Consider the following 57,671-nt stretch of genomic DNA (forward strand, 5'->3'; position numbering starts at 1 on the left):
TGCGCGGAAACGTGCTCCGCCGGCAGGAGTTGAGCAACCGCGGCCGTACCGGGCACGCCGTGCTGGGGCCACTGCTGGAGCGGCTGCCCCGGCTGCTCGCCCAGGTGCCGGGTGGCCGGACGGTGGTCGGGCTGGGCGCCGTCACCGGTGGCACGGTCGATCCGGACCGCGGCATGACGGTCCGGCATGATCCGCTCCGATGGAAGGACATGCCGCTCGGCGAGTTGCTCTCCCGGGCCTCCGGACTGCCGGTGCGGGTGGACAACCATGCCCGTGCGCTCACCCAGGCGGAGATCCTCTTCGGGCACCCGGCCGCCCGCCGCTCCATGGTGCACCTCTTCGTCGGGCACGTGGTGGACGCGGCGCTCGCGGTGGCCGGCGTGGTGCACCTGGGCCCCGCCTCGGCCACCGGTGACGTCGCCCACCTGCCGGTGCCGGGCGACGACACGCTCTGCCACTGCGGCCGGACCGGCTGTCTGGCGGCCGCCGCCTCGGACACCACGCTCTTCGAGGCGGCGGCCGCGGACGGGATCACCTCCCGGCCCGACCGGGCCGAGCTGATCGCCGCCGTGCAGGCCGGGGACCGGCGGGCCGACCTCCTGGTCCGCCGCCGGGCCGCGATCGTCGGTCGGGCCCTCGCCCTGCTGGCGGACGTGGTCAACCCCGACCTGCTGGTGCTCACCGAGACCTTCGCGGTACTCGATCCGGTCTACCTGGACGTGGTCCGGGCCGAGTTCGCGCTCCGCTCGCACCTGCACCGGGACGCGGACCTGCTGATCGCCCAGCGGCGCGGGGCCGACGCGCTCGCCGTGGCGGCCGGCGCCGCCGTCCTGGGCGTGCTGTACGCCCGGCCGCTCCAGGCGACGGCGTCCGCCCCGGCGCCGCCCGCCGGCCCCGGCCGGCTGCTCTGACCGGACGACCCCGCCACCCCACGACCCGGCACCCCCCGCCGCCCAGTGCCCCAGCCCCACCCCTCCCACTCGCCCGCCCGACCACCCCGTCGAAGGATCCGTTATGACCGCGTTCACCACTTCCTCCGCCCCCGGCGTCTCCCGCCGGGCCCTGCTCCGCGGAGGCCTCGCCGGCGCCGGCCTGCTGACGCTGGCGGCCTGCCGTTCGGCCGCGGACACCGCCACCTCCGCCGCGAGCGGATCGGCGGGCCCGCGCCGGGGCGGCGTCCTCACGGTGGGCGCCGGTGTCGACTTCACCCCGAGCCTGCTCTTCGCCCAGAGTGCCAACACCCTCGTCCAGCGCCTGGTCTTCAACACCCTGACCAGGTACGACGACCGGCTCCAGCCGCAGCCCGAGCTGGCCACCTCCTGGCAGGTGGCGGCGGACGGCACCGGGGTCACGCTGAAGCTGCGCGAGGACGTGCTCTTCCACAGCGGCCGCAAGTTCACCGCGGACGACGTGGTGTTCGCCGTCAAGAACCTCCAGAACCCGGCCCGGTCGGCCCAGTTGCGGTCCACCGCCGCGGCCGTCACGGACTTCCGGAAGAACGGCGACTTCGAGCTGACCCTCGTCCTCGCCCACCCGGTGAGCAACCTCTTCGACCTCTTCGAGTTCATGATCATCCCGGATGCGGTCAGCGTCGAGGAGGCCGTCGCCGGCACCAGACTGATCGGCACCGGCCCGTTCACGCTCACCGACCGCAAGCCCGGCAGCTCCATCACCTTCGCCCGCAACGAGAAGTACTGGAACCCCGGCCGGCCCTACCTGGACGGCGTCGAGATCCGGATCGTCCCGCAGGCGGAGTCCCTGCTGTCCTCGCTCAGGACCGGCCAGACCCAGCTGTCCTACTCCGTGCGCGGCAAGGACGTGGCCACCCTCAAGGACGACCCGCAGTTCCACATCAAGCAGTACGACACCGGCGCCGGCGCCTACTACATCGGCGCCAACCTCACCGGCGAGCACGTGGGCGACAAGCGCGTCCGGCAGGCCATCGCCTGGGCGGTGGACCGCGAGCGGCTCGTCCAGCAGGCCCTCGGCGGGTACGGCACCGTCTCCTCCGCCCCCTGGCCCAAGTCCTCGCCCGCTTACAGCGAGGCCAACGCCACCCGCTACAGCCACAACCCGGACAAGGCGCGGGCGCTGCTCAAGGAGGCGGGCCTCGACAGCATCACCCTGCCGTTCGCGCACTCCAACGAGCCCGGCTCCACCGCCGTCGCCCAGATCCTGCAGTACGACCTCAAGCAGGTCGGCATCGAGACGGTGCTCCAGCCCACCGATTCCCCCACCATGCAGAAGCAGCTCATCTCCCAGACCATGCCCGCCCTCTGGACGCTCAGCCACGGCTTCGCCCAGCTGCACCCGGCCACCCTGGCGGTCAGCGCCTACCCGTTCAACGAGGCGAAGAACAGCTCGCGCTTCAGCTCGCCCGCCTACACGGACGTCGTCCAGAAGGCCTGGAACCGGCCGGACAGCGACGGCGCCGAGGCCAAGGCGCTCTACCAGCAGATCACCGACGTGCTGCTGGACGAGGAGTTCGTCATCGACCTCGCCATCGCCGGCCTGGTCGAGGTCGCCGGCGGCAAGGCCCGTGGCGCCGACCTCAACAAGTTCGGCTACCTCAACCTCGACGACGCCTACCTGACGGCCTGACCGATGCGCACCTTCCTCGTCAAACGGCTGCCCTCGGGGCTGCTCGTCCTCGTCCTCGCCTCCTTCCTGGTCTTCCTCATCCTCCGGCTGATCCCCGGCGACCCGGCCACCTCGCTGGCCGGGCCCGACGCCGGCCCGGAGGCCGTCGCCGCCGTCCGCGGCCGGCTCGGCCTCGACCGACCGCTGCTCACCCAGTACGTCAGCTGGCTCGGCCACCTCGTCACCGGGGATCTCGGGCCCAGCTACGCGATCGGCGGGCAGGTCGCCGACCTGATCGGCAACGGCCTCGGCGCCACCGTCCAACTCACCCTCGGCGCCCTGCTGCTGGTGATCCTGATCGCCCTCCCGCTGGGGGTGCTCGGCGCGACCACCCGGCGCCGGCCGGTCGCCGCCGCCGTCCGCGCCTTCACCACCGCCGTCCTCGCCGTGCCCCCGTTCGTCACCGGCGTCCTGCTGGTGCTGCTCTTCGCGGTCACCCTCGGGCTGCTGCCGGCCGGCGGCCACGAGTCGCTGCTCGACCAGCCCGACCTCGCCGTCCAGTACCTGCTGATGCCGGCCGTCTGCCTGGCCCTGCCGAGCGCCGCCGTGCTCGCCCGCTACCTCAAGGACGGCATGGAGCGCGCGCTCGCCGAGGACTACGTCCGCACCGCCACCGCGCTCGGCGTCTCCCGCCGGCGGATCGTCTGGCAGCACGCCCTGCCCAACGCGCTGCCGCCCGCGATCACCGTGCTCGGCCTGCAGATCGGCCAACTCATCGCCGGCGCCGTCCTGGTGGAGCGGATCTTCGCCTGGCCCGGCCTCGGCCAGCTGATCGAACAGGGCGTGATCCGCCGCGACTACCCCGTCGTGCAGGACCTCCTGCTACTGATCGTCGCCGTCTACGTCACCGTCCAGCTGCTCACCGACCTGGTGTACGCGTGGCTGGACCCCCGGATCCGGTGGGAGTGAAACCGATGACCGTCCTCACGGCCGACCGGCCGAAGTCCCCCGGCGCCCGCCGCCACAACCGCTACCTGGCCGGGCTGCTGACCGGCCGCGGCCTCACCGGCCTGGTCCTGGTCGGCGTGATCGCCCTGGCCGCCCTCGCCGCGCCGCTGCTCACCGACCTCGACCCGAACGCCCAGAGCGCGCTGGCCCTGGCCGGGCCGAGCGCCGCCCACCCCTTCGGCACCGACGACCTGGGCCGCGACCTCTTCAGCCGGGTGCTGCACGGCACCGGCACCGACCTCGCGATCACCTTCGCCGCGGTGCCGGTCGGCGCCCTGCTGGGCTGCTCCTTCGCCCTGCTCGCGGCCTCGTCCCGGGTGGCCGACCTCGCCGTCCAGCGCGTCTTCGACCTGCTGCTCGCCTTCCCCGGGATCATCCTGGCCCTGGCCGTCACGGCCGTCCTCGGCCCCGGCCGCTGGCCGGTCCTGATCGTCATCGCGCTCGCCGAGATCCCGGGCTTCGGCCGCCAGTTGCGGGCCGGCATCCTCGTCCAGCGGGAGCGCGAGTACGCCCTGGCCGCCCGGGTCGGCGGAGCCTCCCGGCTCCGGGTGCTGCTGCGCCACGTCGTCCCCAACGCGGCCGACCCGCTGATCGTGCAGACGGCCGTCGCGCTCTCCATCGGCGTCTTCATCGAGGGCGCGATGAGCTTCCTCGGCCTCGGCGTCCGGCCGCCGGAGCCCACCCTCGGCTCGATCCTCAGCCAGTCCGTCGCCTACCTCTCCACCCAGCCCACGTTCGCGGCCGCCCCGCTGGCCGCCACCACCGCCCTGGTCCTCGGCTTCACCCTGATCGCCGAGGCGCTGAACAAGGGAGCGCGCCGATGAGCCGCCCGGCGAGCCGCCCGGAGCACGGCCCCGACAGCCGCCCGGGGAGCAGTCCCGAGAGGGGCCCGGTGCTCCGGGTCCGCGACCTCACCGTCGAGTTCGGCGGCGCGGGGGAGGGAGCCGGAGCCGCCACCGGCCGGAGGGTCGGCGCCGTCCCCGGGGTCCGCGCCGTCGACGGGGTCGGCTTCGAGCTGGCGGCCGGGGACACGCTCGGGCTGGTCGGCGAGTCCGGCTCCGGCAAGTCGACCACCGCGCTGGCCCTGCTGCGGATGCTGCCGCCGGGCGGCCGGATCACCGGCGGTTCGGTCGAGCTCGACGGCCAGGACCTCGCCGTGCTGCCCGAGCCGGCCCTGCGCGAGCTGCGCGGACGGCGGATCGCGATGATCTTCCAGGATCCGATGTCCTCGCTGAACCCGGTGCTCACCGTGGGCAAGCAACTGGACGAGGCCCTGCGGGCGCACGGCACGGCGGACCGCACCGCGCGGGCCGCCCGGGCGGTCGAGCTGCTCGGCCTGGTCGGCATCCCCGACGCCGCCGGCCGGCTGCGCGACCACCCGCACCAGTTCTCCGGCGGCCAGCGCCAGCGGATCATGATCGCGCTCGCCCTCGCCCACGACGCCGAGGTGCTCGTCGCCGACGAACCGACCACCGCACTCGACCCGACCGTCCAGCAGCAGATCCTCCGGCTGCTGGCCCGGATCAACCGGGAGACCGGCACCGCCCTCGTGGTGATCAGCCACGACCTCGGCGTGATCGCCCGGACGTGCCGCCGGATCCTGGTGATGCGGGAAGGCCGGGTGGTCGAGCAGGGCCGGACGGCCGAGGTGCTCGCGGCGCCCCGGCACCCGTACACCAAGGAGCTGCTGGCCGCCGTGCCACGGTTGGACGCCCCTTCCGAGGCCGCCGCCAACAGCACCCCGGGCCCCGAACCGCTGCTCACCGTCAGCGGGGTGGGCAAGACGTACGGGCCGCGCCGACGGGCCGTCACCGCGCTGGACGGCGTCGACCTCGTCCTGCACCCCGGCGAGACGCTCGGGCTGGTCGGCGAGTCCGGCTCCGGCAAGTCGACGCTGGCCCGCGCGCTGGTCCAGGTGCACGCCCCCTCGGCCGGCACCATCCGGTTCCGCGGCGAGGAGTTCGGCCGCGGCGGCGGCGCCGCCGCCCGCCGCGAGGTGCAGATGGTCTTCCAGGACCCGTACGCCTCGCTCAACCCCCGGATGACGGCCGGGCAGATCATCGCCGAACCGCTGATCGCCCACGGGCTCGGCGACCGGGCGACCCGGGAGAAGCGGGTCGCCGAACTGCTCCGGCAGGTCGGGCTGGATCCGGCCACGGCCGACCGGCACCCGCGCGCCTTCTCCGGCGGCCAGCGCCAGCGGATTGGCATCGCCCGGGCGCTGGCGCCCGAGCCGAGCGTGCTGATCTGCGACGAGCCGGTCTCCGCGCTGGACGTCTCGGTGCAGGCGCAGGTGATCGAGCTGCTCGCCCGGCTCCAGCGCGACCTCGGGCTCGCCATCCTCTTCATCGCCCACGACCTCGCGGTGGTCCGGCAGGTGAGCCACCGGATCGCGGTGATGCACCGCGGCCGGATCGTCGAGACCGGCCCGGCCGACCGCGTCGTCACCGCCCCCGAGCACCCCTACACCGCCGAACTCCTGGCCGCCGTCCCCCGGCTGGAGTCCGCCCCGCAGCCCGCCCCGCACCTCACCACCCGGAGCCCCGCATGACCAGCACCCCGGACCCGCACCGCCCCGCCACGGACGCCCGCCCCGCCGCGGACGGCACCGCCGCCGACCCGCACCGCCGCGACCCCTACGCCGGGTTCCGCGGCACCGTCGGCCGCACCTTCGGCGCCTCCACCCCCGCCTGGCCGGAGCCGGTCCGCCCGCGCGAGGGCGCGCCCAACATCGTCGTCGTCCTGATCGACGACATGGGGTACAGCGACATCGGCCCGTTCGGCTCCGAGATCCCCACGCCCACCCTGGACGGGCTCGCGGCGACCGGCGTCAAGCTGGCCAACTACCACACCATGCCGCTCTGCTCTCCCGCCCGCGCCGCCCTCCTCACCGGCCTCAACCCGCACCGGGTCGGCTACTCCTTCGTCGCCAACGCCGACCCCGGGTTCCCCGGCTACGGCATGGAGGTCGCCGGGGACATCCCCACCCTCGCCGAGCTGCTGCACGACCGGGGCTACGCCACCTACGCCGTCGGCAAGTGGCACCTCACCCGGGACTCCGCCTCCAACGCCGCCGACAACCGCGCCAACTGGCCGCTGCAGAAAGGCTTCGACCAGTACTACGGCGTGCTGGAGGGCCTCACCAGCCTGTTCCACCCGCACCAACTCGTCCGCGACAACAGCCCGCTGGACATCGACGAGTTCCCCGAGGGCTACTACTACACCGACGACATCACCGACCAGGCGATCGCCATGGTGAAGTCGCTGCGGGCGCACGACGCCGAGAAGCCGTTCCTGCTCTACCTGGCGCACAACGCGGTGCACGGCCCGCTCCAGGCCAAGCCGGCCGACCTCGCCCGGCACAAGGGCCGGTACGACGGCGGCTGGGACGAGCTGCGCGCCGCCCGGTTCGCCCGCCAGCTCGCCGCCGGTCACTTCCCGCCCGGCACCGAGCTGCCCGAGCGCAACGGCGAAGCCGGTCACGACGTCGGCCCGTGGGACGAACTCACCGACGTCCAGAAGAAGGTGTACGCCCGCTACATGGAGGTGTACGCCGCCATGGTCGACAACGTCGACCAGAACCTCGGCCGGCTCACCGACACCCTCGCCGCGCTCGGCGAACTCGACAACACCATCATCGTGTTCACCTCCGACAACGGCGGCACCGGCGAGGGCGGCGCGGAGGGCACCCGCAGCTACTTCAGCCGCTTCGTCCACCACCCGAACCTGCCCGAGGACTGGAACCCCGACGTGGAGCGGGAGATCGAGCTGATCGGCGGCCCGCAGTCCCTCGTCCACTACCCGCGCGGCTGGGGCATGGCCTCCAACACGCCGTTCCGCTTCTACAAGGGCCAGACCTACGCGGGCGGCGTCCGGGTGCCGTTCGTGCTCTCCTGGCCCGCCGGACTGCCCCGCGCCGAAGCTGACGGCGGGGTCCGCGCGCAGTACCAGTACGTCACCGACATCCTGCCCACCCTGCTCGAACTCGCCGGTGTCGAAAGGCCGTCGGAGCGCGGCGGGCAACCGGTGCAGTCGCTCGACGGCATCAGCTTCGCCCCCGTGCTGCGCACGCCCGGCGCGCCGTCCACCCACCCCGAGCAGTACTGCGAGATGACCGGCAACCGCAGCTACTACCGCGACGGCTGGAAGCTGGTCACCCTGCACCGGTTCGGCGCGCCGTACGACGACAGCGAGTGGGCCCTGTACGACCTGCGCACCGACCCGACCGAGATCCACGACGTCGCCGCCGACCACCCGGAACTGGTCGAGGAGTTGGCCGCCGCCTGGGAGGCCGCCGCCTGGCGCAACGGCGTGTTCCCGCTGGCCGACGGCAGCGGCGCCCTCGCCCTGCGCGGCCCCGAGGCCGACCGCCTCCGCCGGCCGGTCACCCTGCTGGCCGGCACCCCCGAGCTGGAGCGCTACCGCTCCTCCCGCCTGATCTCCTTCCGCTCCTTCGCCGTCGAGGTCGAGCTGACCGCCCACGGCGCGGACGACCGGGGCGTCCTGGTCTCGCACGGCGACCAGGGCGGCGGCTACAGCCTCTACGTCGAGGACGGCCGGCTGCACTTCGCCTACAACCAGTACGGCGAGCTCTTCGAGGCCGACGGCGGCCCGCTCGCGCCGGGCGCCCGCCGGATCACCCTGGAGGCCACGGCCGTGGCCGACCTCAAGTGGGAGTTCCGCATCCTGGTGGACGGCGCGGAGGGCGGCCGGCTCGGCCCGGTGCACCAACTGATCGGCATGGCACCGTTCCAGGGCATCAGCGTCGGGATCGACCGCAAGTCCCCGGTCTCCTGGCCGGTGCACGAACGGCACCGCTCCTTCCGCTACACCGGCGGGCTGCACGCCGTCACCTACCTGCCCGGTGAGCCGGCGCCGGACGACCCCGAGACGGTCGTCCGGGCGCTGCGGGAGGCGGCGGCCGCCTTCGAGTAGACCGCCCGGGCCGGGCGGTAGGGGCAGCCCCGCCCCTACCGCCGCGAGGCGGACGGCCTCAGCGACCGGGGCTGTTGGCGCCCCGGGGGGAGAATCACCGGCCACCGTCCTGCTGTTCTCTGCCAGCGGCCGCGCGAAGGCGTCCGCACCGACGCGACGGTACGGACCCTGGCCACCCGCTACGGGGGATGGCTCCGGGCAGTGGGGTCCCCCGACCAGAGCACCGGCCAGTCGTACCCTCCCGACCCACCGGACACCCTCGTACGAGGGGGCGCCCGACCCGGGGCGGGCGCACGGGGCCGCCCTGAGGTCCCTGTGCGCCCGCCGCCCCGAGCCGGTGGTCCACCACCTGCGCGGGTTCACGCTCGAAGGTTCTTCGACCAGTCTCCCCGAGAGCGGTAGGCACGGCCGTCACCGATCTGCTTCATCCCACCGGGGAGGACGTCCCCGTGGTACGGGTACTGTTCCGTCACCGCCGCCAGCAGGAACTCGAGGAATCCGCCCTCGAAGAGGTCCCACTCCCGCATCGAGTCGAACTTGGCGGCGACCGGCCATCGGTCCGGGTCGGGGTCCCGCATCAGCCAGAAGAAGTGGTCGGAGTTCCAGTTGTTTCCCCACTTCAAGAGGCCGCCCTCGGCCGGGAACAACGGATACGGGCACTCGTCGTAGTCCCCGTCCCGGTGGGCCTGGGCCAGCCAGGCACAGTATCCGTAGGGGTTCGTCGTGCCGTACAGGAATCCGGCGAAGCCGGGTGGCTCCCCGATCTTGGGACTGGGCGCTGCCGATGGTGTGTAGATGTGGAGTTCGTCGCTGATGCTGACCATCCCGTACCGGTCGGCGAACGCCCGGTAGTCCGCGGGCAGCTGGAAACCGAGCACCTCCGGCCCCGACTCCCACGGGACGGGGACCACCCCGTCCAGAGGCGGCCCGATCACCGAGCCGAGCCGCTCCAGCATCTTCTCGATGCTCACGTCCACTCCCATCAGTCGTCCGTTCTCGCCCGGGGCTAGTTGCCCAGGGATACCAGGCCGTTCGAGCCGTACGTGCGGTTGTCCACGAATGTCCGGGCGGAGTCCGTGGTCGCCCCGGTGGTGGCGTCCCAGGCGTGGAGCGACATCGCCCACCCGTTCGGAATGGTGCTGCTGGGGCTGTTGTACTGCGGGAACACGTTGTACAGCACAGGGCCCCGGCCCATGACCTTCCCGGCTCTGGTCTCGAAGGTCCGCATGCTGTTGGTGATCGTGCCGCCGGTTCGCTGGTTGGTGTTGGCCCCCCGCTGGAAGCACGGCGTCAGGTTCCGCTCGTCCGCCGTTCCGCCGGCCATGCGCGGTACGGAGTGGCAGCGAGCGATGTCGGAATCCGAAGTGAACCCCAGGGTGGCCGCCCGCGCCTTGGCATCGGTCCAGCCCCGGATGTCGCCGGCCGCGGCCTGCCCCCTGCTGGAGCCGGGCGTGCCTTCGAGACAGGCATTGACTCCCTGGTTGCGGTTCTGACCGTCCGGCGGCAGGTAGCTGACCCACCCGCCGCCGTTCAGGGGTACCGCCCCCGTCGGCTCCAGATCCTTGCAGGTGGGGACGCGCCGGTCGGCGTTCTCCTCGGAGCCGGGGTTGCCGGGTGCCGGAGCGGGCTCCGGGGAGGCGGGTACTTCCTGAACCGTCGTGATCCCGTCGAGGGGGAGCGTTTCACCGTCGCGGTACGCGACGACCCCGCCGGATTCGAAGACCTCCGGGGCCAGCACGGGAGCCGGGGCCGGGGCCGGGGCCGGGGCGGGAGCTGGGCCTGGAGCTGGAGCTGGAGCCGGGGGTGCGGTAGCGGTGGGGGCCGGGCCCGGGGACGCGGTGGTGGCCGGTGCCGGTGCCGGTGCTGGCGCCGGGGATGCGGTAGTGGTGGGCGCCTGGACCCGTAGTGCCGTGTAGTGCCCGTTGGGCTTGCGGGCCAACCCGTCGTAGGGGACGGCAGGGCTCGTGAGCATGGCCGCCTGCGCGGCCGGCAGCCGCCGGACGGCTTCGGGCGTCAGGTACGCCGTCCCCGGCCGCGGGTCGACGGTCGTACCGCTCTGCTGCCCGTACTGCTTCATGGCGGAGGTCTGCGGCTGCCGGTAGGGGCTGTCTGCCGTGTCGGCTTCCCGGCCCCGGGCCTCGTGGTCGCGCTCCGGCGGCGCGGGAGCGTCGCCGCCCTGATCCATCGTCACCGCCGGATCGGGCGGGGTCCGGGCCAGGCTCTGGAGGACCTCGGCCATCTCCTGGAGCAGCTGCTGGGTCTGGACCTGGAGCTGCTGGGACCTGGCCCTTGCCGCGGAGGACTTCTCCGCATTGGCCCTGGAAGCGGCGTTGAGCTGGGATTTCCGCGAGTTGAGCTGCGCCTCCTGCTGCCTGACCTCGCCCTCCTCGCCCTGGAGCTTGGCCTCCTCGGCCTTGACCTGGCTCTGTTCGGTCTGCAGCTGGGCCGCTTCGGCGTTGTAGCGGCCGACCGCGGCGGCCTGATCCGCGGGAGGCTTGGCCGCGTTGTGGGCGTCGATCTTGCCGCTCAGCGCCCTCGCGCGCGTGTTGTGGGCGTCGATCTCGCTGTTCACCGCGGCGGCCCTGGCGGACAGCGTGGTGTCGGCGCTCTCCACCTCCGCGGCTTCCTTGGTGATCCGCTCGGCCTCGGCGACCACCTCCCTGACCATCTGCTCGATTTCGGCCTCCGTCCGCTTCTGCGCCTCGACCTTCTGGGCGAGCGCCGGGGCGACGGCCGCGACGTCCCTGGGCTGGGCCAGGGCGGCCACGGTGTCGGGCGGGGCCATGACCGGCGTGTCGGCGGCAGCCCTCGTCACCGCCGCCGTGCCGACGAGCGGCAGCAGGAGCGCCAGCACCAGGGCGACGGCACGCCCCACAGCCCGCCGGGGGCGGCCGGCCGGCCCGAGCGGGGTCGCGGTCATCCGGTCACCTTCTTGGTGAGCTCGTCGGCCACCTTCCAACTGGTCGCCTCGCCGTCACCCGCCTGGCACACGGAGACCTGCACCAGGCTCGTGCCCTTCACCCACGCCTGGTGATAGCAGGCCCAGCCCGCGCTACCCTCCTGCGCCGCGGTCCACGCCACCGCGACCTCAGTGCTGGGGCGCGCCGTGTAGACCCACTTCGAGCTGCGGCCGGCCTGCCCGGCGACCGTGGCCGACGGGCACTTGGCCAGGCCCTCGGTGAGCGTCCGGAAAGCGGCGCCGGCCTTCTCGGCCTCCGGGAAGACGCCGAACACCTGGTTCACGGTGTAGCCGCCGGTGCCCGCGGAGTCCTGGTAGGTCGCCGACAGGAACGCCTTCCACGCCTGCCCGTAGACCGCCTCTGTCGTCGGCCCCGCCGCGACGGCGCACTCCGACGGCGCCACGTCGAGCGGCGCGTGGGGCCGGTCCGACTGCGGGCCGGCGACCACCGTCGTCCCGGCCAGCCGGCTGACACTGTCAGCGCCGAGGAGCTGCGCCTGGACCGTCCCCGCGGCCACGTGCGGTGCACGTCCCGTCGGCTGCTGAGGCCACACCCACCACCCGATACCGGCCAGCACCAGGCAGGGAAGGAGAGCGGCCACGAGCAGCGGCCAGTGGCGCAGCACCTTGGCTCCCCGCCGCGTCGCCCGCAGCCCTGGCGGTGCCGCCGCCTCCGACGAAGGCTCCGCCCCCCGCCCCGCGACCGGTTGCGCGGCAGCCGACGCGGGTTGAGGTGTGCCTCGGCCCGGCGGTTGCGCCGGCGGCGCGAGGGCGGACGGTGCCGCGGCAGACGACGCGGCGGACGCTGACCCGACCGGGGCTGATGGCGGGCAGCCGCTGTCGCCGGGCCGGGGCGCCACCGCGTGCGGCGTCTGCTGCCAGGCGGGCGGTGTCGGCGTGGCTGGGTCCTGGTTCCCGTAATGGTCCGTCATGGCGTCCTTTTCGTCACGGGGTTCGGGTCGGTGCTGTTCATCGGTGGCACGGGAGGAGGAGGAGGAACACCGCGAGCATCACGGCGGTAGAGGTCGGGCCGGATGGTCGGCACGGCCGACCGGAGCTCGGCCGCGGCCATCGGCTTCCGCCCGCGATTCCTGGCACAGCGACGCCACCTTGTCCGCCCAGCTGTCGCCGGTACGGCGTGAGCCCGACTCGCCTGCCAGCACGCCGGCCGGCAGCCGGAGACCCCTTCGCCTCCGCCACCGGACCCCCTCCCTCACGTACGCGCACGGGCGTCAGGAATTGGGGCAGCCCGGGTCGGCCGCGCACGGGGAGGCGGGGGTCGCGGAACCTGCCATCCGCTGTCGATGCTGACGCGTCGCCGGACAACCGCACAGGTCAAAGCACCGGCCACGTATGGCCGGTGGTCAGGATGAGGTCGCTACGGCCGCTTCCTCGCGGATGCGCGGGCCTGAACGGCGGACACGCCCGGAGAATCGGTGCCGCGCCACCACCGGCATCCTTCTCGCGGGGCGGGGGAGCGCGACGGATCGACTGGCCCTGCTGCTGGTTGCCGGACGCCGGGGACACCGGTCGGATGCCGTGGTGGGGCGGGCTGTTGCGGACCCCCATCGGCGTTCCGCGATGAGGCCGGCACGGCCGCTGAGGTGCGCGCCGAAGGCACCAGCCGCGGTGCCGGGGGAGTTCGGAGGCGTTCTAGGGCGGCCCGGACGATCGAGCGTCCGCGCCGCTGCAACCTGCCCGGGCTGCACGGCAAGTAGCACCTGATGGTGCCGGCAGCGGCGACCGCCCCTCAGGCCGCCGGACCCGGTATCAGGGTTGCCTCGACGGCTCCGGCTGGCGGGTCGTGATCTTCACGCGGGCCACCGAGTACGAGTCCGATCGGGTCGACGTCTCCACGGTCAACCTCCGCACCATGGTCCCCTGGCGTGCCGGCAACCCGACCGCGGCCCTCCCGACGGTGTTCAAGCTCGTCGAGTCCGCACCGGTCGACGGCGCGCAATCACCGGCGCTCACCTGGTCCCCCCGGTTCGTACCGGCACCCGCTTCGACGATGGCGTCCGGGGCCCGGAGCGGTGCGGGTACCTCCGTCGCGATGCGGGTGGCGCGGGTGTTGAGGCCCACCTGGGTGGGAGTCAGGGCGAGGGCGTGCCGGAAGGTGATCTTCTCCGGCAGGTCGAGGGCCACCTCGGGGCCGCCCTTGCGGTGGCGCACTGCTCCTGGTCTGCGACTGGCCACTGATCCGGCCGGGGGACGAGGAACCTCGCCTACCTCGCCCAGTTCCCGCAGATCGGCCCGGCCGTTCCGGACTCGGCACCCGATGAGTACTACCGCGGCGGCCGCCGCCAGGCGGTGGTGCTGTCCGTTCCCGGGTACGCCGCCGAACAGGAAGTGTTGGCCATAGCCGTCCACACCCATCCGTCGGGGGCGACGGTCCTCACCGTCACCGGGGAGCTCGACTACCACACGGCCCCGCGGCTGAGCCGGATGGTGGAAGGGTTGCCGCTGGCCGCCGCCGTCCCGCTCGTCCTGGACGTCGGGGGCCTGTCGTTCTGCGGCTCGATCGGGGTCTCGGCGCTGCTCTCCGGCTACCAGCGGGCCGCTGCGGCCTCGGCGCCGTTCGCCGTGGCGGGCGGGGGCCGGGATCTGGCGCAGATCCTCCAGATCACCGGTATCGACCGGATCTTCGGCCTCTACGAGAGCGTGGACCAGGCCGTCGCGGCCTGCGGCTGACCGGGCCGACCGCAGGCCGGGGGAGGACGGTTGCGGCCGAGCGGCGCACTTCCGGAAGGCCGGGGCCGGCTGTCAACGTGTGGCGGCGTACCCGGTGCTGGAGGACGCCGCTGACCGATCGAGCCGTCGGCGCGGTGGACCGGGGGTTCGGGGACCCCGGACTGTTCCAGTACCATTCGGCATCCGTCACGTCAGAACGCTCCACAGCCCCGGGGCCGACCGGAGAGACCAGCTCACTGTCGCACCGTGACAAGATCCGAACCACGGGGGAGACGGCCCGCACCGCATGGTGTCGGCAGGAGTTCTTCGAGGCATCCCGGCCTACTCGTGCCCGACCTTCTGCAACAGGTCTCAGGTGCCCATGATCCTCGCGAAAGTCGCCGGATCGGCATCGAAGCCGTAGACGCCGGGCTGGAATCCCCAGGCCCCCGAGTTGTCCCGGACGAACTCCGCGACCCTCGCCGCTGTTGCCTCACCGGCGCCGGCGAAGTCCACAGCCGCGAACTCATCGCGCCCGTTCCGGATCTTCACCACGGGGTTCGCTATGTCCCCGAACGTCAGTCGGCCGGCGTTCTGTTGGATGGCGACGCCCACGACCACCCGGACGTAGCGGTCGGCCAGACGGTCGAGCTCCAGGACGAGGCGTTCGTCGACGCCGAGGCCCTTGCCGTCAAGGCTGTCCCGGGTGAGGGTGATCGTGCCGTCGGGAGCGCGGCTGTCGAAATGAACCAGGTAGGCGGGGGCGCCGGACGGGGCGGCGGCGGTGTATGTCGCGGCGACGAGGTCCAGATCGTGACGGGCCGAGCCTGCGGGACTCGGATCCCACAACAGGCCTACTTCGATCCGTTCCAGACCCTTGTTGAGACTGCTCACCGGACTGTCCCTTCGTCGTCGCACCGACCGGATCTGCGCTGTTGCGTACCAGCCCTTGGCGGTTAACAGCATTGCACTAATATGTAATTGACATACTATCAATGCCAGCCGGCGCCTCGGGCCGACACGGGCGTGACCGTGCTCGTCATCGAACCCCAAATCCGCCCTCTCCGTGACCTCCCCAGACTTCGGGCCCCGCGAGACCTTCGCCGCCCCGACAGCGGCCGGTGGCTGACCGGCGGCACCGCAGAGCCGCTGCCTACCCGAGCCACCGGCCCGGGGTGGGCAGCTCACGCGCGCAGGCCCTCATACCGGCTTCTGTTGCGGCGGCCTGTGTGAGCTCCAGGGATTCGTCGGCCGGGAGCTCGGGCCGCGCGTAGCGCACCTGGCGCAGCGGTCCGGCCCCGGTCCCGCCCGGTCCGTGGTGAACGGTGACTCGTACCGGCCGAGGTGGCGCAGCGCGGCTGCAGGGTGCGACGTTCGGGGCTGGTGAAGCCGGTGCCTACCGATCCGGCGTAAGAGGTCCTGACAAAGGCGTTGGACGTGGCGGTGGGTGATCAGGCAGGTGGCGAGGCCGAGGAAGGCCTCGTGGATGTCGTCGCGCCGTTCCCAGCGGATGCGCAGGCGGCGGAAGCCGTGGAGCCGGGCGATGGTCCGTTCGATGCCCCAGCGGTAGACGCCCAGGCCGGAACCGTGGGGTGCTCCCCGGCGGGCGATCATCGGTTTGATGCCCTGCTTCCGCACCAGTCGCCGGTACGTGTCGTGGTCGTAGCCGCGGTCGGCGAACAGGAGGTCGGGGCGGCGCCGGGGTCGGCCGAGGAGGCCGGCCACGGCGGGCACTTTCGCCAGCAGGGGCAGCAGCTGGGTGACGTCGTTGCGGTTGCCGCCGGTCAGTGCCACCGGTCAGTGACACCGCGAGCGGGATGCCCTGGGCGTCGACGAGGACGTGGTGCTTGCTGCCCGGTCGTGCGAGGTCGACCGGGCTCGGTCCGCTTGCGGGCCCCTTCGGGCAGCCCGGAGGTGGCTGGAGTCGTTCACCGCCCGGGACCAGTCGAGCCGCCCAGCGGCCCGGAGCTTTCGCAACAGGGCCGGTCCCACACGCCGGCCTCGTTCCAGGCGGCCAGGCGTCGCCAGCACGTCATGCCCGAGCCGCCCTCGGGGAGGGTGAGCGCGGAGCGTTGCGATGGGTGAGCACCGCGAGGACGCCTGGCATCGCCAGCGCGGCGGCGGCGGCGTCGACCGCGGTGATGTCGCCCCGGGCGACGGTGGTGGGAACGGGCCAGGCGTGGGCCAGGCCCTCCGGCTGCTGGTCCCCGGCGTAGCGGGCGCTGCCGGTGACCTTCTCCAAGGCTCTCCAGCCGGGCGTGAGCGTCGGTGACCGGGCCTCCCGGCCGAGCGGGTCGGACGACCGTCACCGGCCTGCCGGGGCGTGCCTGCCGTCGCCGCGGGCCGCGGCCGGAGGGGCCGGCTGCTCACCCCGCGCCGCTGCGCGTCCGCGCCGGGCGGATGTCCGCCGCCCTCGCGTGGACGGCGAACATCGTCGCCGTCTCGGTCGTGTCCAGGACCCGCCACACCCTCGGCCGTACTCCGGCCAGGCGCAGTGACGTACCCGCACGCTCGGCCTCCGACCGCAGGAGCAGGAGGGCGTTGAGCCCGGTGGAGTCGCAGAAGCCCACGCCCCGCAGATCGACCGCGAGTACCTCGGGCGGCGGGGTCGCGGCCAGCCGTGGTCGCAGTGCGCCCTGGAGCGTCTCGGCGGTCTGGACGTCCAGTGCGCCGTTCACGGTGCACACGACCACGCCGTCGCGTTCCTCGGAGCACGAGACCGCGAGCAGTCCTCCCGTGGAAGCCCTTCCGGTCATGGTGAACACCTCCAGCCGCGACGTCTACCCTTGCGGGCCCGTCCGAACCGCGGCCGCCGCCCCCCGGCTGCTCCCCGCCGGCCCGGCCGGCGGGGAGCAGCCGGGGGGCGGCGGCCGCGGTCACCAGGAGTGGACGCCGGAGCGGCGGGTATGCGCGAGACATGATCACCCTTGGAGTGGAGGAGGAGTACCTCCTGCTCGACCGTTCGGCCGGCACCCCCGTCGCACGTGCCGCACAGGTGCGCCGGGCGGCCGACCTGCAGCCCGCGATGGACCACGGCGAGGTGCAACGCGAGCTGCTGCAGGCGCAGTTGGAGGTAGCGACGCCCGTCTCCCGGGAACTCGACGAGATCGGCGGGCACCTCGTCCGGATGCGGCACGCGCTGGGCGAGGCGGCGCGCCAGGACGGTTGCCTCCTCGCGGCCTGCGCGAGTGCGCCGTTCACCGACCGGCTGCCCGTGCCGGTGACCGACACCGCCCGTTACCGGGCCATCCACAGCGACGCTCCGCGCCTCACTGACGAGCAGCTCATCTGCGGCATGCACATCCACCTGGGCATCCCCGACCGGGCCACCGGCGTCGCGTTGCAGAACCGACTGCGGCCGTGGCTTCCCCTGCTGGTCGCCCTGGCCGCGAACTCGCCGCTGTCCCAGGGCACCGACACCGGCTTCGCCAGTTGGCGCACGGTGGTCTTCAACCGCTGGCCCGTCAGCGGTCTGCCGCCGTTCATCGACGGCCCCGAGGAGTACGACCGGCGGATCCGGGCCCTCGTGGAGGACCGGTTGATCCCGGACACCGGCCAGATCTACTGGCACATCAGGCTCTCGGAGCGCTACCCGACCGTCGAGATCCGCGCCATGGACGTCCAGCTGCGCCCGGACGAGGCGGTGATGCTCGCCGGTACCGTCCGTGCCCTCGCCACCCGGCTGCTCGGCGAGGAGATTCCCGGCCCGCCGGCCGCCGCGTTCCGGCCGGAGACCCTGGACGCGGCCCTGTGGCGCGGCGCCCGCCACGGCTGCGCCGATGAGGTCTTCGACCCGCTCCACGGTGGGCTGCGGGCGTTCGGCGACGCGGTCGCCGCGCTGGTGGAGTTCACCGCCCCCGCGATGGGGGACGACGGCAGGCACGTCACCCCGGTGCTGGAGCGGGTCCTGCGCGAGGGCAACGGAGCGGTCCGCCAGCTCGGCGAACTGCGCCGCGCCGGCCGCGAGGGTCTGGTCCGCATGATCGCCGACCAGACCACGGGGGCCTGAGCCCCCCGCCGCGCCGCGTCCGGCCCGCGCGGGGCCGCCGCCTCACGGGGGGTGTTCGGCCGCAGCGGGGGAGGCCTCAGGCGGCCTCCCGGGTGTCCTCGGCCACCTCGGTGTCCCGGCGCAGCCGGACGGGCTCGCCCTCGGCGCAACCGTGCAGGTCGAGCGTGCAGCACTTGGCGGCGCCGCCGGCCTTGAGGAACTCGCTCATCTCGACGCCGATCGGCTGGAACCCCCGCTCCTCCAACTGCGCGGCCAGCCGGACGGCGGACGGGGGCAGGACGACGTGGCGGCCGTCGCAGACGGCGTTGAGGGCGAAGGCCTCCGCCTCGGCGCGTTCGGCGAGCAGGGCGTCCGGGAACAGGGCCTCCAGCGTGGCGCGGGCCGCCGGGTCGAAGGCGCCGGGGTAGTACATGGCCTCGGTCTCCCCGAGTACGGCCAGCGCGGTGTCCAGGTGGTAGAAGCGGGGGTCGGTCAGGGTCAGTGTCACCACGGGGAGTCCCAGGAGGGCCTGGAGCTCGGCGTGGGCGGCCGGTTCCGTACGGAATCCGGTCCCGGCCAGGAGCAGGCCCGCGGCCGGCAGGATGTCGCCCTGGCCCTCGTTGACGTGGCCGGCCGTGGCGACCCGGCGGAAGGTCCGCTCGGTGAACCACTGCCGGTAGGCGTCCGCCTCCGCCGCGCGCTCCGGGTGCCGGAACCTGGAGACCAGCACGCGCTGGTCGACGACGCTCGCCGCGTTCGACGCGAAGACCATGTCCGGCAGACCCGGGCGCGGCTCCACGAGGCTCACGCTGTGCCCCAGTTCGCGGTACAGGCTCACCAGGCGTTCCCACTGGCGGACCGCCCGGGCCGAGTCGACCGGCCGGGCGGGATCCATCCAGGGGTTGATCGCGTAGTCGACGGCGAAGTACGTCGGCCGGCACATCAGGTAGTGGCGCTTCCGTGCGGTTCGCAGAGCTGGTGACATCGACGTCCCCTGTGGTCATGGCGACGCGCCGGGTTCGGCGCCCGTCCCCGAGGGCCGCTGAGCCGGCCGCTCGGGCGTGTGCCCGAGCGGGCCCGGGCCGAAACGGCGCGTCGGGGCGCCGCTTGGGAGCGGCCGTGACTGGGCAGCCGCCAGGGTGCCGGTCCCGCTCACACCGACGCCGGACGGACCGACGCCGCTCACACCGACGCCGGACGGACCGACGCCGCTCACACCGACGCCGGACGGACCGACGCCGCTCACACCGACGCCGGACGGACCGACGCCGCTCACACCGACGCCGGACGGACCGACGCCGCTCACACCGACGCCGGACGGACCGACGCCGCTCACACCGACGCCGGACGGACCGACGCCGCTCACACCGGCCCCGGTCACAGCGGCACCGTGCCGTCCGAGCGCGGTCCGCCGCCCGGGCGGTCGGGAGCGGTGGACCCCGGACGGCCCCGGGCGGTGCTCGGGCAATCGACGGAAGGCGGTCGGACCATGGTCTGGGTTCTGTTGCTGGTGATCGCGGCGATCGTGCTCGGACTGATCGGCGCGGTCGCCGAAGGCCTGGCGTATCTGCTGGTCATCGGCGTCGTGGTGTTCCTCGTGGCAGTCGCGGTGGCCGCGCTCCGGGTCCGGCGAGCCGGTCGGCGGCCGATGCGCTGACCCGGTCCGGCGGGGCCGGGCCGGCTGCTCACTCCGACGGACCGCAGGTTAGTCCGGGCGGATGCCGGGCAGCCGCCCGGACGGACAGGGACGTCCGACGACAGGAGACGGGCATGATGCGACAGCGGGGCCGGACGGCGTTCACCGGGACCGAGGAGCGCGGGGCAGCCCGGCCAGGGGCCCCGGACGGCCTTCGGAGCGGGCGGTGAACGCCCTGCCCGAGGCCCGGGGCCCGCTCTCCGGCGCCGTACTCGAAGCCGTCGCGGCCGGCCCGCCGGGCTCCGGCCGGCCGGTCGTCGCACCGGGGCCGCCCTCGGACCCGTGGGGGGAGGATCACCAGCTCGCCCTCCACCTCTGCTACGACCTGCACGACCGCGGTCTGGCGGGCGTGGACCCCGACTGGGAGTGGGATCCCGCCCTGCTGGCGTTCCGGCGGGAGCTCGAAGTGCCGTTCCTCGCCGCCGTCCGGGAGCAGGCGAAGCCGGCGGAGCGGGTCGGCGACGCCCTGGAACAGCTGCTGACCGAGCCCGTCGACGGCTCCGGGCCGTCGCACTACCTGCTCGCCGAGGGCGAGCGCTGGCAGGCCCGGGAGTACCTGGTGCACCGCTCGGTCTACCACCTCAAGGAGGCCGACCCGCAGCTGTGGATGATCCCCCGGGTGCACGGTCCGGCGCAGGCGGCCCTGATGGCGGTCGCGTTCGACGAGTACGGCGCGGGCCGGCCGGACCGCGCCCACGCCCTGCTCTTCGCCCGGATGATGGCGGACCTGGGCCTCGACCCCGGCTACGGGCACTACCTGGACCGCGTTCCGGCCCCCGCGCTGGCGGTGGTCAACCTGATGACCCTGTTCGGCCTGCACCGGTCCCTGCGGGGCGCGGCGGTCGGCCTGTTCGCCGTCGTCGAGGTCACCTCCTCGCCGGGTTCCGCCCGGCTGGCGGCCGCCCTGGAACGGCTGGGCGCGGGGCCGGACGGCACGCTGTTCTACCGCGAGCACATCGAGGCGGACGCCGTCCACGAACAGCTGATGCGGCGCGGTGTCATCGGAGAGCTGCTCGCGAGCGAGGCGGAGCTGGAGCCCGACATCGCGTTCGGCATCGCGGCGGCCGAGGTGGTGGACGACCGGTTCGCCGCCCACCTGCTGGAGCGCTGGAAGGCCGGCCGCAGTTCGCTGCGCTCACCCCTGCCGGACGGGCCCGCCTGAGCCCGGCCCGACCCGACCGGGCGGCCCCCTGGCGGACCGGAGGGTCGGGGCGCCGTCGCCGACCAGCCCGACCGCCGCCCACGCACGCCGGACGCTCGGCCGGGAAGACCCCGGCCCAGCGTCTCTGCGCGCTGCTCGCGGCCTTGGACCACCGGTCAGGTGGTGCGACGACCGCTGGAAACCGCCGCCGGGGGAGCGGGGCGCCAGGCGGCTTCCCCGCTCCCTCTGTCCCACACGGAGCCGGGTCGCGTAGGCACCCGGCCGGCGGACTCCGCGAAGCTCCGGCGGGGCCCGACGGCTCAGCGGACCGTGATCCCGATCAGACAGGTGTCGTCGTCGGTGTCGGAGCTGCTGTACCGCAGGAGGTGGTCGAGCCGGCGGTCGAGCTCCGCGACGCCGTCCGCGTCCCCGGCGGTGCTCAGCAGGTCGGCGAGCGACTGCTCCAGGGAGCGGTCCCGGCGCTCGATCAGGCCGTCGGTGTACATCATCAGGGTGTCCCCGGGCTCCAGCCGGATCTCCCCCTCGTCGTAGTCGGCCTGGTCGATCGCACCGAGCAGGATGCCGGCGACGGCGGGCAGCTCGGTCGCGCGGCCGTCCCGCACCAGGATGGGCGGGAGGTGACCCGCCCTGGCCCACCGAAGGGCCCGGGTCCGCGGATCGTAGAGGGCGCAGACGGTCGTCGCAGTGACGTTGTCGGTGAGGTGGTGGGTCACGGTGTTCAGCCAGCCCAGGAGCTGGCCAGGGCCGGCACCGGTGGCGGCCAGCCCGCGCAGGGCGTTGCGCAGCGCGACCATCCCGGTCGCCGCTTCGATGCCGTGTCCGGCGACGTCGCCCACGCACAGCAGCACCTGGCCGGTGGGCAGGGCGAGGGCGTCGTACCAGTCGCCGCCGACCAGGTGGTCCTTCTCGGCGGGCCGGTAGCGCACCGCCACGCGCAGGTCGTGCAGGTCCAACGGGCCGCGGCTGGGCGGCATGATGGCGTGCTGCAGCTGCAGGGCCAGCCGGTTGCGTTCGGCGGCCTGCTGTTCGGTGTGGGCGAGCTGGTCGCGGGTGGCGGCGAGGGCGACCTCGGTCCAGTGCTGGGCGGAGACGTCCTGGTAGGCGCCGCGGACGGCGACGATGCGGGCGTCGGCGTCGAGGACGGGCTCGGCGACCACCCGGATGTGCCGGGCGATCCCGTCGGCGCGCTGGAGGCGGAAGGCCGTCGAGGCGGGCCGCTGGTGGTGTAGCAGGGTGCGCAGGAACCGGCCGATGGCATGCCCGTCGTCGGGGTGCGCATGGGTCGGCAACTGCTCCAGCGGGACGGGTTCGGCGTGCGGGGGGAGGCCGTGGAGGTCGAACAGGGTCTCGTTCCAGGCGATCTCGCCGGTGTGCAGGTTCTCCTCGAAGCCGCCGATGCGCCCGAGGCGCTGGGCGTGCTGGAGCAGGTTGGCGACCCGGGCGGTTCCGTCCTCGGTCCGCCACACGACGACCGCGTAGGCCCCGTGGCGGCTGATGCTCACCCGGGCCCGGGTGGTCAGCCGGACGCCGTCCACCAGCGCGGACAGGATCATCCCCGGCGAGCGGAAGGACTCGCCGGTCGCGAGGACGTGTTCGATCATCTCGAAGAGGCCGCCCGGCTCGGCGGCCAGCGGGTAGGCCTCCAGCAGCCGGGCGCCGACGATGGCGCTGCGCGGCCGCCCGGCGAAGTCCTCGAAGCTCGGGTTGAGGTGCTTGATCAGGTAGTCGGTGGCCCGGCCGGACGCGTCGACGTCCGGGTGCATGATCAGGCAGGGGTCGTTCAGGCCGTGGACCAGTTCCAGCAGGTCGGTGGTCTCCGGGTCGGCGCCGCCGTTGGTGTCGACGACGGCCGGGCGGGACTCCAGGGCGGTGGCGCACAGTTCCGCCAGGGCCTCGAACTGCCGTTGCAGCGACTGGGACTGCGGAGGCAGGGCGCCGCTCCAGCAGACCTCCAGGACGCCGGTGATCCGGCCGCCCGCGCCCGCCGGTACCGCCAGCCGTCCGCCGCCGAACTCCCGCTGCCCGATCGAGGGGAGGCCCGCGGCGGCCAGCGACTGGTAGGTCGCGGTGGCCCGCTCGGTCAGCGCGCGGCGCGCGGGGACGGGCACCCCGGGCGGGACATGGCGCCAGCGCCTCGCCTCCTCCTCCGCGAAACCGGCACTGCCGGCCAGCGTCAGGGACTGGTCGGAGTTGGCCGCCCAGATCGCCACCGCCTGCGCCCCGAGCGGCCGCAGCGCGTGTTCGAGGGCGGACTGCGCGACGGCCTGGACGTCGTCGGCCCCGAGCATGCCGGTCTCCGCGCTGCGCAGCCGAACGCCCACCGACGGCTCGCCGGTGGAGGCCAGGAACTCGCGGGCGAGGTCCGCGATCCGGTCGTGCGAGGCCTGGTTGACCAGGTCGGCCGCCAGCTCCAGGACGGACACGTTGGACTGGCCCGCCAGGTCTTCGAGCTGCCGGAGGGCGTCGGCGGGGCCGTAGCCCAGGCGCTCGACCAGGATCCCCTTGGCGAGCTCGATCAACGCCCGGCCGTCCGCCTCGGCCCGCGCCAGGGTGAGCTCGCGACGCAGGCGTTCGACGGTGGTGGTCAGCCGGCCGATGACACCGGAGTCGGCCGGCTTGTCCGGAGGCCGGCCGACCGGCGACCGCTGGGCGACGACGGACTGGGCGGGCGTCCGGTTCGTCACGTCGCCGTGGTGCGGCGCGGGGTTGGGGCGGTCGTCTGCGTCCCGAGGCGGTTGGCGGTCGCGCATCGGTATCTCCTCGGGTTGCACGGTGTCGGGGCGGGTGGCCTGGTCCGGTGGGGGTCGCGCTACGGCCTCAGCCACCGCTCGATGCAGGTGATCAGGTCGCGCGCGTCGACCGGCTTGGTGACGTAGTCGCTGGCACCGGAGGCGAGACTCTTCTCCCGGTCACCCATCATCGCCTTCGCGGTGACGGCGATGATCGGCAGATCGGTGTACGCGGGCATGGCGCGGATCGCGGTGGTGGCGGCGTAGCCGTCCATCTCCGGCATCATGACGTCCATCAGGATCAGGTCGACACCGGCGTTGCGGGTGAGGGTGTCGATCGCGGCGCGGCCGTTCTCGGCCTGCAGCACTCGCATGCCGTGCAGTTCCAGGATCCCGGTCAGTGCGTACAGGTTGCGGTCGTCGTCGTCGACCACCAGGACGGTCCGTCCGGCGAGCGAGCCGTCGACGTCCTGGGCGAGCGGGGTGGCCGGGTCCTCGGCACGGACCAGCGGCAGCACGTCGCCGGGCTGCTCCGCGCTCAGGTGCAGGGCGATGCGCTCGCGCAACTCGTCCAGGCTGGAGAGGAGTTCGAGCGGCTGCACGGTGGCGCGCTGTTGCAGGAGCCGCTCCTGCTCGGCCCCCAGGCGCCGGTTGTTGTGCGCCAGGACGGGCACGCTGTGCAGCGCGGCGTCCCGTGCCATCTCCTCCAGGAAGTCCAGCGCCGCGCCGTTCGGCAGGTCCAGTTCGAGGACCACGCAGTGGCACGGCGTCGCGGCGAGGGTCTCCGCCGCCTCCTGGGCCCCTACCGTGGTGATGACCTCGACCGCCCCGCGCGGTCCGCCGAGGTCGGCGTGCCCGGTCAGGTCGGCGACGGCGCTTTCCGCGACGAGGGAGAGCAGGCCGCGCTGCCGCTCCTCGATGACCAGCAGCCGCTTGGGCTGGGCGACCTCCGGCGTGCCCGCCTGCCCGGCCTGCTCGTCCTGGCCCGGCCGGGCCGACTCGGCCGGGCCGGGCTCCAGGGCCTCCCGCGGGGCCTGGCCGCTCAGTTCGACGAACTCAGCCCTGGCCGCGGGCAGGTAGAGCGAGAAGGTGCTGCCCTGACCCGGGGTGCTCTGCGCGGTGATGGCGCCGCCGAGGAGGAAGGCGATCTCCCGGCTGATGGAGAGGCCCAGGCCGGTACCGCCGTACTTGCGGCTGGTGGTGCCGTCGGCCTGCTGGAACGCGCCGAAGACGCTCTCCAGGTGCTGGGGGTCGATCCCGATGCCGGTGTCCACGACGTGGAAGGCGACCACCGGACCGTCGTCGCGGCGGGCGACGTCGGGCAGCTGCGCGCCGTCCGCGAGCTCGATGCGCAGGTCGACGCTGCCCCGCTCGGTGAACTTCACCGCGTTGGACAGCAGGTTGCGCAGGACCTGCCGCAGCCGGTAGTCGTCGGTGAGCAGTTCGGCGGGTACTCCGGCGGCGGTGGTGACCTGGAAGGCCAGGCGCTTCTGGCTGGTCAGCGGCCGGAACGTGGCCTCGACGTAGTCGAGCAGCTGGCGCAGCGGGATGCGCTCCGGGGAGACGTCCATCTTCCCGGCCTCGACCTTCGAGAGGTCGAGGATGTCGTTGATGAGCTGCAGCAGGTCGGAGCCGGCGGAGTGGATGATGCCGGCGTACTCGACCTGCTTGGCGGTCAGGTTGCGGGTCGGGTTCTGGGCGAGCAGCTGGGCGAGGATCAGCAGGCTGTTCAGCGGGGTGCGCAGCTCGTGGCTCATGTTGGCGAGGAACTCGGACTTGTAGGTGGAGGCGACAGAGAGCTGGTGGGCGCGGTCCTCCAGCTCCTGGCGGGCCTGCTCGATCTCCAGGTTCTTGGTCTCGATGTCCCGGTTCTGGGCGGCGAGCAGGGCGGCCTTGTCCTCCAGCTCGGCGTTGGAGGACTGCAGCTCCTCCTGGCGGGCCTGCAACTCCGCGGATCGGACCTGCAGTTCGGAGGTGAGGCGCTGGGACTCGCCGAGCAGCTCGTCCGTCCTGGCGTTGGCGACGATGGTGTTCACGTTGACGCCGATGGTCTCCATCAGCTGTTCCAGGAAGGCCTGGTGCACCGGGGTGAAGTCCTGGAGCGCGGCGAGCTCGATGACGCCGAGCACCTGCTCCTCGACGACGATCGGCAGCACGATCAGCGAGGCGGCCTCGGCCCGGCCCAGGCCCGAGGAGACGCTCACGTAGCCGGCCGGCAGCCGGTCGACGGCGATCGTGCGCCGGCTGCGGGCGGCCTGGCCGACGAAGGACTCGCCGAGCCTGAACCGGGTGGGGCCCGCGCCGGCGGGGAAGGCGTAGGACCCGATCAGGTTGAGGAAGGTGGCGCCGCCGGTGTCCTCGGCGAGGTAGAAGGCGCCGTACTGGGCGGCGACGAGCGGGGTGATCTCGTCCATGATCAGCTCGGCGACGACGGGCAGGTCGCGCCGGCCCTGCATCAGGGCGGAGATCCGGGCGAGGTTGGACTTGAGCCAGTCCTGCTCCTCGTTGGCCCGGGTGGTCTCACGCAGGGACTCCACCATGAAGTTGATGTTGTCCTTGAGGTCGGCGACCTCGCCGGAGGCGTCCACGGTGATCGAGCGGGTCAGGTCGCCCTCGGCGACCGCGCTGGTGACCTCGGCGATCGCGCGGACCTGGCGGGTGAGGTTGCCGGCCAGTTCGTTGACGTTCTCGGTGAGCCGCTTCCAGGTCCCGGAGACGCCCTCGACCTCGGCCTGCCCGCCGAGCCGGCCCTCGCTGCCGACCTCGCGGGCCACCCGGGTGACCTCCGCGGCGAAGGCCGAGAGCTGGTCGACCATCGTGTTGATGGTGGTCTTGAGCTCCAGGATCTCGCCGCGCGCGTCCACGTCGATCTTGCGGGTGAGGTCGCCCTTGGCGACGGCGGTGGTGACCTGGGCGATGTTGCGGACCTGGCTGGTGAGGTTGTGCGCCATGAAGTTGACGTTGTCGGTGAGGTCCTTCCAGGTGCCGGCCACGTTCGGGACCCGGGCCTGGCCGCCCAGGGTGCCCTCGGTGCCGACCTCGCGGGCCACCCGGGTCACCTCGTCCGCGAACGCGGAGAGCGTGTCGACCATCGTGTTGATGACGCCGGCCAGCGCGGCGACCTCGCCCTTGGCCTCGACGGTGATCTTCTGCGAGAGGTCGCCCTTGGCGACGGCGGTGGCCACCTGGGCGATCGAGCGGACCTGCCCGGTCAGGTTGGAGGCCATCACGTTGACGTTGTCGGTGAGGTCCTTCCAGGTGCCGGACGCACCCCGGACGGTGGCCTGGCCGCCGAGGTTGCCCTCGGTGCCGACCTCGCGGGCCACCCGGGTCACCTCGTCCGCGAAGGCGCTCAGCTGGTCGACCATCGTGTTGATGGTCTCCTTCAGCTCCAGGATCTCGCCGCGCGCGTCCACCCGGATCTTCTGGGAGAGGTCGCCCTGGGCGACGGCGGTGGTCACCTCGGCGATGGAGCGGACCTGGGCGGTGAGGTTGTCGGCCATGACGTTGACCGACTCGGTGAGGTCCCGCCAGGTGCCGGAGACGTCCCGGACGTCGGCCTGGCCGCCCAGGCGTCCCTCGGTGCCGACCTCGCGGGCCACCCGGGTCACCTCGCCGGCGAAGGCGCTCAGCTGGTCGACCATCGTGTTGATGGTCTCCTTCAGCTCCAGGATCTCGCCGCGCGCGTCGACGTTGATCTTCTGGGACAGGTCGCCCTGGGCGACGGCGGTGGCCACCTGGGCGATGGAGCGGACCTGGGCGGTGAGGTTGCCGGCCATGAAGTTGACCGAGTCGGTGAGGTCGCGCCAGGTGCCGGAGACTCCCTTGACGTCGGCCTGGCCGCCGAGCCGGCCGTCGGTGCCGACCTCGCGGGCCACCCGGGTCACCTCGCCGGCGAAGGCGGACAGCTGGTCGACCATCGTGTTGACGGTGTTCTTGAGTTCGAGGATCTCGCCGCGGGCGTCGACGGTGATGGTCTGCGACAGGTCGCCCTTGGCGACGGCGGTGGCCACCTGGGCGATGTCGCGGACCTGGGTGGTGAGGTTGCCGGCCATCGCGTTGACGGAGTCGGTCAGGTCCTTCCACGTCCCCGACACGCCGGGCACCTTGGCCTGGCCGCCGAGCCGGCCGTCGGTGCCGACCTCGCGGGCCACCCGGGTCACCTCGGAGGTGAACAGGGAGAGCTGGTCGACCATGCCGTTGAACACGGTGGCGATCTCGCCCAGCAGCCCGTCGGCATCGTCGGGCAGCCGGGTGCCGAAGTCGCCGTCGCGTACGGCGGTCAGCCCGGCCAGCAGCCGCCGCAGGTCCGGTTCGCCGACCTGCGCGGTGTCGCTCGTCGTGCGCTGTGCCTGGGACTTCGTCGTGCCCGCCATCGGGACGTCGCTTCCTCGTCAGGTGCCGGGCCGAAGGCCCGCCACAGTCACCGCCCGCTCCGGCCTGTGGCCCGGCCGAGGGCCGGGCCACAGGCCGCGCAAGGCACCAGTCCGTACCGTCAGGGACGGTACTCCACCTGTTCCGCCAGGGTGAACTCCGCCGTCGGCACGGGGCCGTGACCCCGCTCACGTCGGGCCGCAGGCCCCCGTGGGGGCGTGCGGCCCGTCGGTGCCGGCCGGAGGGCGGCCCCGCGCCGCGGTGGCGCGTCGCCCCGGCCGACCTGTCGCCGCCGTTCTCCCGCGACGCCGGGCCCGCTCCGGAAGCACCGGGGCGGGTGCCGGTGATCCTGATCACCCGCTTCGCCGCCGGTGTGACCGACGCCGCCCGCTCCCGCCGCCGCACGGTCGGGAACACCCCGGGACCCCCGAAAGGGGCGCCCGACGGTTCGGCGGGCGCCCCTCCCATGCCGTCCGCGACGGCTCGGGAGCATCGCTCGGGCGTCGGCGAGGAGATCGGCGCGCAGGCCGGCCAGGGTGCGATCGAGCAGCCGGGAGACGTGCATCTGCGCGATGCCGAGCCGGCGGCCGATCTCGCCCTGGGTCAGCTCGGCGCCGAAGCGCAGGGAGAGGATGGTGCGGTCGCGCTCCGGCAGGGCGGCGATCGCCGGCTTGAGGGTCCCAGGCAGAGCATGAGCTCGTAGGCGCCCTCCTCCTGCGCGACCCGGTCCGCCAGCGGGTCGCCGCCGTCCGCCCCGAGGGTCGGGGCGTCGAGTCCTCTGCTGGGGATCATTTGATCGGGTACGACGCGGCTCACCTGCCCAGCCTCACCCGGATCAGGCCTCCCCTTGCGGAAAGGCCCCACTGTATTCACATTGCCCGCACATTCGGGTGGCACTGCTCGACTGTCCCGCCCGGAGGGCGTACCTTGCGGTCGGATGCCGCCGTACCGTCGTACGGGCTGACACGGCCCCACTCGACAGAAGGAGGACGGAGAGCGATGCCCCACGGCGTCCCCGAGCCGGAACCGGCCCCCCACCAGCCCGGCGAGGACTCGCACACCGTGCGCCTCAGGGCCGATCTGCGAACCGAGGACGGTGCGGTGGTCGTCTCGCCGGTCGGCGAGCTGGACTACGACAGCGTGGCGCTCCTGCGCGCGCAGCTCCACGAGGCGATCGGACAGGCCCGGGAGCGGGTCGTCGTCGACTGCCACGGCTTGTCGTTCTGCGACTCCACCGGCCTCAACCTGCTGCTCAACACCCGCGCCGAAGCGGAACGCGCGCACCTCACCCTCGTCCTGGCCGGCCTGCAGTCCTCGGTCGCCCGACTGTTCGAGCTCACCGGGGCGCAGACCGTGTTCGACATCCGCGCGGACCTCGGTTCGGCTCTCGCCCGATGACGCCGGGTACACCCGGGCGCCGGAGGGCGGCCCGTGGACCGTGCGGCAGCCGTCGGGGGGCGGCGGGGCCCGGTGCACGTCACCGGTGTCTCCTGCGAACCGGCGGGCACACGAGGAAGCAAAGGCCGGTTGCCACCCGGTCCCGGTCGGTCGTCGGAGTGAGGACAGATGAGTGCCAGTGAGTACCGGACGGCGAGCCGGTCGGTGATGCCAGGGATGCCTCCCACCGGTCAGGTCCGGAGGCTGACCCTGGACGGTGCGGCAGGTGCGGTCGGACGCTGTCGCGACCGGACACGGGCCGCGCTGGAGGACTGGGGATGGCTGCCCACCACCGATCCGGACCAGCAGGCCCGGGCCGACGACGTCCTCCTCATCGTCTCCGAGCTCGCCACCAACGCCTGCCAGCACGCCGGCGGGCCGGACCAGCTCGTCCTGTCCGCGAGTGCCGGCACCCTCCGGATCGAGGTGCTGGACGGCTCCGACGAACCGCCGCGGCCCCGGTTGCCGCACGAGCCGACCCGCATCGGCGGGCACGGCCTGCACACCGTCGAGCTGCTGGCCAGCCGGTGGGGGCACCTTCCGCGGGCTGACCGCCCCGGCAAGGCGGTCTGGGTCGAGATCGACCTCCCGCAGGGCTGAGCGGCGTCGGTCGGCGCCGCCGGCCCCGCCGGGGGCGCGCCGTCGTCCGGGCGGGTGGCGGGGTGCCGCCCGGCTCAGCTGATCGGCAGGGTTCCGGGGAAGACCGTGCACCAGAGCAGGACGAAGGTCGCGATCGTCATGAGGGGGGCGAGGAACTTCGTCTCGACGCCGTTTCCGGTGCGCTTGATCAGCGGTATCTCGTAACGCCGTCCGTACGGCCAGAACAGCGGGACGCCCCGCCTGGTCAGGAAGTCGCCGAGCAGGTGCGCCAGGACGCCCAGGGTCACCGCGCACGGCAGCCAGTACCGGGCGTTCGGCAGCCAGGAGTCCAGGCCGGCCGCTCCGAGGGCGGCCAGGCCGGTGGGCAGTGCCCAGGTCGCCGGGCCGTTGCCGGGCGGGTGCAGGTGCAGGGCCCGCAGGGCCAGCGCCAGCAGGCAGAAGGTCAGGCCCAGGACGAAGCCGCGGCCCAGATGGGCGATACCGGCCCAGGTACCGGCGCCGGCGAGGGCCGCGAACAGCAGCGAGTGGGTCGCGTGGCGATGGCCCCCGCTGACCCGGCCCAGCACGCGGCAGAGCACCCCGGACACCGGCCCGAGGAAGTGGGCGAGCGTGCTGTCGTGGTGGTCCAGGTCGGGCAGGAGGGCGGCGCCGGCGCACAGGACGGTGCCCATCAGGAGGTCGGCGGGCCCGAACCCTGGTCCGACCAGTTCGACGGGGAGATGGCTCGACGCCGCCGCGAACAGCAGCCCTCCGCTCACCGCGTGCGAATGTCCCATCATGGCGCGCCCCCACCTTCGTCGCTCTTCTCGACCGCCGCTCCCCTCGACGGACCGCGCGACCGGCCGGACCCGCGCCCGACGGCGCGTCGACTACCCGCGATCTTCGTGTCGAAGCGCCCCCGGGCCGCGGGTGACGTCCGGTGCGGACCCCTGAGTCCGTACCGTCTCCGGTACCGACGACGGGAACGGCACGTACGCCGCCGCTCCGGGCGCCGGTGCGCCCGCTCCGACAGTCCCCGGGAAGCCGGCCCCGCCCGCCTCTCCACGGGCCCTCACCCGCGCCCGTGATCCCTGCCGCCGGTAGCGGGGATCGCCGTGCGACCGGCCGGAGCCGGGTTCCCGGGCCGGTGAGGGGGTGTTCGTCGAGGAATACCAGGGTGTTGGCGCCCCACGGGACGAGGGCGAACGCGATCGTTGATCGCGCCGCCGACCAGGCTGGGATCGCGCTCCTCCAGGAGCGTCGGGGTGAGCACGCGCCGGGCGACGATACGGTCCCTGAAGCCCGGGGCGAACCGTTCCACCTGGTCCTCGATCCGCTCCGCCATCGCCTCGGTCTCGCGGGTGTCCCAGTGGCCGTGATGCCGGCGTCCCCAGGTCGTCCCTGATCACCTGGGGGACGTGGGTGTGGGCCCAGGCGGACCCGGTGCCGGCGGGGGACCTGCCGGGATCGGGGGGTCGTCATCTGCCCCAGGAGCGCGAACGGGCGGCGCGGCAGCCGCCCCGTGCTCAACTGCAGCGCGTAGTCGCTCAACTCGTCGAGGTCGGCGCCCAGGTGCACGGTCCCGGCCGCGGCCGCCTCGGGCGCGGTCCAGGGGACGGGGCCGTCGAGGGCCCAGTCGACCTTGACCGTGGAGAAGTCCCACTGGAAGCGCCGGAGATCCGCGCGCGTCCGGGGCGGCAGGTGCTCCCACCCCACCAGGGCGCCGTACAGGGTCGGCGCCGGAACGTCCGCGAGGACGGCACGGCGGGCCCGGTGGGACTGGCCGTCGGCGGTGCGCACGCCCAGCGCGCGGCCCCCGCGCACCACCACCTCGTCCGGGAACTCCCGCCGACGGGCCTCCGACTCCCTCCCCGAAGTGCCCTCGGCCGGGCCGTGTCGGCGCGGCCGGTGCTGCCGCTATCGTGCGGGGATGGACATGCGGGTGGAGATCCTGGGGCTGATCACGGAGGCGGAAGAGCAGCTCGGGACGGCAGGGTGGGACCTCACGCCGAGGGACCGGGCGCTGGCCCGCGAGGTGGCCGCCGGCCTCGGGGTGGTCGGCCCGGAGGGCGGCCGGGCGGATGCGGTGGAGCCCCAGCGGCTGGAGCGGCTGCGCGAGGCGCTCGCCGTGCTGGCGATCGGCCTGGCCCGCACCCACGGCCGCCTGGCCTGGTTCCTGGCGGGGTGCAGCGCGGCGCTCTCCCCCGTCCTGCACTGGCGGGCCCTGCCGGCGGGGGACGGCCCGACGTTCAATACCGTCGTCCCCACCGCGGAGCAGTTCACCCAGGCCGAGGAGGCGGTGCGGCGGCTGGCTTCCATGCTCGCCCGGATCAGCGCCTGAACAGTGACGCCCCTGCAGTGATGCCTGAACAGTGATGTCCGGGAGCGCGAACTCTCGCTCTGGCGTACGACCGATGCCGGTCCCGCCGGAGGACAGTGGCCCCGGGGGTGCCCGGCCGGCACCCGAGGGCCGCCGCCGTCCGGCCGCAACCCCCGTCGGGGAGACGGAGTTCACTCGGCACGGTGCCCCCTCGGCGGCTGCCGCGCTCCGGCCGGGGGGCCGCCTGGCAGGCTCGGCGCCCTCGCCGCCACACGAACGCGCTCTGCCCCGTACGCCCGGTCCTCAGCTCCCGCGCCGGCGCGGGAGGGGCGGGAGTCGCCTGCGGGTCGCGCTTCCGCGGCCTCGTTTCGAGCGCCGGGATTCCCTGGCAGGATCGGGGCATGGAGAGTGTGGACTTCCGCAGTGGCAGCCTGGACGCGACGGAGGCCTTCCTGTCGTCCGCGTACACCCCGATGCGGATCGGTGGATCGGTGAGTGACGCGCAGGTGCGGGTCACCCGTCGAGCGGCGGGCCCGCTGAGCGTGGACCGTCTCGCCGTCAATTTCGACATGGGGTACGACGCCGGCAGCCTGGGCAGGATCTGCCTGGTCAGCATGCACGCCGGGACCTTGGTGGACCGGACGGACGGCCGGGAGACGGTGTACGGCCCGGGGGAGACGTTCCTCCTCGCCCAGCCCGACCTCCCGTACCAGGGCGAGGTACGGTCGGCGCGCTACACCATCGCGATGTTCGATCCGGCCCTGCTGGACCGGATGGCCGCCGCCGGCGGAGCAGCCGGGCCGGGACCGGTGAGGCTGACGGGCTCCCGGGCGGTCACCGAGGCCGGGAACAAGCGACTCGGCGCCGCGATCGCCTACGTGCGCGACGCGGTCCTGAACGACGCGGCGTCCTTCCCGGGCGCGCTGGCCGTCTCCACCGCCGCGCAGCACCTCGCGGCGGTGGTGCTGGCCTCGCTGCCCCACACCGTCAGGACCGCGCCCGCGCGCGTCGACACCCGCGACGCCGACAGCGGCACCCTTCGGCGGGCGGTCTCGTTCATCGAGGACAACGCCCACCGCGACATCGCGCTCGCCGACATCGCGACCGCCGTGAGGGTGACCCCGCGCGCACTGCAGTACGCGTTCCGTCGCCACGCGGGGACCACGCCGCTGGGGTTTCTGCGCCGGGTCCGGCTGGAACGCGCGCACGCGGACCTCGCCGCCGCCGACCCGTACGCCGGGGTGACCGTCACGCAGATCGCCGCGCACTGGGGGTTCGCCCACTCCGGGCGGTTCGCCGCCCTCTACCGCTCGGTGTACGGCCGGGCGCCGTCGCTCGCGCTCAAGGGGGTCGGCGCCGAACGGCGGTGATCGTCGGGCCGGTCGTCGGCCGGTCGTCGGCCGGTCGTCGCCCGCCGTCGGGCCCGGGGGTCAGAACGGCCTGGACGGTTCGGACGCGGGGACGGGCGGCACTCCCAGGAGGGTGTCGGTCTCCGTCAGGCGCAGCAGCCGGCGCAACTGGTCCTGCGGCGCGGCGACCCGGAAGGCGATGCCCAGGCCGACGGCGGTCATCCGGGCCCGCAGGAACTCGTTGAGCCCGGCCGACGCACAGAAGCTCAGCTTGTCGCAGTCCACGACCAGGGCCTGCGGGAGGGGAGGGGCACCGAGTCCGTCGTCCAGCGCGGCACGCAGGACGTCAGCCGTATCCATGTCGGCGACCCCGTCGAGTGCGACCCGCCGCACACCGGGTGCGCTCTGGTGGCTGGCGATGCGAAGTCCGGATTCCACTGATGCCTTTCCCTGAGTGTGGCCGAGTGCCGGTCCCGGCCCACTCTCCCGGTCGGATGCCGTTCGCGCAGCACCGGGAGCGAAGCCTTTCCGCTCGGTGGCAGTCCGGGAAACGAAACGGCGCGGCGTCCGGGCGGGCGGTCCGATCGGTGGGCAGTCAGGGCCGGGGGCCGGACGGGGTCGCGACAGGGGAGCGTCCGGCTGCCGACGACGCTGGTGGTCGTGCTGTCGAAGCCGGTGTCGGACCTCGTGGTCCTCACCCGGACGAGGCCGTGCGGCACCCGGAGCCCTTCTACGAGCCGTTCACCACGCTGTCCTGACCGGCCGGCACCACCCCCGGGTCCGGGAGGTGGTCCGGTTCTCGCCGGGTGGGAGAGCCGGGACGGGCGTCAGTGCAGGACGCGCCGCCTACTGGGCGGACCGAGGTTGTCTTGGTACTGGGCTCCTGGGACCCGCGGGGCGCGACGGCCGGGTCGGAGGCATCGCCCGGGGCCTGCCAGGACCTCGCTCCCGTCGGGCGGGGCGTCGGCGCCGGGCCTGCCGAAAGGCGGCGCCGCCGGTCCGGTCCGTCTTCGTCGCCTGGGTCCGTCTTCGTCGGCCCGGCCCGGGTAGGAGCCGGTGTGGAGTCGATGGTGTGGAGGCCGCCACGGCTGAGGGTCGGCATCGGGCAGCGGGCGCGACGGGTGCGGCCGGAGCACGGGGGTGGTGGCGCGGGGCGACCGCCGTGGTGGACGAGATCTGGCGGCGGGCCGCACGGTGGAACTCCTCCAACGCTCGATGGCCTTCGCCGCGCTGTTCTTCGTCACGCTGGTGCCCCTGTTGATCGTGATCGCGGCGACGTCGCAGACGCGTGGCGTCGGAATCAGCCGGTGGATCACCGACGGCCTGGGGCTGACCGGCCGCGGAGCGCGGGCCACCAGCGGCCTCTTCGTCTCCCGGGGTCAGACCCTCAGCACCACCACCGGCATCAGCGTCGCCGCGCCGGCGGTCTTCGGGATCTCCCTGATGGCATCCGTCCAGACCGTCTACGAGCGCATCTGGGACCTCGAATGATGCCCCTGGCACGCCGTGTGGCGGCAGGCCCCGGGCCTCGCCGGTCTGACCGCCTACATCCTCGTCGCCGCCTGGAGCGGCACTCCCTGGCGGGAGAGCCCCGCGCAGCCGGTCCTGCGCCTCGGGGCCACGCTGCTCGGCGGCGTCCTGCTGTTCTGGTGGCTGCCGCACCTCCTGCTCGGCTCACGGGTGCCGTGGTCGTGGCTGCTGCCCGGAGCTGTGGCAACGATGGCCGCGCCGGCCGGACGGTGGTACTTCTCCGGGCTCGTCCTCGCGCCGCTGCTGGTCTCCAACGCCCTCTCCTGCGGGACGGTCGGAACGGTCCTCGTCGTGCAGTCCTGGCTCATCGGCGTCGGGCACACCATCTACGGCGGGTCGCTGGCCGGCCGCGCCGTGATGAGGAGGAGGACGGCGGCCCGCCTGCGGCGGACACCCCCGGCGACGCGGGGCGGTGAGGCCCGGCCCGGGCACCGGTGGGCCGGAGCCGGCCGGTCATCGCCGGCGGCGCGCGGCCGACCGCCCGAAACGACTCGCCAGGCCCGCCGCCGCCACGGTGAGACCGAGTCCGGCACTGAAGAGCAGGATCGTCAGAGCCAGCACCGCCACTGTCGCCATCATGACGATCGCCCTCTCTCTTCCAGCCGTGCGGCGCCGGACCTCGTGTCCGGCGCCGTCCGGGATCCCGCGTTCCCCGCGCGGCCGGGACCACACGGGCGTCGGCCCGCCGACCGGGGGCGAGATTCAGCCAACCAGGCCATGGACCGCCTGCTTGAGGCCTCGCCAGGTCTCGGGTAGGCGTGGACCAGGTGATTCTCCGGCCGGGGGCAGTCGTAGGACCTGCCCCCGGCGATCCGCGGCCCAGCGGGCACGTGGGGGCCGACGGCCGGAGGGGCAACATCCCGAGCGGCACCGCGTCGGCTCCGCCCCCGGCACGGGGCAGCGGAGCGCAGCGGGTGACGGCATGACGACCCCGACGCGGCTCGTCTCGAACCCGTGCGAGGCGCTGTCGCCGTCGTCGGCCTTCCGGCCGCTGGGCGGGGGCCTCGGCCCGAGTCGTCGTGCCGGGGCGCACCGGCGCTGTTTCAGGGCCGGACCGGCCGGAACACGTGGATCGAGTCGTGGCCTTCCTGTACGAGCCCGTAGCAGGACTCGGGGACGGGGTTCCAGGCGCCCGGCAGGTCACCGAGGGGCTCGGAGACGATGATGCGGGTCTCCTCGGACACCCGCCGCAGGACCGTGCTGTCCGGATGCAGGGCGCGTAGCGCGTGGACGCTGGTGCTGAAGAACAGCGAACGGGACGCGCGTTCGGTCGAGTAGCGGAACGCCCACAGCCGGCTACCGTCGGAGACGCCGACCGTCATCTGCAGGGCGTTGGGGACGCCGTGCCGGGCGGCGACCGCCTCGACGAAGCCGGCCATGCGCTCGACGGCTCCCGGTACGTCGTCCCGGAGCCCGAAGGTCAGCGCCAGATAGAACATCAGCTCGGAGTCGGTGGAGCCCTCGATGGAGGGGTAGAGGGGGGCGGCGACCTCGAGTGCGAGGTCGCGTTTGAGCTTCGGGAAGTCATGGATCGCGCCGTTGTGCATCCAGAGCCACTGTCCGTAACGGAAGGGATGGCAGTTGGTCTGCTGCACCGCCGTGCCGGTGGAGGCACGGATGTGGGCGAGGAACAGCGGCGAGCGCACGCAGTGTGCGAGCTCGTGCAGGTTGCGGTCGCTCCACGCGGGGCCCACCGCTCGGAAGACCGCCGGGTCCGTGGCGCCGTCGATGTCGCGCGGCTCGTCCGGATACCAGCCGACGCCGAACCCGTCGCCGTTGGTCGTCTCGACGCCCATCCGGGCGTGGCGGCTCTGGTCGATCAGCGAGTGGGCGGGTTTGTACAGCAACTCCTCCAACATGATCGGGGAACCGGAGTAGGCAAGCCATCGGCACATGTATCTCACCGTCCTCACGGGCAGTGCGGTCACGCGGATCCGTCGGTCGACTCCTTCCACCGTAGGGCGCGGCGCCGGGCCGGGCGCGAGGAGGTCGGCTCGGGTCTGCCCGTCGTTCCAAGCGATGCGGGGCCTGCCGGGCTCGGCGTACTCGTGGGCGGTGCACGGCGGGCGGCCACCTCGCCGGCGCCGGGGACCTCAGAACCCCCACCCGGACCGCGGCGATGATCTGGGCGAGGGTGTCCTGGGTGGCGACCGCGTCGTCCAGCACGGTGGAGTCCAGGGCCCGCCGGTGCCTGGAGTCCAGGACACCGGTGCCCTCGACGGCCTCGGCACGGCCTCGGGGAGGTGGTTCGACGGGGGAGCGACCTGGCCGGCGGCGGGACCAGGCCGGCGGCGAGGGGTCGAACGCGGTGCCGTGCGGGCTCATCCGCCATTGGTAGGCTCCGGCGGTGCGTGATTCCAGGAGGGCGGTCGCGGCCCGTGAAGCCGCGATCCGGCGCTGGCTGCCGACGGTTCTCGTTTCGGCGGGCGTGCTGCTGATGCCGTGGATCGCCGTGCTCGTGATGTCGGTGAAGGGGCGCTTCGGCGCACGCAACCTTTCCAACTCATGGGTGTGGCTGGACGTCATCGAGATCGCCGCACTGTTCCTGCTGGCCTGGCTGGTGCGTCGGCGCCATCGCGCCACCAGCCCTCTTGCCTCGGCCAGCGCCGTGCTGCTCGGCCTGGACGCGTTCTTCGACCTGTGGTCGGCGCACCGCGGTTCCGACTACGAGCTCGCGCAGGCGCTGGCCTACTTCGCCGAGCTGCCGAGCGCCGCGGTCCTCGCCGGGCTCTCCTGGTACTCGCTGGCATGGGCCGCGGCCGACGACGTTGCGCTCGCCTCACGGCGCGGGACGTGACGGGGGCTCCTCCTGTGACCGCGCTGTCCGGGGCGCCGGAAGGCCGCCACCCCGAACCGAGGACGTGGCCTGGTTCCGGGACGAGCACTCCGTGCCGGCGCCGCCGCCGCGCTGGCGCGCCGGATCGGCCTCGGTGACCAGCGGGCCGCCGAGGCCGCGCTCGCGGTGAGCGAGGCGGCGACCAACCTGTGCCGCCACGCCGACGACGGCTCCCTCCTGCTGAGGGTGATCCGCGCCGAGACCGACGCCGGCCTGGAGTTCGTGACCATCGACGCCGGCCCCGGAATGGCGGACGTCTCCCGCGCGCTGACCGACGGGATGTCCTCCGCGGGCACGCTCGGCATCGGGCTCGGCGCGATCTCCCGGCTGGCCGACACCTTCGACGTGCACTCGCTGCCCGGCCGGGGCACCGTGCTGGCGGGCCTGCTTCTGGACCACGAAGGTCGCGGCCCTGGCACGGGCCGCCGGCGAGCCGCCGGTGGCCGGGCCGACCAGGCCGATCAGCGGTGAGGAGACCTGCGGGGACGTCTGGGCGGCCCGGCCCGTGGCGCCCGGCGACGGCCGCCGGGCCGCGGGCGCGGACCGGGCCACGCCGACCCCGCCCGCGCGGGACGGTGCGGCCTCCGGACGCCGCTCAGCTGGGCCGCCCAGACCGGCGCCGGCCTCCCGACCCCGCCGCGCGCGGCGCCCGCCCGCCGCGACCAGCCCACCGACCCGGATCCCGGAGCCCTGCTGCTGATGCTCTGCGACGGCCTCGGCCACGGACCCATGGCCGCCCGGGCCGCGCAAGCGGCCGTCGCCGCCTTCCACGCCTCGGGAGCCACTCGGCCCGACGCCGGCTGGGCCGGTCCGGGCCCCACGCTCAGCGGGCGGACCAGATCGGACAGTCGGCCCTGTGGCGGGTCAGTACGACCACCGTCCCGCCGTCCGTGACCTGCCGGTCGCGCGAGACCGTGCAGCACGCCACCGCCACCGGAGGCACCGCCCGGACGACGGCAGGAGCCTCGTCCCGGTCAGGAATCGCGGTACGCGGCCACACGGGTTCCGCGGTCGGCGGTCCGGGCCTGCGCAGGGAGGCGCGGCGGCCGGCCTGCTCGATGGGTACCCCGAGAGCTCGGGCGCGGGCGTGAAGACGGCGGCGGTCGCGGCGTTCGGACATGGTGACACCATGCACCCTCCCACCCCGTACACGCCAACGCCGCGGGCGTCGCCAGGAAGCCGTCGACCTGTTCGCCTCGGTGGGCCGGTCACCAGGGGACGACGCCGTCGTCCTCGAAGAACGAACCGCTCGGGCCGCCGTCGGGCAGTGTGGCGAGCCGGATCGCCGTAGCCGCGCCCTGTGCGGGGGTTCGGGGTCCGTGGAAGCCTGTGAAGTCGGTGGCGACCAGGCCCGGGCAGGCGGCGTTGACGAGGATGCCGGTGCCGGCGAACCGCCGGGCGTACTGCAGCGTGAGGGCGTTGAGGAAGGATTTCGACGGAGCGTAGGCCGCCATGATCGGACCGACCTCGGTGTCGGGGTCCGCCTGCCGGGTCAGGGAGCCGACGCTGCTGGAGACGTTGACGATGCGTGGGGAGGCGGAGCGCCGCAGCAGCGGCAGCATCGCGTTGGTCACCCGGACGACACCCATGACGTTGGTGTCCACCACCGTGCGGAGCACTTCCAGATCGAGCGCGGTCGGGTCCTGCTCCCACCCGGGGCCCATCTCGCCCGAGATCCCGGCATTGTTGACCAGGGCATCCAGGCGTCCGGCCAGCCGTTCGACCAGCTCCGCCGCATCGGTGACGCTGCGGTCGTCGGTCACGTCCAGCGGCACCCCGAACGCGTCCACGCCGAGGGCGCGCAGTGTGCCGACGGCGGTTTCGCGACGGGCCTCGTCACGGGCTCCCACGCCCACGCGGTACCCGAGACCGCCCAGCCCGGCCGCTATCTCGTACCCAATGCCCTTGTTCGCGCCGGTCACCAGCGCGATCATCGTTTCGCTCATGCTGATGATGATGGTCCTCGGACGAAAGGCGTGGCCAACACCGATACGGTGTCCTGTCATACCTGCCGGGTATCACCGCGTAAGCTGCGGCCGTGGACACCCTGGAAACCCGCGAGTTGAGGTACTTCGTGGCCGTCGCCGAGGAACTGCACTTCGGACGCGCCGCCGAGCGCCTCGGCCTGGCCCAGCCGCCGCTGTCGCGGGCGATCCAGCAGCTCGAACGGCGCCTGGGAGTCTGTCTGCTGGAGCGCAACCGCCGTGGTGTCCGCCTGACCGGTGCGGGGGAGGTGCTGCTGCACGAGGGCCGCGCGGCCCTCGACGCGACCGTCGCCGCCGCTCGCCGAACCCGGCGCGCCGGCGGTGCCGACAGCCCCGGCGGCCCCCGCGACCGCCTGGTCCTCGCGGTGAAGGCCGCAGCCTCCCATGAACTGCTGCGGAAGCTTCTCGACGCCTACGCGGCCGAGCCCGACAGTGCCGAGATCGAGGTGCTGCCGGGCGGGATCTGCGAGCAGGAGGAGATGCTGCGCGACGGACGCGCCGATGTCGCGCTCATGTACACACCGTGGAACTCCCTCGCCGGGTTCGACAGCGAGGTACTGGCGGCGGAGGGGCAGGTCGCCGTCCTGCCTGCCGGGCACCCCCTCGCCGCCCGCGAGACCTTGTCGCTGGCCGATGTCAGGGACGTCCCCGGTCTGCCGCTCGCCCGCTGGCCCACCCGCGGCACCTACGCACCCGGCCCCGGCCCCGAGATCCACAACCAGACACAACTGGCCCAGCTGATCGCCCTCGGACGCACCGTGGCGGTCGTCCCCGACTCCGCCCGCTCCTGGCTGTGGGCCGAGCACGCGGCCGTTCCCTTGGTCGACGCACCTTCCGTGGTGACCCACATCGCCTGGCCCGCGCACAGCCGCTCCCTCGCGCTGGCCGGCCTGGTCCGCACGGCCGCACGGCTGTGACCGGGTCCGAGGCTCCGCGGGTCGTGGCATCAGGTGCGGAGCGGGGCTGGGCCGGAGGGGTGGGGTGCCGTGTAGGACTCCGCGGAGGTCGTCGAGGCCATCCGACAGAATCCGTTGACCTGCAGCGACACCAGCCCGGCGACGTGGGCGTTCCCATCACTCCGAAGATCATTTCCCACATCGATGCCGGGATGGCGGTGGGCCCCCGGGCCTGATCGGACCGCGCCCCGGGCGGGGGCCGGTCCGGCTGTTCCACGGCTGGCGGCTTCTGGTGTCCACGGTGTCGGTCCGGACGGGTGGGCGGCGCCTCACCGGCCGGGGACGACGATGCCCTGGGTCGACTTGCCGCTGCCGCTCCAGTCGCCGGTGACCGGGAGGCCGCCGTCGCCGTAGGAGACGGAGGTAGTGGAGCCGTCGGGGGCGGCGCCGCGGAAGTGGAAGACGCTGCCGGTGGTCTGGTAGATGCCGACCTCGGTGGTGCCGCTGCCGTTCCAGTCGCCGGTGAGGGGCGTGTCCCCCCGCGCGCCGAACGTGAACGTGATGTCGGCCTCGCCGTCGTGGATGGAGTTCACGAGGTAGAACGTGGCGGTGTCGGGGTTGAACAGCCCCGGGGTGTCGAATCCCTTGTGTGTCCAGTCCCCGGCGATCGGCTTCCAGCTGCCGCCGTCGCCCAGCCTGAAGGACGTCACGGTGCCGTCGTGGTGGCGCAGGTGGAACTCGGCGGTGCTCGGGCGGTAGATCCCCACTTCGCTGGTGCGTCCGCCGTCCCACCGCCCGACGACGGGGACATCGCCCCGGTCGCCGAATCCGAAGTCGGTGGTGCTGGGGCCGCCGTCGAGCGAGTTCGTCAGGTAGAAGTGGGCGGTGGTGGGGTCGTAGGCGCCCGGGGTGTCCCCGCCGATGCCGTCCCAGTTGCCCGCCAGCGGGATCATCGGGCTCTTCCCGAAGTCGAACGTGGCCCGGGTGGAGACGTTCGACTGGGCCGAGTCGGAGAGGAACCAGCGCAGGACACCGGGGGCCTGGGGCGGCATCGTGCTGGAGCGGACGAACTTGATCCAGTCGTTGAGGTCGTCGGTGCGGGTGTCGTAGGCGCCGGTGCGGGTGGTTTCGGTGGAGCCGAGGCAGCCGTTCTGCCAGGAGCGGCTGTTGAGGGCGGCGAGTTCGTAGTGGTCGCCGACCTGCCGTAGTGCGGGGCCGCCGGTGTCGCCCTTGCAGACGGTGGCGTCCGTGGGCGCCTTCGCGGTGATGGCGAGGCCGGTCGGGTCGACGCCATCGACGGTGAAGAGGGCGCTGTGGAGCTTGTCGGGCACCCACTCGGTCCTGGTGCGGCCGTAGCCCGCCACCCGGAGTTCCTCGCCGACGGTGGGGGCAGTGGAGGACAGGGCGAGCGGGGTGATGTCGATGACCGGGTTGACCAGGCGCGCCATGACCAGGTCGCGGTCGGTGCGGGGGACGAGTTCGGCGATGTCACGGACCTGGCCCGCCGTGGTGGTGAGGTCGGTGCGTCCGACCGTGGCGGTGGTCCTGAGTGCGGGCGGGCCGGCGGGGACGGTTGCCGGCTGGGCGGGATTGTCGGCGAAGCAGGAGGCGGCGGTGACGACCCAGTACGGGTCGACCAGGGCACCGGTGCAGGCGCGTTTGCCGTCGCCGATGTCGAGCTTGGCCGTGAACGCGAAGGCACCGGCCGGCGCGGCGTCACCGCTGAGAGCGGGCGCGGGCGTACCGGCCAGCAGGGCAGCTGTCAGGGCGACGGTCGTGACCGTCCCGGTCATCCACGCCGAGCGTGGCCGTGAGCGAGGCATGAGGTGGCTCGTCTCCGTTCTTGGACCTGCTGGTGTCCCGGCCGGGGATCACGGGTGCGGTCAGCCTGTCGCGGGGATCTGGCCGACCACGGACCAGCCGGACCAGCCACCGCCGTTGGTGTTGTAGGCGTGGGCCATGACGCCGTCGGTGCCCTGGCCGAAGACCTCGGCCGTTCTGGTGTCGGGGTTGTAGACCGCGGCGGGGGAACTGCCGAACTTCCAGTTGCCGGTCATGGTCCAGGGCGTCCAGCCGGTGGCCCGGCTCCACGTGGCCCGGTACATCGAGGCGTCGGTGCCGGTCGCGAACACCTCCAGGGTGCTGGCGACCGGGTTGTGGAGGACGGCCGGCACCCCGACGAACGCGCCTCCGGGGTTGAGGGCGTACCAGCCGGACCAGCCCTCGCCGTTGGTGTTGTAGAGGTGCGCCATGACGCCGTCGGTCCGCAGAGCGAACACCTCGGCCGTTCTGGTGTCCGGGTTGTAGACCGTGGAGGCGTCGCCGCGGAACTTCCAGTCACCAGTCATCGCCCACGGGGTCCAGCCGGTGGCCCGGCTCCACGCGGCCCGGTACATCGAGCCGTCGGTGCCGGTGGCGAACACCTCGAGCGAGTTGGTGATCGGATTCTGGACAACGGCCGGTTCGCCGGCGAACCGGGCCCCGGGGTCCAGCGCGTACCAGCCGGACCAGCCCTCGCCGTTGGTGTTGTAGAGGTGTGCCATCACGCCGTCGGCCCGCAGAGCGAAGACCTCGGCCGTTCTGGTGTCCGGGTTGTAGACGGTGGTCGGGTCACCGCGGAACTTCCAGTCACCTGTCAGGGTCCACGGGGTCCAGCCGGTGGCCCGGCTCCACGCGGCCCGGTACATCGAGCCGTCGGTGCCGGTCGCGAACACCTCCAGGGTGTTGGTGACCGGGTTGTGGACGACGGCCGGTTCGCCGACGAACCGCGCGCCGTCGCCGAGGACGTGCCAGCCCGACCAGCCCTCGCCGTTGGTGTTGTAGGCGTGGATCATGGCGCCGTCGGTCCGCAGTGTGAAGATCTCGGCGGTCCTGGTGTCCGGGTTGTAGACGGTGCCGCGGTTCCCGGACCGGACGGTGGCGGCCCAGGCGGAGGTGGTCTGCTGGATCCAGGTACCGAGGTCGTCGGTGCGGGTGTTGTAGGCGCCGGTGCGGGTGGTTTCGGTGGAGCCTAGGCAGCCGTTCTGCCAGGAGCGGCTGTTGAGGGCGGCGAGTTCGTAGTGGTCGCCGACCTGCCGTAGTGCGGGGCCGCCGGTGTCGCCCTTGCAGACGGTGGCGTCCGCCGGGGCCTTGGCGGTGATGGCGAGGCCGGTCGGGTCGACGGCGCCGACGGTGAAGAGGGCGCTGTGGAGCTTGTCGGGCACCCACTCGGTCCTGGTGCGGCCGTAGCCCGTCACCCGGAGTTCCTCACCGGCGGTGGGAGCGGCCGTGGCCACGGCCACCGGGGTGATGTCGGTGACGGGAGTGGCGAGCCGGGCGAGTACGAGGTCGCGGTCGGTACGGGGGGCGAGTTCGACGACGTCCCGGACCTGACCCGCGGCGGTGGTGAGGTCGGTGCGGCCCACGGTGACGGTGGTTCTGAGGGCGGGCGGGCCGGCGGGGACAGTCGCCGGCCGGGCGGGGTCGTCGGCGAAGCAGGAGGCGGCGGTGATGATCCAGTACGGGTCGACGAGCGCGCCGCTGCAGGACCGTGCGCCGGTGCCGATGTCCAGTTTGGCGGTGAAGGCGTACGAACCCGCCGTCGCGATGTCACCGGCGACAGCACCGGCCGGCGTACCGGCAGGCAGGACACACGTGGCCGTGGCAGCAGTGACCAGCCCGGCTATCCACGTGGCGCGTGGGCGTGAGCGGAACATCAGGATCTCCCCCTTGTCGGCCCTGTCGGCCTTGACAGCGTGTGGGCCTCGGTCACTGAGACGGGCTTGCTGAACCTGCACGGCGGGCGCCTGGCCGCCGCCTACTCCTACGTCGATATCCCCGGCCGGCCCCGTGCCGCTCGCACTGAACGCTTCCGGGGGAGTCAGTACGAGAAGGACCATTTCTGGGTGGGGATGTTGTAGAAGGTCCACTGTTGGGCGCGGGCGCCGTCGGTCTTGAGCGAGTCGTCGATCTCCAGGACCTTGCCGCTGTTGCGGTTCTTCAGGGCGTAGCCGCCGACGGCGCTGACGAGGTCCCACTTCTGGGTGGGGATGTTGTGGAAAGTCCACTGTTGGGCGCGGGCGCCTTCGGCAGTGAGGGAATCCTCGATCTCCAGGGCCTCGCCGCTGTTGGAGTTGCGTACCTCCCAGCCGTCGCCGGCCCAGTGGAAGATCCAGCGGGCGGTGGGCAGGCTGTGGCAGGTCCACTGCTGGGCGGGGGCGCCATCGGTCATGAGGGAGCTGTCGATCTCCAGGCACTTGCCGCTGTTGGTGTTGACGAGGGGGGTCTTCCAGTCGACGGCGCGGGTCTGCTGGATCCATTCGTTGAGGTCGTCGGTGCGGGTGTCGTAGGCGCCGGTGCGGGTGGTTTCGGTGGAGCCGAGGCAGCCGTTCTGCCAGGAGCGGCTGTTGAGGGCGGCGAGTTCGTAGTGGTCGCCGACCTGCCGTAGTGCGGGGCCGCCGGTGTCGCCCTTGCAGACGGTGGCGTCGACTGGGGCCTTGGCGGTGATGGCGAGGCCGGTCGGGTCGACGGCGCCGACGGTGAAGAGGGCGCTGTGGAGCTTGTCGGGCACCCACTCGGTCCTGGTGCGGCCGTAGCCCGTCACCCGGAGTTCCTCACCGGCGGTGGGAGCGGCCGTGGCCACGGCCACCGGGGTGATGTCGGTGACGGGAGTGGCGAGCCGGGCGAGCACGAGGTCGCGGTCGGTACGGGGGACGAGTTCGACGATGTCCCGGACCTGACCCGTGGCGGTGGTGAGGTCGGCGCGGCCGATGGTGACGACGGCCTTCAGTGTCGGCGGACCGGCAGGGACGGTCGTCGGCTGGGCAGGGTCGTCGGCGAAGCAGGAGGCGGCGGTGACGACCCAGAACGGATCGACCAACGCGCCGGAGCAGGCACGCTTGCCGTCACCGATGTCCAGCTTGGCCGTGAACGCGTAGGACCCCGCCGCCACGACGTCGCCACTGAGAGCAGGAGCGGGCGTCCCGGCCAGCAGGGCAGCTGTCAGGGCGACGGTCGTGACAGCCCCGGTCGTCCAGGCCGTACGTGTGCGGAAGTGAAACATGGGATGGGCTTCCTTCGTTGCCGTTCCGACCGGTGGGTGACTCGGTAAGGGGTTGGGGGCGCGCCCGGTCAGCCGGTGACGCGGAGTTCGACGAGCATGGTCGGCTTCTGGCCGACGCCTTCGCCGACGCCGGTTATGCCGCCCTTGGGCACGTCGACGGTTTGGGCGACGCCGTCGGCGGTGAGGTTGGCGCGAACCGCGCGGTCGTTGGTCTGGATGAGGAAGGTCTGCGGCAGTTCGAGGGTGAGCTGGCCGACGGTGCCGTTCACCCGGAAGCAGACCGAGGGGCCGCCGGCCGGGTTGGGGACGGCCCGGCTCCAGAGCTGGATTTGGGTGGTGGTGTTGCAGTCGGCGAGGAGGATGTGGCCGTCGCCCCGTAGGAGCTTCAGGTTCGGGAAGGGGCTGGCGCCCGGATAGGTGAAGTCCTCGACCGCCGGCGGCGGGGTCGCGTCGTCGGCGGTGGCCGACGCGGCGACGGGGGCCGTCTGGGCGGCGGAGGCGGCTGAGGAGGAGTCGGCCGACGCGGCGGCCACGGCGGTGAAGGTGACAGCGACGGCAAAAGTGGCAGCTGTCAGCCGACTGCGCATGCGAAGACTCATCCGATTCCCTTTCTGGACTGATCATGCGAACAGGTTTGCAGGCGTCAAAAGGACTAAGGTCACGTCCTCTTTCGCCGACATCTCGGGGCGCTGGGACGCGAAGAACGCACCCTCCACCCTGAGGGGATCATCAAAGGAAAGTCAAGAGTTGCTATTGCCACCTGGTCCCGGATATCGCCGGCACGTGCGGAAATCCGCGTATGGCCGCCCATACTGCCCGATGTCCGGCAAGGTGTCACCGCCTGCCTCATCCGTCCCGCCAGCACCATTGGCCCCAGTTCTCCGCGTTCGGCATTCCTGTCGCCCACTCGGAGACTGAGGCGGGGAACTTCTTTCACGGATTCCGATTCCAGCCGCGCGGAATATTTCTGCCAGGGCTGGACTGGGCCAGTGAATTCGTGCTCTGCTCTCAGGTGATGCCAATAGCCAGGCCGTGCTCGAACGAGGCCTGAGGGAGATTGGGGGGGTTTCTCGTGACGCACGGGTGGGGTGGCTTCGCCATGCGCAGAAGGCGACGCCGGGTGCTGGCGGGCATGGGCCGGGTGTGGCTGGGGATGCTGCCGCTGGCCCTCGTCGCGGGGCTGTTGGGGACCAACCCCGCCACGGCGACCGACGGCGACGGGCAGCCGGCGCCATTGACGGACCGCGCCCGGGTGGTGCTCTTCTGGCAGGAGGGTGGCCCCGGGGTCAAGGCCGCGGCGGAGGCCGCGCTTACCGGCTCGGATGCCGACGTGCGCCACTTCCTGGACAGCGAGCAGGTACCTGCCCGGATCCAGGACGACCAGGTCGCCGCGGCCCAGATCCACTCCGCAGGAGGGGCCGGCGTGCAGGAGGCGGCGCGCCGGGCGCTGGCCGGTACGCCCCAGGAACTCGCGGCGTTTCTCGACGGGGGATGGCGTGAACCGCTGAAGGCCGACCAGCAGGTCCGGGTCGCCCAGCTGATGAACGGGGCCGGACCGGGCGTCAGGGAGGCCGGGCAGGCCGCGCTCAACGGTACTGAGGACGACGTCGACGCGTTCCTGAACGACGGCCAGTACACGGCCCGGGACGCCGACGACCGCGTACAACTGGTCCAGGTCCTCAGCCAGGGCGGACCCAACACGCAGGCCGCCGCCCGCCTGGCGATCAACGGCACAGCCGACGACGTCCATGAGTTCCTCACCGTCGGCCAGCACGTCGCCCGCGCCCGCGATGCGGAGCGCACCACCGTGGCCCAGCTGGCCCAACAGGCCCAGGAGGCCGGCGCCCAGGCGGTCCGTGAGACCGAGGCGGCGAAGGCGTCCGCCGCGCAGGCACTGGCCGCCGCCGCCCTGGCAAAGGAAGCAACGGCGAGGGCGGCCGCGGAGACGGAGGCCGCGCGCAACGACAGCGTCAAGGCTGCGGCGGCCGCCGCACGGGCGGCCGATGCCACGGAGCGGGCCGGTCGCGCCGCGCAAACCGCCGTGAAGGCCTCACAGGCGGCGACGAACTCGGCGCGCGCCGCCGCCAGTGCCGCCTCCCAGGCCGCGTACGCCGCGGCCGGCGCCGCGCAGGCCGCGTCCAACGCACGGTCAGCCGCCGCGGCCGCCGTCTCCGACCGCTCGCGGGCGGGCGCCGCAGCCCAGGCGGCGACCGCCGCCGCCACCGCGGCAGCCGCCGCAGAAGTCTCCGCCCAAGCGCTGACCCAGGCCAACGCCGCCGCAGCGGCCGGCCGGGACGCGGCCGACGCCGCAGAGAGCGCCGGCCGCAACGCGCTGGCCTCCGCCGACTCCGCCGATCAGGCCGGCGACTTCGCGGGCCAGGCCGGCGCGCAGTCGGCCCGGGCGAAAGCCGCCGCCGCAGCCACCCGCCGCCACGCCCAGGAAGCCGCACGCGCCGCCGGCGCCGCCAGGGCACTGGCGGCGGACGCGGCGAAGGCCGCCGCCAGTGCCCGGACCCTGGCCGCATCCGCCGCCACCCACGCCCGCGCCGCGGCAGCCGCCGCCGACGAAGCGGCGCAGCACGCGACCGAGGCGTCCCAGGCCGCGCAGGTGGCCACCGCCCATGCGGACGCCGCACAGGTGGCCGCCAAGGAGTCGAGCGACGCCGTCGACGCGGCCAATGCGGTGCAGGACCTCGCGCGGCGTGCGGAAGCGGAAGACCTCAACTCCCGCACCGCCGCGGCGGTGGAGAAGGCGAGGGATGCCAAGGCCGCCTACGAGACCAAGCAGGCCGCAGCGGGCGAGGCCGTCCAGCAAATTCGCCGGGTCAAGGACGAGGCTGATCGCCTGGCCGCCGCGCTCGTGCAGCCGGGCGCCGACACGGCGCGCATCATGACGGACGGACGCAAGCTGGCCCTGCTCTCGATGCAGATCTCGGACGCCTGGGGAACCGCCGCCGCCCGCGCCGCACTCTCCGGCCCGGGCAGTGCCGTCCTGGAGTACCTGACGACCGGACGCCGCCGGGCCATCGAGATGGACGAGCGCGAACGCGCGAGCGCCCTCGCCATCGACTCCGAACTACCGGCCGTGCGCGCCGCCGCCACCCAGGCCGTCACGGATGGCCCGCCCGCGGTCACCGCGTTCCTGAACACCGGCCAGTACCAGGTGGCCGCGCCCGACCTTCAGATCAGCGTCACCCAGCTCGTCGCCAGCAGCGGCCCCGGCGTGCAACAGGCCGCACGCGCCGCCCTCAACGGCCCGCTCACCGGTCTGCGCGACTTCCTCACCCGCGGCCGCTACACCGCCCAGATCAGCGACGACCAGGTCCAAGCCACCCAACTCGCCAGCACCGGCGGCCCCGAGGTCAAGGCCGCCGCACGCATCGCCCTCGAAGGACCACCGACAGTCCTGCGCGCCTTCGTCGAGACCGGGCAGTACACCGCCGCGCGCAAGGACCAACTCGCCGCCACCCATATCGCCGAGATTCAGCGCCTTATCGCCGAAGCCTCCGCCGTCGCCGCCTACGCCCAGCAGAGCGCCGCCGAGGCCGCACAGGCCGCCGCCATCGCCCGCCAGGCGGCCGCCGAGGCCAACGGCTACGCCGTCCAGGCCCGCCAGCACGCCGACCGCGCAGCTGGCTACGCCGCCGACGCCCGCGCGAAGGCCCAACAGGCCGAGGCCAGCGCCAACAGCGCCGCCGCCGCGGCCCGGACCGCCACGGCCGCCGAGGGAAGCGCGCGCCGGGCGCAGGCGTCGGCCGAGTACTCCTCCCGGCAGGCCCAGGCCTCGGCTTCATGGGCGAGCTGGTCCGCCGAGAGCGCCTACGAGTCCGCAGCGACGGCCCGGACCGCCGCGCAGGAGGCCGGTCAGGACTTCGAGACCGCCGCAAAGGCCTGGCTCCAGGCCTTCAAGTCCTACACCGACATGGTCACGGCCGAGCAGGAGGCCGCCCGCCGCGCCGCCGAGAACCGCGGCGCCGAAGCGAAACAGCGGGCCGAACAGCAGAAGCAGGACGCCCTCGCCGCCATCGAGGCGGAACTGCGCAAGCAGGCCAGGGACGACAGTTCGGGCGGTTGGCTCGGCGACCTGGTCGACAAGGTCCTCGACGAGGGGATAGACGGGCTTCACAAGCTCCTCGACGTCGCCGGGTTCTTCCCCGGCTTCGGGGACATTGCCGACCTGATCAACTGCGGCCTCTACGGCCTGCAGAAGGACGTCGAGAACGCCCTGCTCGCCTGCGCCGGGGCTATCCCCCTCGCCGGCGACGCGCTAGCGATCGCCAAACTCGCCAAATGGGCTGAGAAGGTACCCGGATCAGGGAAAGTCGTCGACTTCCTCAAAAAGCTGTTCGCCAGGATCCCCGGGTCCTGCCTGAAGAACAGCTTCCCGCCCGGCACCCGCGTTCTTATGGCCGACGGAACCACCAAGCCGATCGAACGAGTCTCCACCGGGGAACAGGTCCTTGCCACTGACCCACTCACCGGCGAAACCGCTTCCCGCCCGGTCGACGCAGTCATCTACACACCCGACGACAAAGCGTTCACAGACCTTCGGATCCAGGTCGAGGACGGCACCGTCCAAAGCCTCACCGCCACCGACCACCACCCCTTCTGGTCGGAAACCGCGAAGGCCTGGATCGACGCAGCCGACCTCGAAACCGGGAACCGACTGAGGACGCCGTCCGCCGGCGCCGTGGAGATCGTCGCCACCGACCACCGGGCAACCCTCCAGGCCGCCTATAATCTCACGGTACGGGACCTCCACACGTACTATGTACTCGCTGGCGCGGCGCCCGTACTGGTGCACAATTCGGGATTGTGCACCAAGAAGATCGACGACGTCTTCCATAACCCCAGCGGCAGATCCTCTCAGGATCAGTTTGAATACCACTGGGACAAGCATGCAAAGGCGCGCGGTATCACGCGTGAGCAGTACCTCCAGGATGCGCAAGACTGGGCGACGGAAATCGCCCGGCCAGGAGGGAAGTGGGGGCTCAAGGCCTACCTGGAGACGCTGGCGGACGGTGCGCAAGGGATAAAGTACGTGCACCCCCAGACGGGTAGGGGTGGGATCATTGGCCCCGGCGGCAAACCTGTAAGCTTCTGGTATGCCGCCGACTAATGAGAGGTGCGAGCTATTGTCGGATTTCATGGAGAGCTACGCCCTCTGGCGATCCTTGCCGTTTCCCAGCCTACGCCGCGGTGAGAATGTGTTACGCGCAGGGGAGAACCTTGCACTCATTCATGGCGACCTAGCCCTCGCCGACGAACATGTGACCCAGGTGATCCTCTTTGTCGATGAGGGGATATTCAGGCCGAGCCGTGCGGACGTCATGGGGTTGCTTGATGGGATCATCTCTCGCCTGGAACGATTCGGCGAAAGCATGGCCATCGAAGAGCGAGAAGTTGTCGACGCCCACTATCGATATGCAGTTCTGCTGCATCAAATCTATGATGAATTTCTGCGCACAGGGCCCGTCGCCCGACCGGGCACGGGATGACAATGAGCCCCGAGCCGGTGTCCGGACGGCGCCCGGTAGGCGTAGGGCACCCGGACGTCGCCGAACTTCTCCCGGTAGGCCGGCCACCCACCATCCGGTGCAGTAGACGCAGGAGATCAGGGTGAGCAGCAAGTCCCGGGTGCTGGACTCGGGCTTCTCCTCGTGCCAGTCGAGGACCCGGTCCCGGAGCGGTCGAGGATCGTGTCATGTACTACCAGTTGGGTGCCTCGGTAGCAGGCGAGACCGAGCAGTCCCAGCTCAGCCAGATTCAGCATGGGCGTCGCCCCTCGGGTCGGGTTCCTCCGAAACCGAGGGGCATCGTAGGGCAATAGGCGACATACCGTTAGAAACAGACGATCACGCTTGATCGAGCCGTTGTTGCCCGGGCCGGCGCCGAAGCTGAAGCAGGGGCGACCTCGTGTTCCGGACCGGCAGGCGCTGTGCGGGATCCTGTTCGTGCTGCACACCGGCATCCAGTGGGAGTACCTGCCCCAGGAGCTCGGCTTCGGTTCGGGCATGACCTGCTGGCGGCGCCTGGCCGCCTGGAACGAGGCCGGCGTGTGGGACCGGCTCCATCTGGTCCTGTTGCGAAAGCTCCGGGCCGCTGGGCAGCTCGACTGGTCCCGGGCGGTGATCGACTCCAGCCACGTCCGGCCTGCACCGAACGGCTGGTGGCGCTGCTCACCGACGACGCGACCGCGGTCTCCAACTCCAACGGCGCCGGCCTGGCCGAGAAGCTGCTGCGGTACGACTCCCCGCAGCGCATCGCCGCCGTCGCACGGGCCGGCTTCAAGGCCCACGGCAGCGAGCCGACGACGTGCCGGTGGCCCACTCGCCTTCCACTACGCGCTCGTCAACGGCGCCCCCGCCATCCTCTTCGTGCTCGGCGACCAGGTCGTCGGCAGCATGACGTTCGACCTCAGCAATGGCAGGATCGCGACCGTACGCGGCATCGCCGCCCCCACCCGCCTCGCCCGCCTCGCCGAGGCCTGGCAGCGGCACGGACCGGACGCGCCGCGTGTCACCCAGTGGTGACACGCCCGCGTTCCACAGATGGTCGACCTGTTCCGGATCGTGCGCGCCAGCGCCTGGCGAGGAACGGAGCCCCGGGATCAGGGGTGGGTCTCCCCGTTACCAGAGCCTCTTCTCGACGATGGCGTGGTCGGGGAATTGGGTGCTTCGCGCACCGTTCCAGCTGACGGTCAGGGTGAACTGGCTGGTCGTGGCATTGATCGCGGGCGTGTCCGTGGACGGTGCCAGGGCTCCACTGGGGCGTCGCCAGCCGTCCCACGCCTCACCACCGGTGGAGGAGGTGTTGATCCAGACGTAGCCGTCACCTCCGATGCAGGCAAGCATCTGCCGGCGTTGGTTGGCGTACGCCGCATTGCCGGGAGACACCGTGTAGTCCTGGTAGCCCAGGCGGGCCGCCGACACCCCGGAGGTGCATACGCCTCCGCCCGGTACCTGGGTGATGTTCCCTGTCGCTCCGGTGCCGGGGTTGCGCCACGCCTGCCAGACGTGGTTGTCGGTCCCGACGAGGTAGATGCGCTCCATCTCGGCGCCGGCCGCCTCGTTCCAGGCCATGATGGGGCTGGGCCGGCGGATGCCCGTAGTGCCGCCGCCCTGCGGGCCCACGTGCCACTGGCCGTTCGGGTAGCTGATGCCGGTCTGCGATCGGGTGCCGTCGGGCCGGGCGTGCACCGAGGTGATCCGGTAGAGGCCGTGGACGTCCGCCCAGTCGAAGAGCACGGTGCTGCCGAGGCTTTCGAGTGAGATGCCGCCCCAGGCGGCGGCGTCACCCTCGATCCGGTGCCACGGCTCCCACTGGTTCGAGGCCGGGTTCTGCACGACGGTCCAGTAGATCTGGCCGTCCGTCCCCTGGTGGGCGACCATGACGCGGTCCTGGAACTGCACAATGGCCGGCGCATAGTTCGTGCGCCCCTGGAGGCCGCCCAGTTCCCGCCAGGCGCCGTTGTTGAAACGGAACCAGATACCGTTGTCGAGGCCTCGCGTGACGTCGTACGTGTTGCCGTTGACGGTCACCGACTTCATGTAGGACAGGCTGCTCACCCCGACGCCGTGCCAGTCCAGCTCCGCCGCGGTCGCCGGGGCCGGCGCCACGGCCACCAGCAGCACGCCTGCGGCGAGGGCGGCCGCGGCCGCGGTCTGCGCGCGGCGCGACGTCGCCGCCCTCCACCTGCGCTTCGTAGTGGTCTTGGACATCTTCGGGTTCCTCTCGGTCGGGATCACTCAGCTGCCCTCGCTCAGGCGGAAGGACCGGCTGCCGAGGTCTCAGGGGATCGGCTCGACGTCTGGCGTCCCGTTGAAGCTAGCTCCCGGGCCGGCCACCCGATGTCCCGTGCGTGCACCGGTAGTTGACGCTCGGCGCACAAGCCGTGGAGCACGGCTGCGTCCTCCTGACCGCCTTCGGCCACCGGCCCGGTAGGCCCGTACCGTTCGGCCGGTTCGTCACGGAGTCGGAGCGGCGACGGCGGCTGGCAGTCCCGGAACGGTGGCGCGCGCCGTGCTCCAGTGGTTCGACGAGGCCGGCCTGCGACGAGATTCGAATGTCCAGTTCACCGGCGCCACGGCGGGGGCGAGGAGAAGGCGATCGACACGGCCCGGCTACCGCGTGCCGAGTGACTGGGTGCCGTTTCTGAGCGGCAGTACCGAGACATCGCGATCGCCCCCTTCGAGGCGGGCTTCCAGGTAGGCCTGTTCGGCTCGGTCGCGGACGAAGCCGTGGTCGAGGAGGGCGGGACGTGGACCGAGTTCTCTCCCGACGACAGGTCCACCGGGGGTGAGTCGGCTTCACACCGCAGCATGCGGCGGGGGCGCCCCGGTGGTCCTTCGCAGCCAGTTGTCGAGAACGGCATAGTCAGCGTCGGTCAGGCCCTGGCGGGGGTCGACACGATGGGGCAGGGCAGGTCCTCGATGGTGTGCAGAGACCCACGCCCGATCGGCGTTCGTGATGGAGAGTCGGCTTGGGGCGCGGTACCCGGATCTCTCCGAGCCCGTTCCCCAAGCCGCTCACCGAACCGGACGTGCCCGTCTCCGAGCATCCGGCTCTCCACGGAGTCACGCTGTCTTCGTGGCGATCTTGACTGGCCAGGGTGAGGGAATCCTGCTGCCTCTCCACCGGTAGCGACTCACGGCCACCGCCGAGATGTCGAACAGCTGGACGTCATCCAATGCCAAGGCTCTCCAGCCGTATGGGCCTTTGAACCGTCGTCGGAACGCCGTCCACGTCAGCCGATAGCGGTACATCACACAGTTGACAACCCGCCACCAGACGAATGCCCGAAGCCGGTTGAACGTGTGCTTGGCGACCGCGTGCTTGAAGTAGTTGGCCCATCCTCGCTGGATCTGATTGATCCGGTAGAGGAGTGTCCCGAACTCGTGCTGATTCTTCCTGTGGGTCAGCGATCGGATCTTCCGCTTGAACTCGCGGACTGGCTTGTCCGCGATGAACGTGGAGACGTACCACTTTCCCGTTCCCCTCTTACGCTTCCACTTAATGTGGAAGCCGAGGAAGTCGAACCCATCCTGCATGTTCACCACTCTGGTCTTCGCCTCGGACAGGCGCAGACCTAGAGAGGCCAAGACCTCCTGAGAACCTTGGTGCGGAGCGCCTCGACGTCTTCGCGGGTTCCGTTGGCCATGACGACGAAGTCGTCCGCGTAGCGGACGATGCGCCAGGTCGCCAGCCCCTTTCGTTTCCGTCGTTCCTGCTCAACCTGGCCCCATTCATTCCACTGCTCCGCAAAGTGCTCGTCCAGAGCACTCAGAGCGATGTTGGCAAGGAGAGGCGACAGGATGCCTCCTTGTGGAGTGCCGGTGAACTCCCCTTGCCGGAGGCCGGATTCAGTCATGACCCCCGATTTCAGGAAGGATTTCACCAGGGCCAGCACTTTCTTGTCCTTGATCCTCTTCCGGAGCCGGCCCATCAGAGCATTGTGATCGATCGAGTCGAAGCACGCTTCGATGTCCGCGTCCAGCACCCAGCGGTATCCGTGAGTGCCGTAGAAGTAGATCTCGGCGATTGCGTCATGTGCTCGCCGGTTGGGCCTGAAACCGTAGGAGACGGGCTCGAAGTCCGCCTCGAAGATCGGCTCCATGACCAGCTTCAGCGCTGCCTGCACCACTCGGTCCCGCACCGTGGGAATGCCAAGACTGCGCAGCTTCCCCCCGGCCTTCGGAATCTTCCGCTCCAGCACGGGCGAGGGACGGAACGACCCTTCCCTGAGCTGGGTGCGGATGTGGGCCAGGAACGCTTCCACTCCGACCTGCTCCGCGATGTACCAGACCGTGGCCCGGTCGACGTCGGCAGTTCGGGCTCCGGTGTTGCCCGCGACCCGTTCCCAAGCAACCGTCAGGAATCCCGGGTCGTGCACCAGGTTGAACAGATCACCAAAACAACGGCCCCTGTCGGCCGTCGCCCAACAGTTCAGCTTGGCCTGCATCTCTCGTACCCGCATGTGAGGGCCAAGGCCCCCTTGCGGAGTCGCGGAATTCACCTCAACGTCTCCGAGCATTGAAATCCCTCCCCTGCTGTCCTCCGCTGCCACCCTTCGCCATGTGACCGGCTTTCCCGGCCTCGGACTACTACGGCGGCTCCGCCCCGCCTTGGATGGTTCAGCTGACAACGAGCCCAGCCGGATATCCGTACTGGCGGTACGGCCCGTGGCGCATCCAAGACGGTTCCCGTGTTCACCGACTGTTCGATCGCTGGAGGAGGTGCCCGGCTTTACCCCCGCGGCATCGCCACGGCTACGCCGTGGACATTCACCGTGGCCTCCCGATCCGGCGACGATGCCGGATCGAAAGTTATCCATCGTCAGACCAGAGTGATGGATACGCACCGCACCCAGCCCATATCCACCAGGTTGGAGCTGGTAGGGACAGTTACTGACTTCGGCTCGTCAGGGTGAACTGTCCCGAATTGCCTGACGGGCTCGCTGCGGTGGTTGTATCCGGTGGTGTGTGAGGTATGCGGATGGGGGCGGGCTGACCGCCGCGGGACGGGTGCGCCGGGAGTCGCTGCGGATGCAGGCGGCCGAGCTGTTCGAGCAGAGGATCAAGCCGCCGGAAGTGGCCCGGCGTCTGCGGGTGAGCCCGAAGTCGGCCTACCAGTGGCACCAGTTGTGGCGCGATGGCGGTGTGCAGGCTCTGGCCTCTCGAGGCCCGGGTGGGTCGCGGTGCCGTCTGTCGCCGCGCTGCCTGGAGAAACTCGCCGCATACCTGGACCAGGGCCCGGCCGCACACGGCTGGGTGGAGGACCAGGTGTGGACCGCGGCGCGGGTGGCCACGCTGATCGGGCGGAAGTTCCACCTTTCCTACAGCGTGTCCGGGGCAACGAGGCTGATGCACCGGCTCGGCTTCAGCCCGCAGGTCCCCGCCCGGCGGGTGGCCGAGCGCGACGAGCAGGCCGTCACCGCGTGGAAGGAGGTGACCTGGGCGGAGGTAAAAGAGCGCGGGCGGCCTGCGGGGGCTACATCTGCTTCGAGGACGAGGCAGGATTCACCCGCCGTCCGCCCAGAGGACGCACCTGGGGCCGGCGGGGCCGCACGCCGGTTGTGACGGTCAGCGGCCGCCGCTCGGGACGGTTGTCGGTGGCCGGGATGATCGCCATGCGGCCGGGCTCGCGCACCCGGCTGTGCCACCGCCTGATCACCCACCCCGCGGGCAGAGGCAAGCGCCGCAGCATGGGCGAGCGCGACTTCATCGCCCTGGTCGACGGTGTCCACCAGCTCGTCAAGGCGCCGATCGTTCTCGTCTGGGACCGCCTGAACACCCACATCTCCCACGCCATGCGCGACTTGATCGCCGAGCGCGCCTGGCTGACGGTGTTCCTGCTTCCCGCCTACTCGCCCGACCTCAACCCCGTCGAGTGGGTCTGGGCACACGTCAAGCACAGCCTGGCCAACCTCGCCGTCATGGCTCTCGACCGACTCGAGGCCCTCGTACGCAACCGGCTCAAACGCCTGCAGTACCGGCCCGACACCCTCGACGGCTTCATAGCCGGCACCGGCCTGACCCTCGACACCCCAACCTCACCCTGACCAGCCGAAGTCAGTAGGGGGCTTCACGCACCGGTTC

43 protein-coding genes and 4 pseudogenes (1 of these 47 running past the window's edge) are annotated in these 57,671 nt (G+C 72.4%); 23 read left to right on the plus strand and 24 right to left on the minus strand.

Annotated features, from left to right (window positions below):
* From OG618_RS35965 to OG618_RS35990, 6 genes are all read left to right on the plus strand, one after another.
* A protein-coding gene (locus OG618_RS35965) for an ROK family transcriptional regulator (protein ID WP_329491830.1) crosses the window boundary here: on the plus strand, positions 1 to 911 show its 3' portion. It extends 364 nt beyond the left edge of the window; only the last 911 of its 1,275 coding nucleotides appear in the window; its start codon lies beyond the left edge, outside the window; the stop codon is at positions 909 to 911.
* Positions 912 to 1,014: 103 nt separating this feature from the next.
* Positions 1,015 to 2,601, plus strand: a complete 1,587-nt coding sequence (locus OG618_RS35970; protein ID WP_329491831.1) for an ABC transporter substrate-binding protein — start codon at positions 1,015 to 1,017, stop codon at positions 2,599 to 2,601.
* A gap of 3 nt (positions 2,602 to 2,604) precedes the next feature.
* Positions 2,605 to 3,549: an ABC transporter permease gene (locus OG618_RS35975; protein WP_329491832.1), complete on the plus strand. Its 945-nt coding sequence runs from the start codon at positions 2,605 to 2,607 to the stop codon at positions 3,547 to 3,549.
* Between the two features lie 5 nt (positions 3,550 to 3,554).
* Positions 3,555 to 4,412, plus strand: a complete 858-nt coding sequence (locus OG618_RS35980; RefSeq protein WP_329491833.1) for an ABC transporter permease — start codon at positions 3,555 to 3,557, stop codon at positions 4,410 to 4,412.
* The gene (locus OG618_RS35985) at positions 4,409 to 6,139 is read left to right on the plus strand and encodes an ABC transporter ATP-binding protein (protein WP_329491834.1); all 1,731 of its coding nucleotides are present in this window, start codon (positions 4,409 to 4,411) and stop codon (positions 6,137 to 6,139) included. Before OG618_RS35980 ends, OG618_RS35985 begins: the two co-directional genes overlap by 4 nt.
* Entirely contained in the window at positions 6,136 to 8,523 is a 2,388-nt protein-coding gene (locus OG618_RS35990) for an arylsulfatase (protein WP_329491835.1), read from the plus strand. Before OG618_RS35985 ends, OG618_RS35990 begins: the two co-directional genes overlap by 4 nt.
* Before the next feature lie 359 nt (positions 8,524 to 8,882).
* On the opposite strand, the gene OG618_RS35995 is transcribed toward OG618_RS35990, so the two are convergent.
* The 4 genes from OG618_RS35995 to OG618_RS36010 form a co-directional block, all read right to left on the minus strand.
* A complete protein-coding gene (locus OG618_RS35995; protein WP_329491836.1) occupies positions 8,883 to 9,494 on the minus strand; it encodes a hypothetical protein in 612 nt (203 codons plus the stop codon).
* 35 nt (positions 9,495 to 9,529) lie between these two features.
* Positions 9,530 to 11,443, minus strand: coding sequence for a hypothetical protein (locus tag OG618_RS36000; RefSeq protein WP_329491837.1), 1,914 nt, complete (start codon positions 11,441 to 11,443; stop codon positions 9,530 to 9,532).
* Positions 11,440 to 12,108: a sensor domain-containing protein gene (locus OG618_RS36005; RefSeq protein WP_329491838.1), complete on the minus strand. Its 669-nt coding sequence runs from the start codon at positions 12,106 to 12,108 to the stop codon at positions 11,440 to 11,442. The genes OG618_RS36000 and OG618_RS36005 overlap by 4 nt, the downstream gene beginning before the upstream one ends.
* Positions 12,109 to 13,252: 1,144 nt before the next feature.
* Positions 13,253 to 13,627: a hypothetical protein gene (locus OG618_RS36010; protein ID WP_329491839.1), complete on the minus strand. Its 375-nt coding sequence runs from the start codon at positions 13,625 to 13,627 to the stop codon at positions 13,253 to 13,255.
* A gap of 207 nt (positions 13,628 to 13,834) precedes the next feature.
* On the opposite strand from OG618_RS36010, the gene OG618_RS36015 reads away from it, so the two are divergent.
* A complete protein-coding gene (locus OG618_RS36015; RefSeq protein WP_329491840.1) occupies positions 13,835 to 14,173 on the plus strand; it encodes an STAS domain-containing protein in 339 nt (112 codons plus the stop codon).
* 351 nt (positions 14,174 to 14,524) lie between these two features.
* On the opposite strand, the gene OG618_RS36020 is transcribed toward OG618_RS36015, so the two are convergent.
* The 4 genes and pseudogenes from OG618_RS36020 to OG618_RS36035 form a co-directional block, all read right to left on the minus strand.
* Positions 14,525 to 15,046, minus strand: a complete 522-nt coding sequence (locus OG618_RS36020; protein WP_329491841.1) for a TerD family protein — start codon at positions 15,044 to 15,046, stop codon at positions 14,525 to 14,527.
* A 555-nt stretch (positions 15,047 to 15,601) separates the two neighbouring features.
* Positions 15,602 to 16,197: pseudogene (locus OG618_RS36025) on the minus strand (IS5 family transposase); the annotation flags it as partial.
* Positions 16,185 to 16,394: a hypothetical protein gene (locus tag OG618_RS36030; RefSeq protein ID WP_329492417.1), complete on the minus strand. Its 210-nt coding sequence runs from the start codon at positions 16,392 to 16,394 to the stop codon at positions 16,185 to 16,187. The pseudogene OG618_RS36025 and the gene OG618_RS36030, both read right to left, overlap by 13 nt.
* Before the next feature lie 124 nt (positions 16,395 to 16,518).
* Complete coding sequence (locus tag OG618_RS36035) at positions 16,519 to 16,908, minus strand: STAS domain-containing protein (RefSeq protein ID WP_329491842.1); 390 nt, start codon at positions 16,906 to 16,908, stop codon at positions 16,519 to 16,521.
* A 161-nt stretch (positions 16,909 to 17,069) separates the two neighbouring features.
* Between OG618_RS36035 and OG618_RS36040 the strand changes: the two genes are divergently transcribed.
* Entirely contained in the window at positions 17,070 to 18,161 is a 1,092-nt protein-coding gene (locus OG618_RS36040; protein WP_329491843.1) for a carboxylate-amine ligase, read from the plus strand.
* Positions 18,162 to 18,237: 76 nt separating this feature from the next.
* On the opposite strand, the gene ddaH is transcribed toward OG618_RS36040, so the two are convergent.
* Positions 18,238 to 19,125 carry a dimethylargininase gene (gene ddaH, locus OG618_RS36045; protein ID WP_329491844.1) on the minus strand — a complete coding sequence of 296 codons (888 nt, stop codon included), beginning with the start codon at positions 19,123 to 19,125 and terminating at the stop codon, positions 18,238 to 18,240.
* A 504-nt stretch (positions 19,126 to 19,629) separates the two neighbouring features.
* On the opposite strand from ddaH, the gene OG618_RS36050 reads away from it, so the two are divergent.
* Positions 19,630 to 19,797 (plus strand): hypothetical protein, encoded by a 168-nt coding sequence (locus OG618_RS36050; RefSeq protein WP_329491845.1) that lies wholly within the window; start codon positions 19,630 to 19,632, stop codon positions 19,795 to 19,797.
* Between the two features lie 205 nt (positions 19,798 to 20,002).
* Positions 20,003 to 20,998 (plus strand): iron-containing redox enzyme family protein, encoded by a 996-nt coding sequence (locus tag OG618_RS36055; RefSeq protein ID WP_329491846.1) that lies wholly within the window; start codon positions 20,003 to 20,005, stop codon positions 20,996 to 20,998.
* A 299-nt stretch (positions 20,999 to 21,297) separates the two neighbouring features.
* On the opposite strand, the gene OG618_RS36060 is transcribed toward OG618_RS36055, so the two are convergent.
* From OG618_RS36060 to OG618_RS38115, 3 genes are all read right to left on the minus strand, one after another.
* Positions 21,298 to 23,748 (minus strand): SpoIIE family protein phosphatase, encoded by a 2,451-nt coding sequence (locus OG618_RS36060; protein ID WP_329491847.1) that lies wholly within the window; start codon positions 23,746 to 23,748, stop codon positions 21,298 to 21,300.
* A gap of 59 nt (positions 23,749 to 23,807) precedes the next feature.
* Complete coding sequence (locus OG618_RS36065) at positions 23,808 to 28,103, minus strand: HAMP domain-containing protein (RefSeq protein WP_329491848.1); 4,296 nt, start codon at positions 28,101 to 28,103, stop codon at positions 23,808 to 23,810.
* 119 nt (positions 28,104 to 28,222) lie between these two features.
* Complete coding sequence (locus tag OG618_RS38115) at positions 28,223 to 28,789, minus strand: sigma-70 family RNA polymerase sigma factor (protein ID WP_442906973.1); 567 nt, start codon at positions 28,787 to 28,789, stop codon at positions 28,223 to 28,225.
* Positions 28,790 to 29,100: 311 nt separating this feature from the next.
* Here OG618_RS38115 and OG618_RS36075 point away from each other — a divergent pair, with 311 nt between their 5' ends.
* Together OG618_RS36075 and OG618_RS36080 are read left to right on the plus strand one after the other, a co-directional pair.
* Positions 29,101 to 29,499: an STAS domain-containing protein gene (locus OG618_RS36075; protein WP_329491849.1), complete on the plus strand. Its 399-nt coding sequence runs from the start codon at positions 29,101 to 29,103 to the stop codon at positions 29,497 to 29,499.
* A 168-nt stretch (positions 29,500 to 29,667) separates the two neighbouring features.
* A complete protein-coding gene (locus tag OG618_RS36080; protein ID WP_329491850.1) occupies positions 29,668 to 30,138 on the plus strand; it encodes an ATP-binding protein in 471 nt (156 codons plus the stop codon).
* Between the two features lie 74 nt (positions 30,139 to 30,212).
* Here OG618_RS36080 and OG618_RS36085 read toward each other — a convergent pair whose 3' ends face one another.
* Entirely contained in the window at positions 30,213 to 30,917 is a 705-nt protein-coding gene (locus OG618_RS36085; protein ID WP_329491851.1) for a metal-dependent hydrolase, read from the minus strand.
* Positions 30,918 to 32,047: 1,130 nt separating this feature from the next.
* On the opposite strand from OG618_RS36085, the gene OG618_RS36095 reads away from it, so the two are divergent.
* Together OG618_RS36095 and OG618_RS36100 are read left to right on the plus strand one after the other, a co-directional pair.
* Positions 32,048 to 32,458, plus strand: coding sequence for a hypothetical protein (locus OG618_RS36095; RefSeq protein ID WP_329491852.1), 411 nt, complete (start codon positions 32,048 to 32,050; stop codon positions 32,456 to 32,458).
* Between the two features lie 380 nt (positions 32,459 to 32,838).
* Positions 32,839 to 33,807: a helix-turn-helix transcriptional regulator gene (locus OG618_RS36100; protein WP_329491853.1), complete on the plus strand. Its 969-nt coding sequence runs from the start codon at positions 32,839 to 32,841 to the stop codon at positions 33,805 to 33,807.
* A gap of 60 nt (positions 33,808 to 33,867) precedes the next feature.
* Here OG618_RS36100 and OG618_RS36105 read toward each other — a convergent pair whose 3' ends face one another.
* On the minus strand, positions 33,868 to 34,224 hold the full coding sequence (locus OG618_RS36105; protein ID WP_329491854.1) for an STAS domain-containing protein: 357 nt from the start codon (positions 34,222 to 34,224) through the stop codon (positions 33,868 to 33,870).
* A gap of 756 nt (positions 34,225 to 34,980) precedes the next feature.
* On the opposite strand from OG618_RS36105, the gene OG618_RS36110 reads away from it, so the two are divergent.
* Complete coding sequence (locus OG618_RS36110) at positions 34,981 to 35,277, plus strand: hypothetical protein (RefSeq protein WP_329491855.1); 297 nt, start codon at positions 34,981 to 34,983, stop codon at positions 35,275 to 35,277.
* 1,082 nt (positions 35,278 to 36,359) lie between these two features.
* On the opposite strand, the gene OG618_RS36115 is transcribed toward OG618_RS36110, so the two are convergent.
* Positions 36,360 to 37,211: a class II glutamine amidotransferase gene (locus OG618_RS36115; RefSeq protein ID WP_329492402.1), complete on the minus strand. Its 852-nt coding sequence runs from the start codon at positions 37,209 to 37,211 to the stop codon at positions 36,360 to 36,362.
* Between the two features lie 87 nt (positions 37,212 to 37,298).
* Positions 37,299 to 37,536: pseudogene (locus tag OG618_RS36120) on the minus strand (IS5/IS1182 family transposase); the annotation flags it as partial.
* A 127-nt stretch (positions 37,537 to 37,663) separates the two neighbouring features.
* On the opposite strand from OG618_RS36120, the gene OG618_RS36125 reads away from it, so the two are divergent.
* Positions 37,664 to 38,113 (plus strand): hypothetical protein, encoded by a 450-nt coding sequence (locus OG618_RS36125; protein ID WP_329491856.1) that lies wholly within the window; start codon positions 37,664 to 37,666, stop codon positions 38,111 to 38,113.
* 123 nt (positions 38,114 to 38,236) lie between these two features.
* Positions 38,237 to 38,623: an ATP-binding protein gene (locus OG618_RS38120; protein ID WP_442906974.1), complete on the plus strand. Its 387-nt coding sequence runs from the start codon at positions 38,237 to 38,239 to the stop codon at positions 38,621 to 38,623.
* A gap of 737 nt (positions 38,624 to 39,360) precedes the next feature.
* On the opposite strand, the gene OG618_RS36135 is transcribed toward OG618_RS38120, so the two are convergent.
* Positions 39,361 to 40,098: an SDR family oxidoreductase gene (locus OG618_RS36135; RefSeq protein ID WP_329491857.1), complete on the minus strand. Its 738-nt coding sequence runs from the start codon at positions 40,096 to 40,098 to the stop codon at positions 39,361 to 39,363.
* Between the two features lie 92 nt (positions 40,099 to 40,190).
* On the opposite strand from OG618_RS36135, the gene OG618_RS36140 reads away from it, so the two are divergent.
* Positions 40,191 to 41,054, plus strand: coding sequence for a LysR family transcriptional regulator (locus OG618_RS36140; RefSeq protein ID WP_329491858.1), 864 nt, complete (start codon positions 40,191 to 40,193; stop codon positions 41,052 to 41,054).
* A gap of 308 nt (positions 41,055 to 41,362) precedes the next feature.
* Here OG618_RS36140 and OG618_RS36145 read toward each other — a convergent pair whose 3' ends face one another.
* The 4 genes from OG618_RS36145 to OG618_RS36160 all read right to left on the minus strand — a co-directional run bounded on the left by OG618_RS36145 (position 41,363) and on the right by OG618_RS36160 (position 46,661).
* Positions 41,363 to 42,826, minus strand: a complete 1,464-nt coding sequence (locus tag OG618_RS36145; protein ID WP_329491859.1) for a S1 family peptidase — start codon at positions 42,824 to 42,826, stop codon at positions 41,363 to 41,365.
* A 90-nt stretch (positions 42,827 to 42,916) separates the two neighbouring features.
* Positions 42,917 to 44,728 (minus strand): trypsin-like serine protease, encoded by a 1,812-nt coding sequence (locus OG618_RS36150; protein WP_329491860.1) that lies wholly within the window; start codon positions 44,726 to 44,728, stop codon positions 42,917 to 42,919.
* 164 nt (positions 44,729 to 44,892) lie between these two features.
* Positions 44,893 to 46,074, minus strand: a complete 1,182-nt coding sequence (locus OG618_RS36155; RefSeq protein WP_329491861.1) for an RICIN domain-containing protein — start codon at positions 46,072 to 46,074, stop codon at positions 44,893 to 44,895.
* Positions 46,075 to 46,142: 68 nt separating this feature from the next.
* Complete coding sequence (locus tag OG618_RS36160; RefSeq protein ID WP_329491862.1) at positions 46,143 to 46,661, minus strand: hypothetical protein; 519 nt, start codon at positions 46,659 to 46,661, stop codon at positions 46,143 to 46,145.
* 533 nt (positions 46,662 to 47,194) lie between these two features.
* On the opposite strand from OG618_RS36160, the gene OG618_RS36165 reads away from it, so the two are divergent.
* The 4 genes and pseudogenes from OG618_RS36165 to OG618_RS36180 all read left to right on the plus strand — a co-directional run.
* Entirely contained in the window at positions 47,195 to 51,193 is a 3,999-nt protein-coding gene (locus tag OG618_RS36165) for a polymorphic toxin-type HINT domain-containing protein (RefSeq protein WP_329491863.1), read from the plus strand.
* A gap of 28 nt (positions 51,194 to 51,221) precedes the next feature.
* Positions 51,222 to 51,572: a hypothetical protein gene (locus OG618_RS36170; protein ID WP_329491864.1), complete on the plus strand. Its 351-nt coding sequence runs from the start codon at positions 51,222 to 51,224 to the stop codon at positions 51,570 to 51,572.
* 363 nt (positions 51,573 to 51,935) lie between these two features.
* Positions 51,936 to 52,310: pseudogene (locus OG618_RS36175) on the plus strand (transposase); the annotation flags it as partial.
* Positions 52,232 to 52,607, plus strand: a pseudogene (locus OG618_RS36180) (RNA polymerase subunit sigma-70); the annotation flags it as partial. The pseudogenes OG618_RS36175 and OG618_RS36180, both read left to right, overlap by 79 nt.
* A gap of 96 nt (positions 52,608 to 52,703) precedes the next feature.
* On the opposite strand, the gene OG618_RS36185 reads toward OG618_RS36180, so the two are convergent.
* From OG618_RS36185 to OG618_RS36195, 3 genes are all read right to left on the minus strand, one after another.
* A complete protein-coding gene (locus tag OG618_RS36185) occupies positions 52,704 to 53,795 on the minus strand; it encodes a hypothetical protein (RefSeq protein WP_329491865.1) in 1,092 nt (363 codons plus the stop codon).
* Between the two features lie 855 nt (positions 53,796 to 54,650).
* Positions 54,651 to 55,124, minus strand: coding sequence for a group II intron maturase-specific domain-containing protein (locus tag OG618_RS36190; protein WP_329492403.1), 474 nt, complete (start codon positions 55,122 to 55,124; stop codon positions 54,651 to 54,653).
* A 38-nt stretch (positions 55,125 to 55,162) separates the two neighbouring features.
* Positions 55,163 to 56,035 carry a reverse transcriptase domain-containing protein gene (locus OG618_RS36195; RefSeq protein WP_329491866.1) on the minus strand — a complete coding sequence of 291 codons (873 nt, stop codon included), beginning with the start codon at positions 56,033 to 56,035 and terminating at the stop codon, positions 55,163 to 55,165.
* A gap of 520 nt (positions 56,036 to 56,555) precedes the next feature.
* On the opposite strand from OG618_RS36195, the gene OG618_RS38125 reads away from it, so the two are divergent.
* Positions 56,556 to 57,634 (plus strand): IS630 family transposase gene (locus OG618_RS38125; protein ID WP_442906872.1). Its coding sequence is split into 2 segments (ribosomal slippage): positions 56,556 to 57,057 and positions 57,057 to 57,634, totalling 1,080 coding nucleotides; the frame shifts between segments, so codons are not numbered across the junction.
* Positions 57,635 to 57,671: the final 37 nt, after the last annotated feature.

This window comes from Kitasatospora sp. NBC_01246 (genome assembly GCF_036226505.1).
GTDB lineage: Bacteria > Actinomycetota > Actinomycetes > Streptomycetales > Streptomycetaceae > Kitasatospora.

Coding starts and splice junctions, on each gene's coding strand:
- OG618_RS35970 (WP_329491831.1), top strand. CDS start 1,015: ATGACCGCGTTCACCACTTCCTCCGCCCCCGGCGTCTCCCGCCGGGCC.
- OG618_RS35975 (WP_329491832.1), top strand. CDS start 2,605: ATGCGCACCTTCCTCGTCAAACGGCTGCCCTCGGGGCTGCTCGTCCTC.
- OG618_RS35980 (WP_329491833.1), top strand. CDS start 3,555: ATGACCGTCCTCACGGCCGACCGGCCGAAGTCCCCCGGCGCCCGCCGC.
- OG618_RS35985 (WP_329491834.1), top strand. CDS start 4,409: ATGAGCCGCCCGGCGAGCCGCCCGGAGCACGGCCCCGACAGCCGCCCG.
- OG618_RS35990 (WP_329491835.1), top strand. CDS start 6,136: ATGACCAGCACCCCGGACCCGCACCGCCCCGCCACGGACGCCCGCCCC.
- OG618_RS36000 (WP_329491837.1), bottom strand. CDS start 11,443: ATGACCGCGACCCCGCTCGGGCCGGCCGGCCGCCCCCGGCGGGCTGTG.
- OG618_RS36035 (WP_329491842.1), bottom strand. CDS start 16,908: ATGACCGGAAGGGCTTCCACGGGAGGACTGCTCGCGGTCTCGTGCTCC.
- OG618_RS36040 (WP_329491843.1), top strand. CDS start 17,070: ATGATCACCCTTGGAGTGGAGGAGGAGTACCTCCTGCTCGACCGTTCG.
- ddaH (WP_329491844.1), bottom strand. CDS start 19,125: ATGTCACCAGCTCTGCGAACCGCACGGAAGCGCCACTACCTGATGTGC.
- OG618_RS36050 (WP_329491845.1), top strand. CDS start 19,630: ATGGTCTGGGTTCTGTTGCTGGTGATCGCGGCGATCGTGCTCGGACTG.
- OG618_RS36060 (WP_329491847.1), bottom strand. CDS start 23,748: ATGCGCGACCGCCAACCGCCTCGGGACGCAGACGACCGCCCCAACCCC.
- OG618_RS36065 (WP_329491848.1), bottom strand. CDS start 28,103: ATGGCGGGCACGACGAAGTCCCAGGCACAGCGCACGACGAGCGACACC.
- OG618_RS36075 (WP_329491849.1), top strand. CDS start 29,101: ATGCCCCACGGCGTCCCCGAGCCGGAACCGGCCCCCCACCAGCCCGGC.
- OG618_RS36080 (WP_329491850.1), top strand. CDS start 29,668: ATGAGTGCCAGTGAGTACCGGACGGCGAGCCGGTCGGTGATGCCAGGG.
- OG618_RS36085 (WP_329491851.1), bottom strand. CDS start 30,917: ATGATGGGACATTCGCACGCGGTGAGCGGAGGGCTGCTGTTCGCGGCG.
- OG618_RS36095 (WP_329491852.1), top strand. CDS start 32,048: ATGGACATGCGGGTGGAGATCCTGGGGCTGATCACGGAGGCGGAAGAG.
- OG618_RS36100 (WP_329491853.1), top strand. CDS start 32,839: ATGGAGAGTGTGGACTTCCGCAGTGGCAGCCTGGACGCGACGGAGGCC.
- OG618_RS36115 (WP_329492402.1), bottom strand. CDS start 37,211: ATGTGCCGATGGCTTGCCTACTCCGGTTCCCCGATCATGTTGGAGGAG.
- OG618_RS36135 (WP_329491857.1), bottom strand. CDS start 40,098: ATGAGCGAAACGATGATCGCGCTGGTGACCGGCGCGAACAAGGGCATT.
- OG618_RS36145 (WP_329491859.1), bottom strand. CDS start 42,826: ATGACCGGGACGGTCACGACCGTCGCCCTGACAGCTGCCCTGCTGGCC.
- OG618_RS36150 (WP_329491860.1), bottom strand. CDS start 44,728: ATGTTCCGCTCACGCCCACGCGCCACGTGGATAGCCGGGCTGGTCACT.
- OG618_RS36155 (WP_329491861.1), bottom strand. CDS start 46,074: ATGTTTCACTTCCGCACACGTACGGCCTGGACGACCGGGGCTGTCACG.
- OG618_RS36160 (WP_329491862.1), bottom strand. CDS start 46,661: ATGCGCAGTCGGCTGACAGCTGCCACTTTTGCCGTCGCTGTCACCTTC.
- OG618_RS36170 (WP_329491864.1), top strand. CDS start 51,222: ATGGAGAGCTACGCCCTCTGGCGATCCTTGCCGTTTCCCAGCCTACGC.
- OG618_RS36185 (WP_329491865.1), bottom strand. CDS start 53,795: ATGTCCAAGACCACTACGAAGCGCAGGTGGAGGGCGGCGACGTCGCGC.
- OG618_RS36190 (WP_329492403.1), bottom strand. CDS start 55,124: ATGCAGGATGGGTTCGACTTCCTCGGCTTCCACATTAAGTGGAAGCGT.
- OG618_RS36195 (WP_329491866.1), bottom strand. CDS start 56,035: ATGCAGGCCAAGCTGAACTGTTGGGCGACGGCCGACAGGGGCCGTTGT.